The following is a 57671-nucleotide window of genomic DNA, read 5'->3' as shown; positions in this document are numbered from 1 at the left end:
TTTACGCTTTTTAAATGCCTTAAACCTAATCATCCAAAACAAAGGACTCTTGGATACAGAAAAAGACTTGGATACTGGCTTAAGTCCGCGTCAACTTAGAAGAATCTTCAATTTTTACATAGGAACTACCCCAAAAGCTTTTAGTAATGTGGTGCGCTTTCAATACATTCTTAATGCGAAACCATCAAACCAGAGCCTTAAGAAAAACAAACTGTACTATGATGTGGGCTTTTTTGACCAAGCTCATTTTATTAAAAACTTTAAGACTTTTTATGGAGTAACCCCTTCAGAAGCTTTTCGTTAGATTTTGTCCGTTTTTTACAATTTCACCTTGCGCGCCCATTCTAAATTTGTAGCAACAAAACATTAGAAATGAGAAAAATAATAATAATCGCATCTTTACTAATTGGTGGATTGGTAAATGCACAAACAACGACAAAAATGAAATTAAATGCAGGAATTATTACCGAAAAACTAGAAGAAACCAAAGCTTTTTATACTAAAACACTGGACTTTGGAGTATCCTTTGAAAATGAATTTTATCTTTTAATGCATACACCGGACAAGTCTGCGGAACTTAGCTTTTTAATGTCCAATCATCCCAGTCAAAAACCTATCTTCCAATCACCTTTTAACGGAAAAGGGGTTTACCTGACCATAGAAGTGGAAGAAGTAGACAAAGTTTATAAAGAGTTAAAAAACAAGAGGGTTGCCATTGAAGTCGATATTAGGGATGAACCTTGGGGAGACAGACATTTTGCAATCGTTGACCCAAACGGAATTGGAATTGATATTGTAACGTACACAAAACCTGAATAATCATGAAAGCTAGAAATATTGGAATTACAACCAAAAAAAGACTGGAAGAAATTGGAGTTCACACTTTGGCAGATTTAGCCGAAATAACGCCTAAGAACGCGTATAGAAAAATCTGTGAACGCTATCCGGATAAAACTGTTCCAAAATGCTATTACCTCTATTCGCTGAAGGGTGCTTTATTGAATATGGATTGGCGAGAACTTCCTAAAGAGGTAAAAAGCGAACTTATCGCAGACTATAATGGTTTGTAAAAACAACCTTTTCGCACATTGTGCATCCATTAAAAAAGAAAAGTATGAAACTTAAATCCTTGATTTTAATAGTACTGTTAATAGGACTTCTTGCCTGTAATAATGATGATGGTATTAAAAAACAGATTATTGAGGGTGAATATGTAGGGATATTTGAAAGAAATGGAATTACCTCAAATGTTCAATTGAATCTAGATGACAGTGGATTTAGTGGGGAAAGTGATACTCAAAAGTTTCCTGCAATTTGTAATGGAACCTACTCCATTTCTGACAACTCCATTAACTTTTCCAATGCCTGTATATGGACAGCAGATTTTGATTGGACACTGATTTTAAGTAAGGAATGGAACTTTGATTTTAAAAATAATACATTGGTTTTAGTCCATTCGAATGGAGACAAATACACCTTGACAAAACAATAAAAGCCAAGAAGTATGAAAAAATCAGCCTAGTCATAAAGCGGCATACGTAAAACATTGTGAAAACTGATGTTAAATACTGTGTTGGGAGGTGTAACAGTAGCTTCAAAAATCACCTGCTTAGTACTATAATCCAATTCTACAATTTTTCCTGCAGCCGTTCCATTATTTACAGCTGAACCTGGAGTGAAGAGAACGGAATTGTTTTCCGCTACATAGCTTACTTTAGATACTATTCTTGCGTAGGTATCCTCTCCTCTATCTTTCCCATAGGACCACACTTGCTTAATGGTTTTATTCACTTCGTCTATTTCATATTCTACGGCTCTGCTATAGGGTCCGGCATTAGCATAGTTTCTATTATCCCCGTTATCAAAAACCATGAGGTTGCCATTAGGCATTAAAATAGGGGAATGTTGGTACCAAGACCATTCAAAATCTGGATGATTGGCGGTTCCGTCCAAAATAGCAGCATCTGTTATCTCTTGGTCATTGACATCCAAGGGGGTCAATAAAAACTGTGTTAATTCCACACCATCACCGGATGTATTCCATTCTCGATGAGGTGCTAAAATATAGCTTACCTGATTCTGAGCATTCAATTTTACGATGCCTTGTGTTCTTCCAGACACAATTATTTCATCATCTTGACTACTATATTCAATGGCATTTGCATGAAACCAATCAATATTCAAATCGGCCAAATCTGTAGGCCATGCTCTACGCGAATTATCCAATAAATTGTTTAAATCCCAAGTATTGGCAAACTCACCTGAATTTCTATCAATCTCGATCACAACATCTTCAACAGTAGATTTACTGGCATCGTTAATGGTCACCAAAAGGTTACCGTCAGGTTTTTCAATAACATGATGGTGAAAGCCATTACCTTGCAAACTCCAAGTGTTAATTAGATTTCCCATCATATCAACCTCATGAATATTACCCGTAAAACCGTCACCGGTTAAAAGATTACCATTGGCAAGGCGTGTCATCCCGTTATCATAAAACAGGTTTGAAAGTGAGGGATGCGATACAAAGTTTAAATACCATCGGATGTCACCAAACTGGTCAAAAATAAAAGGCCGTTGTGGTCTAAAATTTTGACTGAACCCAAAATAGTTTACAAAATTGAATTCTGGTCCACTAGAATTTGATGCAACATCAATAGTAATTTGTGGCATATCCGCTATGACTGGATCTGTTTGAACAATTACTTCACGTGTTTCCAATATATTGTTGCCAGCATCCAATAATTTTAGCTCAACAGTATTTGTAAAACCAGGATATAAGCCCAGGACTTCCAGATCAAAAGAACTTCCTCGCTCATCAAATCGATGAGTGATTGAAGATGCGTCTCCATTTTTTCCAACAACGGTAAGCTCTATACCTACTCCTTGATTTGTCTGTAATTCTATGATTGCGGTTAATGGAGCATAACCAGATGGGTTCAACTGAACATTAATGGATTCTATTACTTCCGAATCAGGATTATTTGGAGTTTCATCATCAGAACATGCCAGTATAAAAAGTCCCCCCAATAAAATGGTGAACAATATCCTTTTTTTCATAGGAATTTTAATTTTTCCTTCAAGATAATTCATTTTCTTTTCTTTAATGTCATTAGGTATAGGCAACTCAATGCTTAAATTTGAAGAATGTCCCATTACGACTATATTATTGTTGGTGCAGGTGCTTCAGGGCTGCTTTTGGCAAACACCATGGGCAAAGATTCTTTCTTTGCTGATAAATCCATTTTAATTTTAGATAAGGATGCCAAAAAAACAAATGACCGTACTTGGTGCTTTTGGGAAAAAGGAATTGGTGATTTTGATAGCATCATTCATAAAAAATGGCCCAAAATTTATTTCGCAGGACAAGGGTTGAAACAATCATCAAATATTGCACCCTATACCTACAAAATGCTCAAGGGGATTGACTTCTACAATCATTATTTGACCAAAATAAAAGCATACTCCAATATTACTTTTTTACAAGATGAGGTTGTTTCAGTGATTGAAAAAGATAATCAAGTTGTTGTAAGCACTCAAAACAATCAGTTTGTGGGAAGGCAGGTGTTCAATAGTATTTTCGATTATCAGAAGACTTTAAGTCAGAAGAAATATCCTGTATTACAGCAGCACTTTTTGGGCTGGTTTGTGCAAACCGATAAAAAGGTATTTAAAAAAGAGGAAGCCACCTTTATGGATTTTTCCATTCCACAAAAAGGGAACACCCGGTTTATGTACGTACTTCCCTTCTCTGAAACTGAAGCTTTAGTAGAATACACCCTTTTTTCTGAAAGAACTTTAGAAAAAAAAGAATACGAAGCTGCCATTAAAGATTATTTAGAGCAAAAGCTGCTAGTGCCCAATTATGAAATTACTGAGGTTGAACAAGGTAATATTCCCATGACTTGTTTTGACTTTTCCGAAGCCAACACTGACCATATTTTGAACATTGGTATTGCCGGAGGATGGGCAAAATCAAGTACTGGATATACTTTCTACAGTTCTACCAAAAAAGTAAAAGAGCTGGTTCACTATCTAAAATCTGGAAAATCTTTGTCCAAATTTTCAAAGAAATCACGTTTTTGGTACTATGATTTATTGTTGTTAGATATTTTACAAAGCGATAATCATTTAGGTGGTCCAATTTTTGAAGCTATGTTCAAAAAAAGAAAGCCGCAATTAATATTAAAATTCTTGGATGAGGAAACTACTCTCTGGGAAGAACTGCAACTAATTTGGGCTTGCCCAAAATGGCCCTTTGTTAAAGCTTTATTTAAGCGTTTGCTCTAATACTATCAACGACCATTTTTCGTTTTACACATAAACTATCTTCTAATGAGGCTTTTATTTCTATTACCGGTGATTTTTCTAGTGTTTTCTTGTTCCAATGACTCAGAGCAAGAGAAAAACCTTGAAAATAATGTTAATTTTATATTTGAAGACGGTTTTGAGACAAGTTCAACTGACTTTTCTTTACTGTTCCCAAATGATAATTCCAGATGGACAACCATACAATTAATAAGCCCAAATAGCGCTACAAATAGTTTAGAGCTTTCTTCCAATATAGTAAGTGAAGGTAATCAATCACTTGTTATCCAATCCAGACAATCTGATGAAATTTTATCCAAAGCTGATATTGAAAAGGGAGGGTTTATTGCTCCTGCAAATAGTAAAGTGATTATCGAAGCTGACTTTTATATTGATTCCGATATAAACATTGAAAATCTTTTTCTTTTGGATTTGGAATGCTGTTCTTGTTGGGATCCAGAAGTGGATGCGAATCCCTCTGTAGATGGCGACAATAAATGCCCAGGAATTCGTTTAATGATGTCTGGGGGTGATGATTATTTAAGCATAGAAAGGGGGAAAATTGCAGGTACAACCTTAAGACAGTCATCCTTTAAATTTCCAAGAAAAGAATGGGTTACTGTAAGGTGGGAATTAAACTTATCCCCAAATGAAGATGGCACCAATCTATTGTTTATAAATGAAAATCTTATACTTTCTGAAAACGGAATGAATATGCCAAACGCCAAAGTATTTAGAGATGTTTTTGCAGAAAATAATATCGATTTTGAACTTCAGGAACCTGTAGTTTATGAAAGAATCCAGGTTGGTGCAACTGCCAATCCGGATACAGGGGACTTGACAATTTACCTTGATAATTTTTCAATTTCTATAGAAGAAAACTAAACCGTTCTTTTCATTAAAGTTTCACCAAAAACCTTAAGAACTTCTTTTCGTGCTTTTGGCAAGTTAATTTTTTCAAGGTTAGCGAATGCTCTTTGGGTGTAATTTTCAATTTCTTTTTCGGTTTCATCTACTGAACCGCTTTGCTTAAAAACACTTTTTATAGCTTCAATCTTTTCGGCAGGATCGGTAGGTTCAATGGAATATAAATGCAATAAGGTTTCCTTTTCTTTACTCCCACCTAATTCCAAAGCTCTTAAGTAAAGGAATGTCTTTTTGTTTTCTATAATATCCCCACCTATTTGTTTCCCAAAAGTCTTTGGGTCACCAAAAGCATCCAAATAATCATCTTGCAGTTGAAAAGCAATACCTAGGTTTTTTCCAAACCCATAAATAAGCTCTTGATTTTCTTTGGATGATCCAGCAATAATAGCTCCCATCTTCATTGCCGTAGCAACCAAAACTGCTGTCTTGTACTCAATCATTTTTAGATATTCTGGTATAGTAACATCATCCCTAGTTTCAAAGTCTACATCATACTGTTGTCCCTCACAAACTTCAATAGCCGTTTTACTAAAAAGTTGGACCAGTTCTTTGAATTTAACCTGGGTATAATTTTCAAAGAATTGATACGAATTTATAAGCATTGCATCCCCCGAAAGAATACCAGTATTCACATCCCATTTTTCATGAACAGTGGTTTTACCTCTTCGTAAAGGAGCATCGTCCATAATATCATCATGTACCAAAGAAAAGTTGTGGAACACCTCTATTGCCATAGCAGCATCTAAAGCATCTTTATAGTTTCCTCCAAATAGGTCCGTGGCCAGTAAAGTAAGTACAGGTCGCAATCGCTTACCTCCCAGCCCTAAAATATAGCTTACAGGTTCATATAGATTTTTGGGGTCTTTTACAATGTCCTTAACTTGAAGATGATTGATGAACTCTGTTCGATAGAATTCTATGGAATGCATGCTATGGTTTTCAACAAAAATACATTCATTGTTACAAATAGCTTCTATCATAGTCTAATTGAATGTTTGCTTTTAAAAAAATGCAATAGATTCAAAAACCTTCGTCTTTAATACTGAAGACCAATAGAAAAAACCTTTAATGGTTTCTCGAAAAGAAAACAACAACCTAAACATCTTCTTTAAAGAAGAGTATAATTCGCTCAAGGGTTACGTGCGTTCAAAAATTGAGCATACCTCAGAAAGTGATGCCGACGATATTATACAGGATGTTGCCTTGAGAATATTTTCGAGACCTAAAGATGCTTTACCAATAACCAATATTGCTGGCTTTGTCTATAGTGCAATACGAAATAAGATTATTGATGTAATGCGTGTAAAGAAGGAGCGGGTTTATGATGAAAAGACCTTAGAGCAATCATGGACAGAATTTGCGGAGCTATTTTATGGGGGTACCAATCAGGAATATCCTGAGGATTTAAAGGATATCCTACAAAAAGCCATCCTACAATTAAAGCCTGCTTATCGGGATATCATAATAGCCGTTGACTTTGAAGGTTACTCGTATCGCGAAATTTCTGAAGAAACGGGAATAGCAAAAGGGACTTTAATGTCTAGAAGGCATCGGGCCTTATCGATATTATTTAAAAAACTAGAATTAAAAAAATAAAATTAAAAATTATGGATTACAAAAATCATTTAGAAAAACGCATGGCGCACAAAGCAGAATACTATGTGACCAAAGTGGTTAAAATATTCTTTTTTATCATTCTTGGCATTGCATTCTTATTACTTATGAATTATGTGTTTATGCTGTTGTGGAATTGGTTAATGCCAGAGCTTTTTGGCCTCCCAACCATAGGATATTGGAAAGCGCTAGGTCTTATTGTACTGGCAAAAATAATCTTTGGATTTGGATTTGGTGATTCTGATGGACCAAGTGGTAAAAAGAGAAAAAGAAAGAAACGATTTGAAAAAAACAAATGTAATTGGAGAAATGATTTTTCAGATTGGAAACATTATGATGCTTTCTGGAAAGAAGAAGGCGAAAAAGCTTATCAGGATTATATCAACCGTACGGAAAATGAAAATAAAGCATAATGAAAGGTGAAGAAAAAGTGCCCTTTGATCGAAAACCCAAGTATCAACACAAAGCTTTTTTCTGGAGTTTAAACAAGAATTCTACAATTCAGTCCAATTCTGAATCCCAAAATCGTCATAATACAGAAGTTTGTGATAAAAAAAGTTAAAAATTAAGACTTCGTTAAAAAAATGTAAAACTTTGGAAACTTTTTTTGTTTTTAAAGTTTCCATCTTACATTTGCCCCTCGTATATGAGAGAAAAAATCTTACACAAGGCAACAGATCTTTTTTTAAACCTAGGATTTAAAAGCGTCACCATGGACGATTTGGCCAACGAGATGGGTATTTCCAAGAAGACTATCTATTCCCATTTTGAGAATAAGACAAAATTGGTACAAGAAACAACAATGAATCTTTTTTTGGAGATTTCGAACGGTATAGACCATATCATATCCCTCCGGAAAAACCCGATTGAAGAGCTTTATGAAATTAAAAAGTTCGTAATGTCTCGTCTTAAGGACGAGAAAGCCTCACCGCAATACCAGCTTCAAAAGTATTATCCAAAAATCTTTGAAACCCTTAAAAGCAAAGAGTTCTGTATAATGCAGGACTGTGTGGTGGACAATGTAAAAAGAGGAATTGAAATTGGTATTTATCGTGAAAACATCGATGTTGAATTTGTAGCACGGATTTATTTTGCCGGAGCCATAAGTCTAGGTGACCATGATCTTTTCCCCAATACTATGTTCACCAAAATACAGCTTGAAGACTATTATCTAGAATACCATTTGCGTGGAATAGTAACCCCAAAAGGGCGAAAAATATTAAACGAAATCATCAATTCAAACCAAGAATAAATGAGAACACTAACAAAACTATTATTAATTCAGTTATTGTGGTCAGTGCCTTTGTTGGCGCAAGAAAATAACAACTCATTTTCTCTAGATGAGGCTATCGCCTATGCGCTAGAGCATAATTATGATGCGATAAATGCCAGTCGTGATTTGGTTGATGCCCAAAAGCAAAAATGGGAGACCATTGCTACTGGCCTACCTCAAATCAGTGGAGCGGTTTCCTATCAAAATCAATTAAAACAGCAAGTAGTCCAGCTGCCTGGTGAAATTGCCGGTCAAGAACCAGGTACATTTTTTGAAACTCCATTGGGTCAGCCCCAACAGTTAAACGCTACCGCAACGCTAAATCAGCAAATTTTTGATGGATCTTACATAGTGGGCATACAAGCAACCCAAGCATTTCTTAGGTACAGCAAAAATGCCAAAGAGAAAAATGGTTTAGAGGTAAAAACAGCTGTGGTAGAAGCTTACGGCAATGTACTGTTGACCAAAGAGAATGTACTCATCTTAGAAAAAAACAAAAAAACGCTTGAAGATAACCTATTTGAGACCAAAAAAATCTTTGAGAACGGCCTTGGTGATGAAGAAAGTGTTGATCAATTACAGATAACCTTATCATCAATTGATAATCAACTAAAAAATGCGAGGAGATTGGAGAAAATCACTGTGCAAATGTTGAACTTAATGATGGGGCTTCCTTTGGATAACCCCACTATTTTGACAGAAAATCTTGATGAGCTTACTCAAAAACAAATTGATTTTGGATTGCTGGACTCCCAGTTCCTTTTGGAGGACAACACTGATTTTAAAATCGTTAAAAACCTAAATGAGCAGCGCCAATTAGAACTAAAACTGGCAAAGAGCAGGGCCTTGCCTACCCTAAATGCATTTGTCAATTACGGTGGCATTTCTTTTGGCGATAGCTTTACCTTTTTTGATAGTGGTCAAGATTGGTTCGGTTTTTCTACGTTAGGGGTGGATTTACGTATCCCCATCTTTAGCTCATTGGGAAGAAGTGCGTCTACACAACGTGCCAAAATAGCTTTTGAAAAAGCGAAAACACAGTTAACCCAAGCGCAATCGCAACTTCGACTACAACATGAAAGTGCAAAAAGTGATTATGTACTTGCTATTGAGCAATACCAAACCTCAAAAGATAATCTCAATTTAGCGGAACGTATCGAAAATAAAAATCAGATAAAATATTCTGAAGGCTTGGCGACCAGCTTTGAACTGCGACAAGCACAGACACAACTTTATACAACACAGCAAGAGTATTTACAATCCATGGTAGACGTTATTAATCGCAAGACCACATTGGAGAATATTTTGAATACAAATCAATAAACTCATCAACTACTAAATATAAAGACAATGAAAAAAATAATCCAACTATCAATCTTAGCTATCTTAATCGCCTCTTGTGGCGGAGGTGCTAGTGGCTCTGTTGAAGACATTATTTCTGGAAAAGATTTGGAAGCTATGCGCACCAGAAGAACGGAAATGAACCAAGAGTTAAAAGCCTTGGAAGACCAGGTCAAACAATTGGACTCTGCTATAAGTGAATTAGATGATAATGCCAAACTGCCCTTGGTGTCTACCATGAAAGTGGAAAAGCAAGAGTTCCATCATTATTTGGAATTACAGGGGGATGTGATGACCGACCAAAATGTTTTGGTTTACCCAGAAATGGCAGGAACACTTTATCGTGTTTATGTCAAAGAAGGGCAACGGGTTTCAAAAGGACAGCTCTTGGCATCTATCGATGATGGTGGGCTTTCAAGTCAATTGGCGCAGTTAAAAACCCAAGAAGCACTAGCAAAAACCACATTTGAACGCCAAAAACGATTGTGGGATCAAAATATAGGTTCAGAAATACAGTACCTACAGGCAAAAACGCAATACGAAGCACAAAAAAGTGCAGTAAAACAATTACAAAGTCAAGTGGGTAAATCTTCTATTCGTGCACCATTTTCAGGCATCGTTGACGATGTAATCAAAGATCAGGGTACCGTGGTCAGCCCTGGACCAGGTTCTGAAGTTTTTAGAATTGTAAACCTTAGTGATATGTACATTGAAGTAGAAGTGCCAGAAGCACATTTAGCCAATGTTACACCGGGTAAAATGGTTCAAGTATACTTCCCTGTTTTGGGTGATAGCGTAACAACAAAAGTTAGGCAGACAGGGAACTTTATCAATCCAGGAAACAGGTCGTTTAGTGTTGAAATTCCTGTTCCCAACAAAGAAGGAAAAATAAAACCAAACCTTACTGCAATTGCCAAAATCAATGATTATACCAGTGATGAGGCGATTTTAATTCCTCAGAGTGTGGTATCTGAAAATGCACTGGGTGAGCAGTATGTGTATTTAACCAAAGAAAATGGTTCTGAAAACGAAGTCATATCCAAAAAAGCAATTATAAAATTGGGTAAAACACAAGGAGACTATGTTGAAGTGCTATCCGGACTTTCAGCAGGCGACGATATTATTGTCGAGGGAGCACGAAGTGTACGCGACAATCAACAAGTAAAAGTTCTAAATTCTCAAAATACTGCCAAGAAATAGATTATGGACAAAGCCAAAAAAAATGCCAACAAAGAGTTTAAGCTCTCTTCATGGGCGATAGATAATCCATCGGTTATTTATGTGATGATAGGTATCTTCCTTTTCATTGGAATCTCATCCTATTTCGCAATGCCAAGGGAAGAATTCCCAGAAGCCGTTGAGACTAAGATTTATATAAGTACCATTTATCCCGGAAATACTGCCGAGGATATGGAACGGTTAATAACCGACCCTCTGGAGGAGCGACTAAAGAACGTGAGTAATTACGTTGAGATGACCTCCACTTCGCAAGAAGATTACTCCATGGTCGTAGTTGAATTTGATGAAAACATTACCGTTGAAAATGCCAAGCAAGAGGTAAAAGATGAGGTAGATGTTGAAAAAGCTGGTGAAGATTGGCCCATTTTTAATGGCGCTAAGGTTGAACCTAATGTTTTTGACCTGAATCTAGCTGAATCCTTCCCTATTCTAAACGTAAATTTAAAGGGGGATTATCCTGTTGAAAGATTAAAGGAGTTTGCTGAATATCTTGAAGATGAGATTGAAAATCTAGAGGAAATCAAGCAGGTTGATATCCGAGGAGCTCAAGAAAAAGAAGTTGAAGTTGCTGTGGATATCAATAAAATGATGGCTGCTAAAATCAATTTCGATGATGTTATACAGGCGATAGGTAATGGCAATATGACCATGTCAGCCGGTAACCTGATTACAAGTGGACAAAGAAGAACCATACGTATTACCGGTGAAATAGAGAAGCCTTCTGAACTAGATGATTTTGTGGTAAAATCCGAAAACGGAACGGTTTACCTAAAGGATATTGCCAAAGTCACTTTTGAAGAAGAAGACAAAAATACCTATGCCCGTGAAATGGGTGAAAGCGTGGTCATGCTCGACATTAAAAAACGGTCGGGTAAAAATGACGTGATTGCCATTGAAAAAATTCGTGACATTGTCGCGGAGGCTCAAAAAGATATTCTCCCAGAAGATTTAGAAGTAACTTTTGCCAACGACAGTAGCAGTACCACTTTAAATCAAGTTGATGACCTGGTGAACAATATTATCTTCGGAATCATTCTGGTTGTAACCGTGTTGATGTTCTTTTTAGGATTCCGAAATGCGCTCTTTGTTGGGTTTGCTATTCCTATGTCCATGTTTATGTCTTTCATGATTCTTTCGGCATTGGGCTATACCCTTAACACTATGATTCTTTTCGGACTCATTATGGGGTTGGGAATGCTTGTTGATAATGGGGTTGTTGTTGTTGAAAACGTATACCGTTTAATGGAGCAAGAAGGTATGTCACGAAAGGAAGCAGCCAAAAAGGGAATTGGCGAAATTGCCATCCCTATTATTATTTCAACTGCGACTACTGTTGCAGCCTTTGTTCCATTGGGAATGTGGCCAGGTATCATGGGTGAGTTTATGATTTACTTTCCCATTACACTTTCAGTTGTATTGGGTTCCTCTTTGTTTGTTGCAATTTTTATGAACTCAATGTTGGTGTCTCAGTTTATGGAGGTTGGCGAAAAAAACTTGAGCAGAAAGCAATTGATTAGAATTAGCGTTCTACTAGGAGGTTTTGGATTATTCATTCTACTGTTGGGAGGTCCTCTCCGAGGTTTGGGAACACTAATGATAGTTGTTGCTATTTTATTTTGGATTTACAAATACTTCCTAAAGCCTTGGTCAACTCGATTCCAAAAAAATAGCTTGGTTAAACTGGAAAACTGGTATGAAAAACGCTTGAAACATGCACTTCGTGGCAAAAATGTGTATTGGTACTTTGGTGTTACTATGCTTCTATTGGTAGCTGCGTTTATGACCTTTGGTGGTTCAGTAGGAAGTCAACGCACAAAAGTGGAATTCTTTCCTGATAACACCCCTAAGGAAATCTACGTGTATATAGAATATCCTCAAGGCACCGATATTGAAAAGACAAACATCCTTACCAAGGATATTGAACAGCGTGTGTACGACATCGTAGATGATGGACAATATTTAAAAGATGATGGTGACAACTATTTAGTGGACACTGGGGTTTCCCAAGTAGGTAAAGGAGCAGAAAACCCTTTCACAGAAGGAGGCTCAGCAGCGGAGATGCCACATCGCGGTAAGATTACGCTTTCTATGCAAGAATTTAAGTTCAGGGAAGGCTTAGACACTGAAAAATTGAGGCTTCGCATACAAAATGCATTAGCCGAAGTATATCCCGGAGTTACCATTTCTGTGGAGAAAGACGCTGTGGGACCACCTGCAGGTTATCCCGTAAATATTGAGCTGATAGGTCAAAATTATGATACCTTGATTAATGTTGCTGAGCGGATGCGCATCTTTATCAACTCAAAAAGTATTGATGGTATGGAAGGCCTAAAGGTTGATGTCAACAAAAGTAGTCCGGGTATGGAGGTGATTGTAGACCGACAAAAAGCTGGTGAACTTGGGGTATCTGTTGGGCAAGTAGGGCAACAATTGCGTAGATCACTGTTTGGCGATAAGGCAGGTGTCTATAAAAAAGATGGTGAGGATTATGATATCAATGTGCGCTTTAATGAAGATTTGCGCTACAATACCAGTGCCTTGTTCAACCAAAACATGATTTTTAGAGATCCCGCCACAGGGCAAATCAAAGAAATTCCCATTTCCGCGGTAGCGACACGAAAAAACACGTCTTCGTTTAATGCAATAAAACACATAGATGGGCAACGTGTCGTAACCGTATATTCGGGCTTAAAGCCTGGTGGTAATGCCAACATTATAGTTGACCAAATCAAGAAAGAAATGGAAAACTTTAAGGGTATGCCTTCTGGAGTCAAAATTGACTATACCGGTGAGCTCGAAGAGCAAGCAAAACAGCAAGCCTTTTTAATGGGCGCTTTCTTCTCTGGCTTAGGATTGATCATGCTCATTTTGATTTTCCAATTTGGGGGTATTTCCAAGCCTGCAATTATTATGATGGCCATATTTTTAAGTTTCATTGGAGTTTTTGGAGGTATTGTTGCCACAGGGTGGCCTTTCGTAATTATGATGACGATGATGGGCATAATTTCCTTAGCAGGAATTGTAGTAAATAATGGGGTGGTTCTGCTCGACTATACCCAAATATTGATTGATCGTAAAAAGGTAAATCTAGGTATTTCTGATAGTGAACTGCTAACTCGTGAAGAGGTGACCGATATAATCATCAAAGGAGGAAAAGCCAGATTAAGACCTGTGATATTAACCGCAATCACAACAGTACTAGGATTGATTCCGTTGGCCACAGGTTTAAACATTAACTTTATCACACTTTTTGGACAGTTTGACCCACAGATTTATGTAGGAGGGGATAATGTTATTTTCTGGGGACCTCTGGCTTGGACCGTAATCTTTGGATTGATTGTCGCTACTTTCCTGACCTTAATTATCGTTCCAGTATTGTTCAACATTGTATATCGCCTAAAGCTTAGGATTAAAGGGAGTCATAAGAAAAATACTTCGAACGAAGAAAAAATAGGTATGGCAGCTTAATCTTTAATGTTCTAAAAATAAAAGCCCCGTGATAAAAATATCACGGGGCTTTTATATCTAAAGTAATGGCTGTTACTTATCTACAGACACTACTTGAGAATTGTTCCAATCTTTTACGTAAGCAATTCTATTATCTTCAAAATCAACTTCTTTCAAAATATCACCTTTCCAGAAAAACCATTTTCCTTCTCTTTTTCCATTCACATACTTACCAGAAGCAATCTTTTTACCATTGGTATCGTACATAAACCACTGTCCGTGTAATTTGTCATTTAAAATATGACCAGTTTGTGCAATTTCCCCATTGTCGTGGAAGTAAGTTGCCTTTACTATTTTACCCTCTTTTTCAAAAGTTGGTTTTATATCTTGAGCTGAAATTGCAGCTGAAAATAGAACTGCTAAAATTAATATCGTTTTCTTCATCATTCTGGGATTTAAGATTCTATTCCTTTACATTAACGATACAAATATACATTTATTTTACTTTAAAAACATATTTATATAACGTTTACTTTACATTAAATTTACATTAAAGATTTATAAAATTGATTTTCAACGAATTATATTTTAAACAAAGAATATTTAACTTGAATAATAAACCTTTAAATGGTCCTAAAATATGGATAAATGGTAAACATCGGCTCTAAAACTTGTATCTGGAAAATATGTTTATCAAAAAAACCAAAACAATATTCTTTATGATGAAAACCTATGAACTCATTACCTTTGCAGCCTAGAAAAAAAGTAGATGTATAGAAGTCATACTTGTGGTGAATTAAATACTTCACACATAGGAACGGAAGTCACTTTAAGTGGATGGATTCAAAAAATTAGGGATAAAGGTTTTGTTGCTTGGATAGACCTTAGAGATAGGTACGGTATAACCCAACTAGTTTTTGATGAAGACCGTACGGCAAAAGAACTTTTGGAACAAGTTAGATCTTTAGGTCGCGAAACTGTGCTCCAAGTAAAAGGACAGGTTATTGAACGCGCATCTAAAAACAGTAATATCCCTACTGGTGAGATTGAGGTGTTGATTACGGAACTTCACGTTCTTAATGAATCCTTGCTCCCTCCCTTTACAATTGAAGATGAAACCGATGGTGGCGAAGATTTGCGAATGAAATATCGCTATTTGGATATTAGGAGAAACCCTGTAAAAGAAAACCTGGTCTTTAGACACAGAGTTTCCATGGAAGTTCGTAAGTACTTGTCTGATCAAGGTTTTATAGATGTGGAAACTCCTTATCTAATAAAATCTACCCCTGAAGGAGCTCGTGATTTTGTAGTTCCGAGCAGGATGAACGAAGGTCAATTTTATGCCCTACCACAATCCCCACAGACCTTTAAACAATTGCTGATGGTTGGCGGTATGGATAAGTACTTCCAAATTGTAAAGTGTTTTAGGGATGAAGATTTAAGAGCTGACAGGCAACCTGAATTTACCCAGATTGACTGCGAGATGGCATTTGTGGAACAGGAGGATATTCTAAACACTTTTGAAGGATTAACTAAACACCTGCTTAAAGAAATTAAGGGGGCGGAGGTTGATAGCTTCCCAAGAATGACCTTTGATGAGGCCATGAAACGTTATGGAAACGATAAGCCCGATATCCGTTTTGGAATGGAGTTTGGTGAATTAAATGAAGTTGCTCAACATAAAGATTTTAATGTCTTTAATTCTGCAGAATTAGTTGTTGGAATTGCCGTACCAGGTGGGAATAATCATACCCGAAAAGAGATTGACAAACTTGTGGATTGGGTAAAAAGGCCTCAAGTAGGTGCTTTAGGAATGGTCTATTGCAGGTGCAATGAAGATGGTTCTTATAAATCTTCTGTAGATAAGTTTTATGACCAACAAGATTTGGCAAAATGGGCCAAGGTTACCGGAGCTAAGCCGGGAGATTTAATTTGTGTGCTTTCTGGTGATAAGAATAAAGTACGCACGCAGTTAAGTGCCCTACGAATGGAAATGGCAGAACGTCTAGGCTTGCGTAAAGCTGATGAATTCGCTCCACTTTGGGTTATTGATTTTCCATTGTTGGAACTGGATGAAGAAACAGGTAATTACCATGCAATGCATCACCCGTTTACTTCACCTAAACCTGGTCAGTTAGAATTGTTGGATTCAAAACCCGGAGAGGTGAAAGCAAACGCCTATGATTTGGTTCTTAATGGAAATGAAATTGGTGGTGGTTCTATTCGTATTCACGATAAGGAAACTCAAGCCATTATGTTCAAACATTTAGGGTTTACTCCTCAAGAAGCAACAGAACAGTTTGGATTCTTAATGGATGCATTCCAATATGGTGCGCCACCACATGGCGGTATTGCTTTTGGATTGGATAGGTTGGTTTCAATACTAGGAGGACAAGAAACCATCCGTGATTTTATCGCTTTCCCCAAAAATAATAGTGGTAGGGATGTTATGATTGATGCACCAGCAAATCTTGATGAAGAGCAACTAAAGGAGTTGAATTTAAAATTAGATTTATAACTCAGGTTCTTTTAGAACCTTTTGCTACTTGATTTTTAATACTTTTATTAAGAATCTTAATTCATATGCCTAACACCAAAGGCTTGCTAAAAAAGTTTCTCAAATGGAGGTATAAAAATATCTCCAATAAAACCTTTGTGCATGTAATGAGCCTATTTATTGGGCTTATTGCTGGTCTCGCTGCTGTTACCCTAAAAAACCTCACCTTTTTTATACGCTCCTCTCTAGATAAGGGGATAGTTATTTCCGAGAATCAGTTATATTTTATTCTTCCTGTAATTGGGTTGACCTTGGTGTTTCTATACGTAAAATATGTGCACAAGCATCCTCTAGGGCATGCTGTTTCTTCAATTCTCTTTTCCTTATCGAAAAACAAAGGCCTATTAAGCATAAAAAAAATATATACTCCTTTAATCACCGCTCCTTTAACCGTAGGTTTTGGTGGTTCTGTAGGTCTTTTAGGACCTGCGGTTGAGTCAGGTTCTGCGCTAAGTTCCAACATAAGCCGTTTATTTCATATTGATGCCAAAACCCGTTCATTGTTAATTGCTTGCGCATCGGCTGGTGCTATTGCTTCCATTTTTCAATCCCCAATTGCAGCCATAGTTTTTGCTGTGGAAGTTTTTAGCTTGGATTTTACCATGCTCTCCGTTCTTCCATTATTATTAGCTTCCATTTCTGGGGTGTTGACTTCCTATTTCTTCTTAGGAAATGAAGTTTTGTTCAATTTTTCCTTAACTGAAGGTTTTGAATTAAACGATACTCTTTTTTATGTTCTTTTAGGTATAGGAACTGCTTTTGCATCCATCTATTTTACTAAAATGTATTTTGGAATACTTAAAATTTTTAAACCCCTAAAAAGTCCAAAATATCGACTCCTGGTTGGCGGAATTGCCATAGGAATTATGCTCTACTTTATTCCCCCGCTTTATGGTGAGGGCTTTGGATTTATCAATAATCTTTTAGATGGCAATCATATTGACGCTTTAGGCAAAACCCCTTTTGATACTTATTTGGATAATATCTGGGTTGTAATCTTATTATTATTTGGCATAACTGTATTTAAAGCTATTGCCATGACGACAACTTTTGCTGCAGGTGGAGCTGGTGGAGTTTTTATTCCAACCATGGTCATGGGGAGCGCCTTGGGTAATGTAATGGCTAAAGTGGTAAACAACCTTGGTTTTGGATTTGAAGTTTCTGAAAGCAATTTCACTTTGATAGGCATGGCCGGACTTATTGCTGGTGTAATTCATGCTCCACTAACTGCTATATTTCTTATTGCTGAAATTACGGGTGGTTACGAGCTCTTTGTCCCCTTAATGATAACAGCATCCATTTCATACTTAATCACAAAAAATACTTTGGACTATACGATTTATACCAAGGAATTAGTTCAGCAAGGTGCTTTATTAACCCATAATAAAGACCAAACCGTTCTTACACTGATGCAACTGGACGATGTTATAGAAACTAACTTTAAAACAGTTAGCCCAGAAATGACCTTAGGAGAAATGTTGCATAAATCTGTCTCCAAATCCACACGAAATATTTTTCCCGTTTTGGATAAGGAAAAGAAAATGGTTGGTATCATCCTTTTAGATGATATTAGGGAATTTATGTTTAATACGGAAGTCTACGACACTACCTTTGTTACTGATTTAATGCATGCCCCTCCTGAGTATATTTTCTATTCGGAAGATTCCATGAAGCAAGTGATGCAAAAGTTTCAAGAAAGTGGTGCCTGGAATTTGCCTGTGATAAAAAATGGAATATACTTGGGTTTCATTTCAAAGTCTAAGCTATTGACCGCCTATAGAAGAAAGTTAATTAATTATTCCAGTTAGAAATGAAGTTTAAACATATTATAGTATTAATAGTTATAGCATCTTTTGCATCCATCATATATGGCTTCACCATTAAACAAAACGATGAACTTTTGGGGAACAAATTTATTGGCTCAGGTACCGTTGGGCTTTTTTTAATTGCAATGCCTTTGTTCTTGCTCAAGGAAAGTAAAGGAAAGAAAATGAAGGATTATATGTTGACCAAAGAAAATATTGAAAAAATGCAAAGTAAAGAGCGTCAAAATACTGAAAATCAATAATAATCATCAGATTTAGAGGCCATTCCATACGCTTCTTGGAGAAATATAGTACCTTAGAGATTCAACAATTATCTATTATTAATGACTGGAACAGTAAAATTTTTCAACGAATCTAAAGGGTTTGGTTTCATTACCAATGATGACACCGGACAGGACATTTTTGTTCATGCTACGGCATTGAACGGCATTCAATTAAACGAAGGCGACAAAGTAGAGTACCAAGAAGAAGAAGGAAGAAAAGGGATGGTTGCTGCACAAGTGCAGGTAATCTGATAAAAATATTTTACTTGATTAAACTTAGAACCCGAGCCAAAGCTTGGGTTTTTTATTTAGTTTAAATTCCGTTTTTGGATAAAAAACCTTTTTAATAATTCTGAGGCCTCCCGAGCCATAATACCAGAGACCACTTCCGTTTTTGGATGCAAAGAGGTTCCCATAACACTATATCCCCGCTCAAAATCAGAAGCTGCGTACACTATTTTAGAAATTTGGCTCCAATACAAAGCCCCTGCACACATCTGGCAAGGTTCTAAAGTAACATAGAGCGTACAACCAGTCAAGTACTTCCCTCCTAAAAAATTCGCCGCAGAAGTAATAGCCTGCATTTCAGCATGTGCAGTAACATCATGCAACTGCTCCGTTAAGTTGTGTGCCCTACCTATAATCCTATTCTTGGCAACAATTACTGCTCCCACTGGCACCTCTCCCTGTTCAAAAGCTGTTTCAGCCTCTAGCAAGGCTTTCTTCATGAAGTAATTATCATCAAAAGGCTCAACCATAGTAATACTTATTTCACAATACTAATTATTATAACTCTTCTACACAAAAAAACCCTTTGCTTTCACAAAGGGTCTCTATTGGTTAGTTGGTTGTTATTATTCTTTCTCGTAGTAAACTTTATATGAATATTCCTCCTCTTCAAATTCTTCAGAATATACTAAAAAGTTGCCCTCTACTCTTAATCCATCAGTTTCCACAAAGGCTTCTGCTTCACCTGGCTCGTACGTATAAGTTTCTGTTTCACCATTGTATGTGTACTCTACCTGGTAAATTACTAGGATAAATTTTTGAGTGTCAGAATTATAAGCCCATTGCCCGCTTCCAACAGAATTATCTTCAAATTCATCATAAATACCAGCACACTCAGAGGCTGAAGCCTCTTGGTCTAATACTTTAGAGCTATCATTGGATTCAAACTCAAAACTTCCTTCTTCATTAAATCTAATAAATGCATCTCCTGTAGTGTAGCATGCATAACTCAACTGCAACATATTTTGATTGTCACAGAAGAATTCAAATGGTTCAGAACAAGACTCTTCTCCTACTACGCTAACACTGGTCTCACCAGAGTATGTTTCCTCTTCTTTTACAAAATTCCATTTTCCAACCACTTCGGAGTTTCCTCCCCAAGCCTCAACGGTAACACATACTTCCTGCGGAGCACTAATGTTACCTTCAGCATCATAAACGCAGATTACATAACAAAATGTACCTGGTTCAATATTAGCATTAAAATCTACATCTAAAGTGGTTTCATCCTCCTTAGAAGTAAGTGAAGTTTTACTCTTTTTTGGGCCAAATAATTTTCTTATTGACTTGGCAGTTGTTGAATTTGCATTTAAATCGATGTCGTAATAGCTATCAGAAACGGTACCATCATCAGATTTAAACTGTAAATATGCTCCAGTCACAGAAGCATCTGAATTTATAGAAACGTTAAACCCCTCTCCCAATAATGCAATAGTACTAGATGAAGAAACGTCTAAAGAAATCAACTCGTTAGGTGTTGGTGGTGTCCCATCATTTTTTGTACCCCCTTGGATGACTACATTGTCTGCAACATCGTTTGCTTGTAATGGTGTATTTTCCAAATCCTCAATGGATTGGTCATTAGTACCAGAAGTTTCATCCTTAGAACATGCGGCAAAAATTACCAATGTAGCTAAGGCGAGTGTTTTTAAATAGTTTTTCATGATTTGTTTAATTGTTTCCATAAAACTATTACGATGGCTAAACTGGGGGAAAACTTTGTTGTGAAACCAATATTAAGTCATTGTCAAACTCCAAATAGTGTAGTTTTGCAATTCACAGCAATGTATTAAATGAAGCCTAAATTCTTAGATAAGATTAATTCCCCTGCTGACCTAAAACAATTAGAAAAAGGTCAACTAAGTTCACTGTCCAAAGAACTCCGCAGTTTTATCATTGACATTATATCTACCAAAGAAGGACATTTAGGAGCTAGTTTAGGCGTTGTAGAATTAACTATTGCATTGCATTATGTATTTGATACACCAAATGATAAGTTGATTTGGGATGTGGGCCACCAAGCTTATGGTCATAAAATTTTGACTGGTAGGAAAGAAATTTTTGAGACCAATAGACAACTTAATGGTATTAGTGGTTTCCCTAAACGAAGTGAAAGTGAATATGACGATTTTGGCACAGGCCATAGCTCTACTTCTATCTCTGCCATTCTTGGTATGGCAATGGCTTCTCAATTGAAGGGAGATTTAAACAAACAACATATAGCTGTGATTGGTGATGCTTCAATCGCTAGTGGAATGGCGTTTGAAGGACTTAATCATTTAGGGGTAACCGATGCTAATGTGCTTATAATTCTAAATGACAATGCAATAGGGATTGATCCAAGCGTTGGTGCTTTAAAAAAATATCTTACTAACGTAAAAAAGGGCACGGCAAAAGATGAAAATATTTTTGAATGCTTAAACCTTAATTATTCTGGACCAATTGATGGACACAACCTACCTCTTTTACTAGAAGAATTGGAACGCTTAAAGTTGGTCAAAGGTCCTCGACTTTTGCATATTATAACCACCAAAGGCAAAGGGTTAAAACAAGCAGAGGAAAATCAGGTTATTTATCATGCTCCAGGTAAGTTTGATAAAAAAACTGGTGAGCTTCAAAAAAAGAACTCATCAAAAGAGCATCCTAAATATCAAGATGTATTTGGTCATACCATTGTAGAGTTAGCAAAAAAAAATAAAAAAATTGTTGGTATTACCCCAGCCATGCCAACAGGCAGTTCTTTAAAGTACATGATGGAAGAATTCCCTAATAGGGCTTTTGATGTGGGAATTGCAGAGCAACACGCGGTAACCTTGGCTGCCGGTATGGCAACTCAAGGTTTGGTTCCTTTTTGCAATGTGTACTCCACCTTTCTGCAAAGGGCATATGATCAACTCATACATGATGTTGCTTTACAAAACTTGCCTGTTATTTTCTGTTTGGACAGGGCTGGTTTAGTAGGTCAAGATGGCCCTACACATCATGGAGTTTTCGATTTGGCCTATTTAAGGTGTATTCCAAACCTTGCTGTTTTTTCCCCGATGGATGAAATTGAGCTGAGAAATATCATGTTTACTGCACAAAAAGGTTTAAAACACCCTATTGCAATTCGCTATCCACGAGGCAGCGGAGTAACCCTGGATTGGAAACAGCCTTTTTCCGAAATTAAGATTGGCGAAGCACGAGAACTAAAAAAAGGGAGTAGGGTTGCTATATTATCTTTGGGTCATATTGGCAATCAAATACAAAAAGTCATAAACGAGATTAAGCATTCAGATACAATAGGACATTATGATATGCGATTTGTTAAGCCACTGGACAAAAAGTTGCTGGATAATATATTTAAAAACTATGACCATGTGATTACTATAGAAGATGGATGCAAAATCGGTGGTTTTGGAAGCTCAATCATTGAATATGCCAATACAAAAAACTATAAAGCACATATTAAAGTTTTTGGTATAGATGATGCTTTTATTGACCAAGGAACTATCAAAGAATTGTATGATATTTGTGGGCTCAATCCCCAAGCAATCTTAAAATATCTTGATACTATTTTGTAGAAACCTTATTACACTAAAAATTATTCTCCTCTTTTGTGTGACTATTTGTTCTGCACAAGATAAGGCTCAAGATTCTATTGCTGTTGACACTTCGGAAATAGAAGTCCATGTAATTAGATGGGAGCAAAAAAAGATAAAGAATATCTTGCGTGGCGTAAAACTCCGTAGTCCTAAGTATTCTTTTAATGCTACAAAACCACTGACCAAAAAGCCTAAAAAATTTATCCCTACCTCTTTTTGGGACAATAAAAATGATTTTGGGATAAACATCAATGAAGTTGCTTTTGTAAATTGGAATGCAGGTGGAGACAACTCCATTTCTGCGCTTGGAAATCTGAATTTTGTTCGAAATTATAAATTTAGATATATCAATTGGGACAATGAATTACGCTTTCGCTACGGCATTAATGCCCAAGAAGGCAGAAAATTGCGAAAAACAGACGATTTTATACGACTCTCTTCTACGTTCGGCTTTCGAAAAGACACAATTACCAATTGGTATTATTCGGTAAAAATGAATTTCAATACCCAATTTTCAAATGGGTTTAAATATCCCGATAGAACTACACCAATATCAAGGTTCATGGCACCTGGGTATTTATTTTTAGGTGCTGGTACTTCTTACATTCCCGAAGCAAAAAAATTCAATCTATATATTTCCCCATTCACTCAAAAAGCAACTTTTGTTTTAGATGATAGACTTTCACAGCTGGGTGCTTTTGGTGTGGATGCAGGAAAAAACGTTTTTATGGAGATTGGTTTTTTAGTTACTAATACTTGGGAGGAAGAAGTGTTTAAAAACATCTCCTTGAATCACCGTATAAGCCTATATACAGATTATTTAAGAAGTTTTGGAAACATTGATCTCGACTGGGAACTGGCTTTTACCTTTACCGTAAATGAGAATGTAAAGGCCAATATTGGCACACATTTTATTTATGATGACGATATTAAATTTGATGAGGTTGTGGCCGATGATGGTACTGTAATAGATCCAGGAGAACCACGAATCCAGTTTAAACAGTTTTTAGGGGTAGGTTTTAACTATTCCTTTTAAGCCAACCTAACTACAATTGCTTGCCCATTAGCTTATTATGAATATAAACGGCAGCACTATCTGATAAGCTGGCTACAAAACAACTGGTATTAAGCAAAATTTCATATACTGAAACAGCTGTATTCTGATATTTCTCCGGTAAAGAACGGATTAATAATTTATCATAGTTGGTTTCCTTATTTTCTTTTCTGTTGATTAACGCTTCAGTATACACTTCTAGAATATCTGAGATAATTTTATACCCAGCGAGCTCTTTTTCCAAAACCTCAGGAGATTGATATATTTTCTGGATGCTTAGATTGATAATGTCAGCTATTTGGGCTTTATAAGCGCTTTTGTCCAATAAAGCGGTTTCAAACTGTCCTCTCAATATCTCAGTTTGGTTTTCTTCAAAAATGCGAGCTGCATCTTTTATTAAAGTACTAATAGCAAGTGCTCTTAAATAACTCAACCTATCACTCATAGAGGTCATAGCTTGATACTTTTTTGTGTTGATATTATCCTTTACCAACTTAATCAAATACTCCAAAGCATATTCTTCAGAAATAAAACCAAGGTTTATTCCATCCTCAAAATCAATTATAGTATAACAAATATCATCAGCTGCCTCTACTAAATAGGTTAGTGGATGGCGATAATATCCTATTTCTGGGTTGTTATCATTTCGTTTTAAACCCAATTCATTTACTACCTTCAAAAAAAACTCTTTATCGGATTGAAAAAAACCAAACTTCTTGTCAATAATATTCTTGGATGGCTTTTTAGGTAAAGATTCTTTTGGATATTTCATAAAAGCACCCAAGGTGGCATAACTCAACCTTAACCCTCCCTCTACTCCGTTTCTGGATTCATTTAACAATTTAAATCCATTGGCATTACCTTCAAAATCTATTAAATCTTGATATTCTTTTGCGGAAAGTTGTACTTTGTGCCTTTGTCCTTGCCCAGATTTAAAATAAGTCCCTATTGCCTTTTCACCACTATGCCCAAAAGGTGGGTTACCAATGTCATGAGCCAGGGAAGCAGCTGCTACAATGGCACCAAAGTCATTAAATCGATAACCGTGCTCTTCTTCTAAGTTAGGATATTTTTCCAGCAACATTTTACCAGCTATACGCCCCAGGCTTCTCCCAACGACTGAAACTTCTAAACTATGGGTCAATCGGGTGTGGACAAATTCTTTTCTCGAACCTACTGTAATTGGCATGGGAACCACCTGTGTCTTATCCTGCAAACTCCTAAATGCAGAGGAGAAAATTATTCGGTCATAGTCCACTTCAAAACCTAAACGCGTTTCATCTTGTTGCCTTCGCAGCCTTTTGTTAGTGTCTCCAAATCGTTTTAAAGAAAGTAAATGCTCCCAATCCATTCAGGTTGTAATTTTTGAACAAGATAAGCCCCTTTGCCATTTTACAAGTCATTTTTGGAGGGTATTTGGTAACATTTTATTAACCTACATGACGAATTATAATGGCATTTTTGCTTACTTTCAAAAAATAGTATGGGCGAGAATATCTACATTTTCATGGTTATTGCACTTGGACTTTTGGCAATAACGGATTTAGTGGTTGGTGTTAGTAACGATGCGGTTAATTTTTTAAATTCTGCAATAGGTTCAAAAGCAGTCACTTTTAGAACTGTTATGATTGTTGCTAGTTTAGGCATCGCCTTTGGTGCTATGTCATCTAGCGGTATGATGGAGGTAGCACGTAAAGGCATATTTAATCCAGGGGAATTCGTATTTGAAGAAATCATGTTCATCTTCATGGCAGTAATGATTACTGATATTTTACTGCTTGACTTCTTCAACACCTTAGGAATGCCTACCTCAACAACAGTATCCATAGTTTTTGAATTGTTGGGTGCCGCTGTAGCAATCTCCCTTGTCAAAATAATTGGAATTGATGGTAGTTTCTCGGATTTGGGCAACTACATTAATACAGAGAAAGCAACGGCGATCATCTTTGGTATTTTGCTTTCGGTTTTTATAGCATTTACTATTGGGGCATTGGTTCAGTTTATTTCGAGGATTCTGATTTCTTTTCAATTTAATAGCAAACCTAAATGGGTGGAGTCTATTTTTGGAGGTTTGGCAATTACTGCAATTATATATTTTATTATAGTAAAAGGTTTAAAAAGTGCTGCATTATTTGATGAATCCATAATTCAGTTTATTAGTGAATCTCCCGAATTGTTCATAGCGGGGAATCTAGTTTTTTGGACATTGCTTTCATGGGTGTTTTCTACTTTCTTAAAATGGAACATTTATACCGTAGTCATAATCTTGGGAACATTTGCTTTGGCAATGGCATTTGCTGGTAATGACTTGGTCAACTTTATAGGAGTGCCAATCGCAGCTTTACAGTCGTTCCAAGATTGGCAAGGCTCAGGTGTTGCAGCATCAGAATTCAATATGCAAGGTCTTTCAGCTGCCGTTAGGACTCCAACTCTATTGCTGCTTCTCTCAGGTGGTATCATGGTGGTTACCTTGTGGTTCTCTTCCAAGGCAAAGAGTGTTGTTAAAACCAGCGTTGATCTAGCAAGACAGGATGAAGGTGATGAAAGATTCCAGCCCAATTTTATCTCCAGACAGGTAGTAAAATTTAGTGTTGCAGCGTTTGAAAATATTTCATCAATAATACCCCCTTCATTAAGAGAAAAAATAGATAAACGGTTCGAAGTTCCCTACACTTATGTCCCAAAAAGTAAAGTTCAAGACATGCCAGCATTCGATTTGGTTCGTGCAGCTGTGAACCTTATGGTGGCAAGTGTATTGATATCCATTGCCACTTCAATGAAATTGCCACTGTCAACTACCTATGTGACTTTTATGGTTGCTATGGGTACATCTTTAGCTGACCGTGCATGGGGTGCAGAAAGTGCAGTTTACCGTGTTGCTGGAGTACTAAATGTAATTGGAGGTTGGTTCTTTACGGCTTTTAGTGCATTTACTGCAGCAGCAATTATCGCGTACATTTTGCACTTGGGAGGTTTTATTTCACTTGTTATTCTTTTGATGTTAGCTGCCGCGTTATTGTTGCGTAATTACATGGCCCACAACAAGAAAACTAAGGTTATTAAGGCAGAAGATAGTTTGAGAAGGGCAGAAAGTAGCTCTATTCAAGGAGTTATTGAAGAAAGTGCGGACAACATTGGAAACGTAATAAAAAGAAGTAACAAAATATACACAGGTTCCATTAATGGACTGGCCAAACACAATGTTGATGATTTAAAAAAGAATAAAAAAGGTGTATCCAAGCTTTCAAAAGAAGTGGACGGTCTTCAGGACAACATCTATTACTTTATTAAAAATCTGGACGAGGCCAGTGTGGGCGGTGCCAGTAATTTTTATATCGTCATGTTAGGGCATCTACAAGATTTAGCACAGTCACTGGAATATATATCCAAAATAAGTTATACCCATGTGAACAACAACCACCGTAAATTAAAGTATAACCAAATTAAAGAACTTAAGGATTTGGACAATCACTTGGAAGAATTGTTAAAGGATAGCTCTGAAATTTTTGGGGCACGTAACTTCCAAAATATTGGTGCTCTCCTAAATAAGAAACAGACATATTTTGATTTAGTATCCCAAAAAATAGAAAAGCAAGTTGCTAGAACACGGACAGAAGAATCGAGTCCAAAAAATACTTCTCTGTACTTTTCCATATTGACGGAAAGTAAAGATATGATTGAAGCTACCATGAAGCTTTTAGAATTATATTACACGGAACATGATAGCTCCGTTGAACCTGCACGAATAGAAAAGTAAAGGCTTATGAAAAAGTGTGTTAGTTGTATTTTAATGTTGCTAACAAGCATTTTTGGTATTTCACAGGAACTTACTGGTAATGAACTTTTACAAAAATCAATTGCGTTTCACGACCCCAATGGAGCTTGGGAAACTTTTAAAGGTGGATTTCAAATTACCATGGAAACCACAAATTCAAGTGACAGAATAAGCAAAATACATATTGACTTACCAAGGGAAGAATTTGTTTTGGATGTTAAAAAGGGGAATGATTCTTATGCCTATCTGATTGAAAAAGACAGCTGTAAAATTTCATTGAACGGCGATTCAGATATCCCTGTTGTTGAAAAGAAAAGGTTGCGATTAAGTTGTGAAAGGGGCAATATGATGAAGAACTATTATACTTACCTCTATGGCTTGCCAATGAAGTTAAAAGACCCTGGCACAATCATAACCCAAAAAATTGAGAAAAGAACATTCAAAGAAAAACAGTATCTAGTCCTGAAGGTGAATTATACTAAAGAAGTAGGTGGGGACACATGGTATTTTTATTTTGACCCTGTCACTTATGCCATGGAAGTATACCAATTTTTCCATGATGAGAATAAAAATGATGGTGAATACATTCTACTTCAAGGCCTAGAAAACATTAACGAAATAAAGATGCCAAAAACCAGAGCTTGGTATTACAATAAAGACGATAAATATTTGGGAACAGATATCCTATCCCCAAATTGATTAAAACATATTTTTAATCCCCGTCAAAAACTTCATCAATCCTAGCAATAATATCTTCGTAGTGATATCTGGTCTCCCTATTAATTCTACCGTTTTTTGCAGAAGACAATCTAGTTTTTAATGTTTTTAATTCTCCCCTGACCAAAGCCTTTACATCCGAAGTGTTGGTGTCATAATAAATTTGGCCTTCAAAACCTGGTCTTCTAAATCTGCTTGGTTCCAATTCTTCTTGCATTAAGTGTATCATTCTGTCCACGTAGGAACGCTGTAAATTTCTGCGGTATAAATCAACACTAACGCCTCTTGAGCTCTCCTTCCATAATCCGTTCCTTAAATCCATCAACATGTTTAAAGCACTGTAATAGTCATCGCCTAAACTTTCACCATCAATAAGTCTCCCTAAACGTTCAAAGCTTAGTAATGAGTTCAATTGTCTTACCTGAAGTCTTCTTACCTTTTCAAAATGACCTGCATGATCAATGTTTTGTAAAATACTTTTATTTAAAATCCATTCTGGAGTCTCAAAAATATTGGCATGCAACCATTGTATTGCTTGTTTTTGGGCATTTGCATCAAAATTGGAATATATCGTTCCTTCTTGCTCAGGTGTTTTTAAATTCTCAAAAACTCCCCCAACGGTATTTGTTACGTGACCTGCATACCTACTATACACCCCAAGGAGTTCTCCATAAAGCTCTTCTAAATCTTGGTAATTGTTGGTTTTGTCCGAAGTCCATCTGGGCAAATTTGCAGCTACATATTTTAAATTTTTCAACCCATAAGTACTTGCTTTTATAGGATTATCGCCTATGCATTCCGTTTGCGATTGTGGATCAAAACGACTGGACTGTCTCCCAAACTTATATCTAGGGTTATCAGCTTTTTCCATTATCCAAGAATTAAGCGTAGGTGTTTCAGCATCTGCACTTTCTTCAGGTAACCAGCGATAGCCCCAATTAACGGCATAATGGTCATAAGGACCCATTTGTCTTACAAAACGAATATTTTCATCACCTGGCTGAGCGATATAATTATAGCGTGCATAATCCATTATGCTTGCTGCAATTCCATTCTTTTGAGTGAAGTCCCCGTTCCTAAGGGAATCTACTGGATAGGCATAACTAGCTGCCATATTGTGTGGAAAACCCAAAGCATGCCCAACTTCATGAGCAATAACCATTCGCATCATTTCTCCAATTTCCTCCTCCGGGGTATCCAATGTTCTTGCAGAAGGATTTGCGGCAGCTGTTTCCAAAAGATAGCGATTACGGTAACTTCTTAAATGGTTATGGTACCATATAATATCACTTTCTATAATTTCTCCACTTCTAGGGTCTGATACGCTGGGCCCAACCGCATTTCGTGTGGTACTAGCCACATAGCGTACCACAGAATATCTAATATCCTCTGGACTGAACTCTGGATCTTCCTCTTTTGTTGGAACGTCTTTGGCAATAATGGCGTTTTTAAACCCAGCAGTTTCAAAAGGCTTTTGCCAATCTTCAATACCTTGTTTTATGTAGGATTGTAAATTTTCCGGTGTGCCGGGGTCTAAATAATACACTATGGGTTTAACAGGTTCCACCAATTCGCCACGGGCATAAGCTTCTGGGTCTTTAGGCTCCAATCGCCACCTTCTAATATATTTTTTTTGATCAGCCTTTAGTGCTTCACTTCCATAATCATATTGTGAAACCGTAAAAAATCCCACTCTTGGATCATAAATTCTGGGCTGCATAGGTTCTTCTGGCAAGAGAATCATTGACTGATTCATTTGAATGCTGATGGATTCCGTGCTTCTAAAACTTGGTGGTTCTGAGGCAGAATACGTGAAATCTTGTTTGACCTCAATATTCTCAGGAAAGCTTTTGATACTGTTGATAAAGCTACGGGAGCCATCTAATTTTTTGACCTTATATTCTTTTCTTGCTCTTGAGGACAAACCACTTATTGCAGCAATATCCGAAGTAAAAAACTTAGTTACATCTATAACCACTGCAGAAGAATCTGGACTGAATGCTTTTATATCAAAAGCATACAGAGTAGGTTCATAATTATTTACCCTTACAGAATTACTAATTGCTTTGGTACTATCCGCAATATTTACAAAAGACTTTGACTTTAATAAAATTTTATCTCGGAACCGCACCCAATGTACTACCTGTTCGTTAGTTTTAGAGCCTGCATTTACATAGCCACCACCAAGACCATTCTGTATCTGTGCAATTCTACTTACCCAAAGCATCTCTTTATTCAGTTGGGACATTGGAATTTCGTAGAAATAATCCTCTGCAATTTGATGTACTTTAAATACGCCATCATCAGATACCGCCTTTTTTGTTATGACTTCCGTGTAGGGTTTTATACCGTTTTTGGATTTTGGTTTTGCAGGTGTTTCTACCTTAGATTTGGATTTCTTTTTTGATTTTTTTTGAGCTTGAAAGGTAGTAGGAAAGATAAATATTGTCAGGAGGCAAAAACATAGTATTCTATTCATCTATTTCGAATTTTCCCTAAGATAATCATATAAATAGTTGAACAAAAACGGATTAGCTATTTACTGTTAGAAAAGTCAAATTTTTAACGCTTAACGGTAAAAATTCATCTCATCCATATATTTCCAAACTGGGTCTGGCAGCATTGCTTTAATATTTTTACCCAAAGCATGCTGTTTTCTGACGAACGTTGAAGAAACCTCAATAATTGGGGCGTCCACATTATGGATTTTAGGGTGGTCTTTAAATTTATTTTCTATGCTTCCCGAAGAAATTCTGGGATAAACATGTAAATCATAATTCTCCAAAATCACCTCATAGTTTTTCCACTTATGGAAGCTCTTTAAATTATCCTCACCCATTATAAGAGAAAATGAATAATCTAAACCATGCTTTTCTTGAAGATGCACTAAGGTATTTATAGTGTAATTAGGTTGTGGTAAATCAAACTCTATCTTACTTGGCTTTAATTTAGGATAGTCAGCAGTAGCCTCAAAAACCATTTGGTAACGATGATTATTGTCCAGCAAAGATTTCTTTGTTTTAAATGGACTTTGTGGTGTAATTACCAACCAAACCTCATCAAGTTCAGAAAACTCAACCATATGATTGGCAATAATCAAGTGTCCAACATGGATTGGGTTAAAAGTGCCAAAATATAGCCCCACCTTTTTCATTATTCTTCTTCTTGTTGGCAATCTTTTTTATTGGCTCCAACAAATTCGGCAACTAATTTATGAGCCTCGTTTAATGCAGTATCTAAATCGTAGTTTTTTATTACTTTATCAAACTGTGGTGCGGTTGCCAATTCTACAGATGCTTTTGCCACACGCATATTTATTTTATCGTCGCTCTCCGTACTCCTCTTTTTTAGCCTGATTTTAAGTTCATCCACACTAGGCGGCTTCACAAAAACTGCTAAGGTTTCTTTTGGAAATTTCTTTTTTATTCGCAAGCCTCCAACAACATCAATATCAAAAATTACATTTTTCCCCTCAGCCCAAAGTCTTTCTACCTCGGTCTTCAATGTTCCATAAAAACTATCTCTATAAACCTCTTCCCACTCTAAAAAGTCATCATTCTTAATATGCTTTTTAAACTCAGAAACACTAATAAAATAATAATTTATTCCATGCTTTTCTCTTCCACGTCTAGGGCGCGAAGTAGCAGAAACAGAAAATGCCAAATTCAGCTCAGGTTGTTCTAGTAAGTGACGAACAATAGTTGTTTTACCACTCCCAGATGGCGCAGAAAAAATAATAAGCTTGCCTCCCTTACTCATAAAACATTAAGCATTTGTTCCTTAATTTTTTCCAGCTCATCTTTCATTTGCACCACCAATTGTTGCATTGGGGCATAATTGGCTTTTGAGCCAATGGTATTGATCTCCCTTCCAATCTCTTGAGAAATAAATCCAAGTTTCTTACCATTTGAATCCTTTGAATCTATAGTGCTTTCAAAATAATCCAAATGATTGGCTAGACGAACTTTTTCCTCTGTTATATCATACTTCTCTAAATAGTAAATCAGTTCTTGTTCAAAACGATTAGCATCTAGTTCTACCTTTAAATCTGCCACTGCCTTTTCCAAACGCTCCCGAATTGTTTCCAAACGTTCCGCATCCATTTCTTTGACCTTATCCAAAATGTTGGAAAGGTTATTTAATCTGTTTTTAAAATCTTTCTCCAATACATCGCCTTCCGCTGTTCTAAAACCATTTATTGCGTTTAAAGCTTCAGTCAAGGCATTTTTAATAGCTTTATATTCCTTTGGATCAATATCATCCTTATCCGTTTTCAGCGTATCCGGCATTTTTAGTGCGAGCTCTAAAAATTTGATTTCATCACCTTTAGCGATGGTCCGTAATTGCTCCATATATTTTTTTACCATCCCCACATTTACTTCAGCTGTGGTTTCTTCTCCAGTAAGTTCTATGTGTAGGTTAAAATCAACTTTTCCGCGCATTAAAGAATCAGAAATCAACTTCCTAAGCTCTAATTCTTTTTCCCGATAAGCTTGTGGAATCCTTGCATTGATATCAAGGTTTTTGCTATTAAGTGATTTAAGTTCTACGGTGATTTTTTTGGATGGAAGCTGTACCACATGCTTCCCATAACCAGTCATGGATTGAATCATAGGAGAAGACTAAATTTTGGCAAAGGTAGCGAAACGAATTTTTGAGTTTATGGTTTAACGGTTTATATGTTGATAGGTAAGAGTGTGAATCCCTTTTAAACATTTAAACACAAAACTTATAAACTCATTTGCAACTCTCTAACCCAAATGTTACGATAGCTTACACGACTATTGTCTTGATGATCTTGTAAAACAATAGGTGCCTTGCCATGTGCTTCATATTTGGGCCAACCTATATACTTGATTATACCTTCAATTTCAAAATGATCTTGAATCAAAACGCCGTTATGTAGCACGGTAACATATGCAGGCTTAGTAAGCTTTTCGTCTTTAAATTCTGGTGCGTGAAAAATAATATCATACGTGTTCCATTCCCCAGTAGGAGCTGATGCCATGGCCAAGGGAATCGATTGTTTATAAACCGAGCCTACTTGTCCATTGGTGTAAGTTGGATTATCGTTATTGTCCAATATCTGAATCTCATAGCGTTGTTGAATAAACACGCCACTATTGGCTCTTGCTTGCCCTTCATTAATTACCTCTCCTGGGGATTTCCATTCTAAGTGAAGCTGTATACTCCCAAAGTTTCTTTTGGTCTGTATGTTCCCGGATTTATCTTTCACCGTCATACTGGCATCATCGTTTATGGTCCATTTTGCAGCTGTACTATCGGTTGCACTTATCCATTCGTCCAAGTTTGTCCCATTAAAAAGTACAATAGCGTCACTTGGTACGCCCTTTTCATCTAAAGTAACTCTTGGAGGGACGGGTTCATAGACTTCCGTTGCCTCAGGTGTAATAGGCTCTTCTCCTTGATATTTTTCTAAAATATTAGGGTCTTTTGCAACTATATTTTCAACTTCTTTTTTATCAGAACCTTCTTGGCATCCAATCAAAAAAAGTGCAGCTACTAACCCAATAAAACAATGTCTCATATTATAATTCTTTAATCTTTATGTTTCTATAGGATACGATATCATTATGGTCTTGTAGACCAATTTTACCTGTTTTATATTTTCCAAAACCTTCCCAGTCGGCAAACTTGGAATTGGCAACCATCTCTTCCCAAAGTGGGCCATTTACTGGAAATTTGGCAATCTCTTTTCCATTTAAAACCACGTTACCATTATTGGTTTTATGGTTAACCGTTAAAACACAAGTATTCCATTTACCAGCAACATTTACAGATTTTACGCTTGGGGGTACCATATCATAAAGTGCCCCTGCTTGTCTTGTTGGTCCATTTTTGGAATCTGGATGTCTTTCATCATCCAATACTTGTATTTCAGGTCCAGTTTCATAAGGTTGTCCATATTTTTCATCTTCCAAAATTCCCCAAAAAATCCCGCTATTGCCCCCTTCAGAAATTTTCCACTCTACAGAAAGCACAAAGTTTGTATAGGCTTTATCTGTTACAATATTAAAAGTTTTTCCGTTTCTCTCCCCTTCCTTTGGAGGATAAAAAACCATCGCGCCATCTTCTATTTTCCAAGGTTCAACAACCTCTCCAGCTCTGTAGTAATGCCAATCATCAAAAGAGCTTCCGTCAAAAAGAATGGTCCAATCTTGGTTCCCTTTCATTTTCGAGTCTTTTTCTATAAGTACCTTATCGTCATTTTCACCAACCGTAGATTTTGTTTTTTCCTTGCATGAGGCAAGCATTAAAAAGACTAATGCCAATGCTATCAAATTTTTCATATTGTTTTTATTTTAAACCCACAAAATAAGATTGAAAATCTAAGTGACGATTTTTTTTCTACGAACAACATCTGTGAAGACCATTAGGTATTAAAGCCCTAATATTTTCTCTAACACTTCCCTATCTATTTCACCTCCAGCAAAGTCATCAAATGTTTTTTGCGTTGCTTCTATAATATGATTCTGAATAAATTTTGCGCCTTCCCGTGCCCCTTGTTCTGGGCTTTTAATTACGCACTCCCACTCCATTACTGCCCAAACATCACACCCGTATTGTGTTAACTTGGAAAAAATAGTCTTAAAATCAATTTGTCCATCTCCTAGAGAACGATATCTTCCTGCGCGATCTTGCCAATCATTGTATCCCCCAAAAGCACCTTTTTTTCCAGTCGGATTAAACTCAGAATCCTTTACATGAAAAGATTTAATAAACTCATGGTAATGGTCAATGTAGGTGATATAATCCAACTGTTGCAACACAAAATGGCTTGGATCATAAAGAATATTTACCCTTTTATGATTTCCTGTTGCTTCTAAAAAACGTTCAAAAGTATCGCCGTCATGTAAATCTTCACCAGGGTGTATCTCGTAACATACATCTACCCCCTCTTCATCAAAATGATTTAATATGGGCATCCAACGTTTGGCTAGCTCTTCAAAGCCCATCTCAACCAAACCTGCTGGTCGCTGAGGCCATGGGTGCATGGTATGCCACAACAATGCTCCAGAAAAAGTGGCATGCGCCTTTATACCTAATCTCCTACTTGCAGTAGCAGCTTTTTTAACTGTCTCTACTGCCCATTTTGTACGTTCTTTTGGATTACCTTTTAGATAATCTGGTGCAAAATTATCAAACATTAAATCATATGCTGGGTTCACAGCGACCAATTGCCCTTGAAGATGGGTTGAAAGCTCTGTAATTTCCAATCCGTAAGAGTTAATTTTGCCCTTTAACTCATCACAGTAATCTTGGCTTTCAGCTGCCTTATCCAAATCTATTAAGAAAGATTCCCAAGTAGGAATTTGTATTCCCTTATATCCTAAATCTGACGCCCACTTACACATGCCGTCCAAAGAATTAAATGGTGCTTTGCTATCTACGAATTGGGCTAAAAAAACCGCAGGACCTTTAATCGTTTTCATGAGAAATATTTTTTCAAGTTTTGGGTTATGCTAAAAAAATTACCAATTATCCCCTATATTTAAAAGATAATGTTTGCCTTTCTTATTTTATTCTTAGGAAAGCTATAAATATAATGATTAGCTAATAATTAAATCACACTATTTTGAATCAAAATACTGTTTATGATGCCATTGTAGTTGGCACGGGAATAACTGGCGGATGGGCAGCTAAAGAACTATGTGAAAATGGTTTGAAAACACTTGTTTTAGAACGTGGTCCGATGGTGAAACACATCGAAGACTACAAGACTATGAATATTGACCCTTGGGATTCTCCGTACAGGGGACAGCTATCTAGGGAAGAGAAAAAAAAATACCCCAAACAATCCCGAGTTGGTTGGGCTCCCAATGAAGAAGTAAAACATTTTTTTGTGAACGATCTTGAGCACCCCTATCAAGAAACAAAACGGTTTGATTGGATTCGGGGTTATCATGTAGGTGGTCGTTCCCTAACGTGGGGAAGACAGAGTTACCGATGGAGTGATATTGATTTTGAAGCAAACTTAAAAGAAGACATAGCTGTTGATTGGCCAATTCGTTATAAGGATATCGCCCCTTGGTATGATAAAGTGGAATCCTATATTGGAGTAAGTGGTGAAAATTTGGGCTTAAAACAATTGCCCGATGGAAAGTTTTTACCTCCAATGGATTTAAACTGTGTCGAAAAGGATCTTCAAGCAGCTATGGAAGCCAACTTTGAAGATGATAGATTATTGACCATTGGGCGTGTGGCACATATCACTGATACCTCCAAGGAATTTGAGGGCAGAAATCCATGTCAGTACAGGAATAGATGTTGGAGAGGATGCCCCTTTGGCGGATATTTTAGTAGTAATTCTTCCACACTGCCTGCTGCGGAGCGAACGGGTAATATGACCCTTAGGCCCAATTCTATTGTTCATGAAGTTATTTATGACGAAAGTCTGAAGAAAGCTACCGGTGTTAAGGTTGTAGACACAGAAACTGGAGAAAAGCTGGAATTTATGGGTAAAATTGTCTTTTTATGTGCATCTGCAATGGCTTCGGTAGGGATTTTATTGCAATCAAAATCAAAAAGTTTCCCCAATGGTCTGGGTAATAATTATGATGAAGTTGGTCGTAATATTATGGATCATCATTACCAATTGGGGGCTTCAGCTAAAGTCGATGGACATTTAGACAAGTATTACAAAGGTCGAAGACCTAATGGTTTTTATATCCCGCGTTTTGTTAATCTAGATGAGAAAACCAAACGAAGAGAATTCCTAAGAGGTTTTGGTTATCAAGGTGGTGCCAGTCGTGATAATTGGGGCGAGATGGTAGCTGAAATGGGATATGGTAATGCTTACAAAGAAGCTATGTTGCAGCCTGGAGGTTGGCAAATTGGCATGACCGGTTTTGGCGAAATGCTTCCACACCATGACAACCGTGTTACCTTAAATAAAAACAAAAAAGATAAATGGGGCTTGCCGCAATTGAACTTTGACGTGGAGTTTAAAGAGAATGAGCTTAAAATGCGAGAAGCTATTAAAGAAGAAGCTGTATCCATGTTAAAATCTGCAGGATTCAAAGATGTTAACCCTTATGACACAGAGACTGGACCAGGATTGGGAATACATGAGATGGGTGGGGCCCGTATGGGATGGAATCCTAGAACTTCAGTACTCAATAAAAATAATCAAGTGCATGACGTCCCTAATGTATATGTTACTGATGGAGCTTTCATGACCTCGGCCAGCTGTGTTAACCCTTCACTAACATATATGGCATTTACTGCTAGAGCAGCCAATCATGCTGCGGAACAATTTAAATTGGGTAAATTCGCTTAACTAATCTTATTTCATAAATGGATAACGCTTCGGCACGAAACCTTTGGGGAGACTTTTTAGATAAACATACCGAGTTTGCATTTGAAAAAGCACCTTTATCAGGATATTTTGGAGACAATGAAAAGGATGCCAACCATTTGGCAAGTTTGGTTTCTAAAGACATAAAAAGAGCTACCTCGCATTCCTTATTAGGCCTTCAGTTACGAGAAGAGCAAATGCCCAAAATTGGAGATTTCTTTGTGGTTACGGATTGGAATGGAAATGCAAAATGTCTTATCCGAACCACCTCTGTAAAGCTGATTCCTTACTTTTCTATCCATTCTGAACATGCGCGTTTAGAAGGGGAAGGTGATAAAAGCTTGGAGTACTGGAAAAAAGTGCATTGGGACTACTATACCCGTGAACTTGAACCTTTTGGTCGCGTTCCAAGGGAAAGTATGATTATCGTTTTTGAACGGTTTGAGCTTTTATATAAAAGGTAATCATCTAAATATTGGTTTTTGAAAAATTCAAAATCGGAATACTATGTTTATGTCTACATTGATCCAAGAAATTTTGAGGAATTCTATTACGGCAAAGGAAAGAGCAATAGAAAGTTAGCTCATCTGTCAGATACCACGGATTCAGAGAAAACAAGACGAATAAAAGAAATCGAAAAAGTTGGTCTACAACCTATAATTAAGGTTGTCGCCAAAGATTTGACAAATGAGCAAGCATTCCTTATTGAGAAAACTTTGATTTGGAAACTAGGTAAAAATCTGACAAATCAATCTTCTGGTCATTTTGCTGATAAATTTAGACCTCATAACACATTACATTGTGATTTAGCATATTTCGATTTTAAAAATGGGTTATACTACGTTAACGTGGGAGAGGGAAATCATAGGTGTTGGGAAGATTGCAAACAGTATGGTTTTTTAACCGCTGGCGGACACAAAAAATACAGTGACCCAATCCGCACCTTAGAAAGAGGAGATATTGTAGTTTCTTATTTAAAAGGTCATGGATTCGTTGGCGTAGGAAAAATAAAAGCAAAAGCGGTTAGAATCAATAATTTTAAATTTAAAGGAAGGTTTTTAAATAGTTATCCTTTGAAAAAACCAGCTATTTATGAAAACAGTCACAACGAAAATTCCGAATATCCTGTAAAGGTAGAATGGATTAAGGCGGTAGACCGTGAAAATGCAAAATGGAAGCCCAAAAGTGGGCTATTTTCTTCACAACTTATAAAAGCATCACTTAGTGGACAGCCTAAAACTATTGCCTTTTTGGAAAAAGAATTTGATATTGATTTTAGAAAGTTAATGTTATAAGTTATTAATTATCTCCTTTATTATACTTAAAAAGACCTTCAAGCTTTGAACTCTTGAAGGTCTCTAAATAAATATATTTGAGGCAGGGTGTTGAATAGGCTAATTCAAATCTATCCAAACATTTCCTTCTTTATTTGATGCTACTGTGCTTTCAATAAAATTCATACCACGCACACCATCTGTCATTGTTGGGAATTCACCGTCATTATATTTTTCACCACGAATCGCTTTTGCAGCTCCTAAATAAATATTGGCCATAGAGTCAAAAATACCCTCAGGATGCCCTGGTGGTAATTTTGTCCCCGATAAGGACAGCTCAGAATTGTAAGCATGTCCAGGTTTGTACACTTGCAAAGGTTCTGTATCACTTAATTTATATAAAAAATTAGGTCGTTCTTGCTCCCATCTAAATGCTCCTTTTTCCCCATAAATGGCAATTGCCAAACCATTTTCTTCCCCAGTAGCTACCTGACTTGAGCGTATCACACCTTTTACATGCTTATCCATACGGATCAATACGGTACCATCTACATCCATTTGATTGTCTTCATAAAGATAATTGAAGTCACATAACAAAGATTTCACCCGTAAACCGGTGGTATATTCTACCATATTAAATGCATGTACTCCAATATCTCCCATACAAGAGCTTATCCCAGCTTTTGTTGGGTCTAAACGCCACACGGAAGAACGTTTCTCTTTATCATGGATAATCGTATTAATCCATCCTTGATAGTATCTAGCGTCCACTTTATGAATTTTTCCAAGAGCACCTGATTTAATCATTTCACGCATTTGCCTTACCATAGGATAACCAGTGTAAGTATGTGTTAATGCGAATACCTTTCCTGATTTTTGATGCGCCTCTTCTAAAATCTTGGCTTCTTCATAATTCATGGTCATAGGCTTTTCACAGATGACATGAAATCCATTATCTAACAACTTTTTTGCCATTGGAAAATGTAGAAAATTAGGCGTTTGAACGGAACATACTTGAATTCGTTCTTCCTCCCGTAGTTTTAGTTCTTCCTCAATGAGGGTATCAAAATCTTTATAGATTCTATCTGTTGGAATATCAATTTCTTCAGCAAATTCTATGCTTTCTGAGTGTTCAGGACTAAAAACTGCTCCAACTATTTCATAGTTATCATTAATTTGAGATGCAACTCGATGTAAGATTCCAATTAATGAATCTCCACCCCCTCCTAAAATTCCTAATCTTATTTTCTTTGGCATTTTTAATTATAAATTTATGCGGTTTCCGTTTTTCTTTTTTTCATGTAAAGGTACAATCCTATAAATGCAACTATTAAAATCGCAGGTAGTATAGACATTGTCCGTAAAGCTTCAATAGGACTTGCATTATCCATTAAATTACCCATTATTGGTAAAACAACCGACACCGATAACATTCCTGCCCCTCCCATGATTGAAAGCCCTAAAGCTCCTGTCTGCGGAAGGTATTCTGCGACAAAGCCTAACATAGTTGGCCAGAAAAAAGTAACTCCAACAGCAAAAACCGCTGCAGCAGCAAAGGTCATAGCTCCACTTGTAATAGTCAATAACCAAAGTCCTATAAATGTAAATATTGCTGAAAACAAAAGCATTCCTGCCGGTTGTAGTTTATGTATTACCTTACCTGCAAAAGCTCTTCCCAAAGCCATAATACCATTAATAAAAGCAAGTACCAATAAAGGTACTGCAACAGATTCTTTTAATAAAGATTCAATACGCTGCGTGGTACCTAGTTCAGATGCAGCAGTTAAAAACATACATAGCACCATAAAAATAAACAGTGGCTTTCCTAAACTGGCAATCATTTTATTGTTACTAATTCCCATTTGAACACGTTCTGTAACGGGGAAATTTTGTCCTAAGAACATAAATCCGTAAATAATCAATGGGATGAACAATACTCCTACCATGACTTGCCATCCAAGTCCCATAACATCCATCACCAACCAACCAATTAAAGAGCCAACTACTATTCCACCAGGGAACCAGACATGAAAACGATTTAACATCTTAGTTTTATTCTCCGTATACATGGATGCTATCATTGGATTAAGTGCAGCTTCAACCATACCGTTACCAATACCTACAAAGAGGGTTGCCGTAAACAATGAAGTTTGATCTTTTGCCAAAATTGTCCACACAATTCCTATGGCATGTGTAATAAATGCAATCCATGTGATTTTTTTAATTCCAAGAGAATCAACCAATGGTCCTCCAACAATCATTGCAATTGTAAAACCCCAAAAAGCAGGGGTAAATGCCCATCCTATTTGCTCTAGAGTAAGACCTACTCCCTCTGGTCCAAAAACAGTTTCTAATCTTGCTCTGATTGCAAAGGTCATCGATGTTACCAATAAGGCAACACAGGATGCAACAAAAAGTCTATTCTTGTTTATGTTTTCCATGTTTAATTTATTTGATTATCAGTTGGTTATTGTTTGTACTCAATTTTTTCATTCTTAAAGGCCACGGCAAAAAGGATTGATACCCCCAATGCAAAAAATGCTGGGAATTGCCAAATACTGGACCACTCATGTTTATTTTCCCCTATGAGATTTAAATCTGTAATTTGGCCTGCGACCCAAAAACCAATAAGCATTCCTATTCCATAGGTAGCCAGTGTAATTAAGCCCTGTGCGGCACTTTTATATTTTTCACCTGCTTTTGTATCGGTATATATTTGTCCGGACACGAAAAAGAAGTCATAACAAATTCCATGCAAAGCGATACCAACAAGCAACATAAAGGTAAGCTCACCAGCATTTCCATAAGCAAATAGCATATATCTTACCAACCATGCAACCATTCCTACCAATATGGTCTTTTTAAAGCCAAACTTTTTAAAGAAAAACGGCAAGAGCAGTAAAAACAGAGCTTCTGATATTTGTCCAATTGTCATCATTCCAGCTGGACCTACTTGCGAACCAAATACTCCAATAGAAGCTCCTATTTCCCCAAGGAATTGTCCTGCATGTTGATAATAAAAAGCTAAGGGTATACAAATTAGAATAGAAGCTATAAAAAAGATCAGATAGTTTCGGTCTTTGAGTAATTTAAGAGCATCTAAACCAAGGATAGTTGACAATGATACTTCTTCTCCATTGGAAACTCTAGGTGGTGTTTTAGGTAGTGTAAAACTAAATACCCCCAGTATGCTAGAAGCAATTGCTGTCATCAAAAAGGTGTTTTTTAAAGCTCCACTTGCAATATTCTCAGGTGAGTCCCATTTGAAGAGTACGCTAATGAAAATTAAGCCTGCAACTATCCAACCAATTGTGCCAAATACCCGAATAAAAGAAAACTCTTTTGACGGATCCTTCATTTGATTAAAGGACACAGAATTAACTAATGCTAAGGTTGGCATATATGCAATCATATATCCAAATACATATGGAATAAAAACTGCTATGCTTTCCGCATTGGCCATTTGATACATTAATAGTGCCCCAATTAAATGTAATACGCCTAAAATCCGTTCTGCATTAAAGTAGCGATCTGCTATAAGACCGATAATAAAAGGTGCTATTATGGCTCCCCAGGATTGACTGGAGTAGGCAAAAGCAATTTCGCTTCCATCTGCGTCCAAGGTGTTAGGAAGATAAATACCCAATGTCACAAACCATCCCCCCCAGATAAAAAACTCCAAAAACATCATAAAAGAAAGTTGAGCCCTAGTAAAACCTTTCATAATTATCTTTTGTAATGAATGTAATCGAGCCCTTCTGGGTCAATCTTATTGGCTCTAAAATCCGCTAAGATTTGACCACGATGATGTGTAGAATGATTTATTATATGAAACAAAATATCTTTTAAGTCATTGGCAAAAACACGCCCTTCTGTAGTTTCATAATCCACTCTTTTTTCAAAATCTTCTGTATTGGTTATAATTTCAAAAGTAGTCCGTTGGTTTTCATAGTGGATATCTTCCCAATCTTTTACTTTGTGTTCTTGCCAAACTTCGTACTTTGATTCTTTGCCCAATAGACGCATGTTCCAAATATGGTGCGCATTAAGTAAATGACTAAAAAGGGTGCTGCTTTTTTTTGGAACTTTATCTAATTCCAAGAATTTTTCTATCAGCTTTTTGTTGCAATAGAAATTATAGTCAAACAGTTGGTTAAAGAACGATTTCATAAATTAATTCCTATATCTAAGAGATTTGGGAAGCCGTATTAAGCAATAATTTTTTAGTAGCAATAATTCCTTCTTCTTCACTAAGTGTATTTCCCTCATATTCAACACCAACAAAGCCCGTATAACCAGCTTTTTTTACAATTTGCATCATTTTTACATAATCGATTTTGGTTTCATTTCCATTTTCATCAAAATCATACGCTTTTGCACTTACTGCTTTTGCATAGGGCATTAATTCGATCACCCCTTTATATATATCATACTCTTCCAGACACTTGGATTCGTAATAAGAACCATCTTCGCGCTTAACACAAAAGTTGCCAAAATCTGGCAAGGTTCCGCAGTTATCCATATTAACTTTTTTCATAACTGATGCCAACCAAGCCGCATTAGATGATGGTCCTCCATGATTTTCAACAATCACATTTATATTCTTATCCTTTGCGTAAGTAGCCAATTGCGTTAATCCATCAACCGAGGCTTCAACCCATGCTTCCGGCTCCATGGTACCCTGCAAGTTTACTCTTATAGAATGGCATCCCATAGCAGCTGCAGCATCAACCCATTTGTAATGATTTTTAACAGCATCCGATCTTTCCCCGACATCCGTTGATGCCAAAGGTCCTTCCCCATCAATCATTATTAAAAGACTGGTTAGACCATGCTTTTTTGCTTCAGCGTTATTCTTGTCAATGAAATTTTGCATCGCCTCAGCTGAATAATTGTCAGCTTCCAATTCCTTCCTATATAACTGGCTAACATACTCTAACCCTGTAAAACCCCAAGATTTTGCTTTTTCAGCAAAAGTATATGGGTCCACTCCACCCTCTCTTATCATCTTATTTATGGACCACTGCGCTAATGATAATTCAAAAAATGGTTCCGTATTGGTAGTTGTTGAAATTTCTTCAGACTCATCTTTTGCTTTATCTTTATTTGCTTGCTTGCAGGCAGATATTCCCAAAAAGGAAAATGCAATTCCTGCTTTTGCTCCATTCTGAATAAAACTTCTTCGCTTCATATTGGTTATTTAGACATTCTGATTATTAAGAAATAGCCATTTACTATAACGTTATAGTGTAGATTTCTCAATAAACATAGGGATTAAATGTAGAAAATTAATTTAATATTTAATACATTTAGGGTATAAACAATCATGTATAAATGAGTAAATTCTATTACAATGAAGAGCAAGAGTCGTATGATGCGATTGTTGTTGGAACTGGCATAAGTGGAGGTTGGGCTGCCAAAGAGTTATGCGAAAATGGGTTAAAGACATTGGTTTTGGAACGTGGCAGAATGGTAAAGCACCGTGAAGACTATCCAACTGCAAATATGGACACTTGGGATTTCCCTCATGCAAGGCAACCATCACAGGAAGATATTGCAAAGCAAGAAAAACAAAATAGAACCGGTTACACTACTAGAGCAGATTCTAAGCACTGGTTTGTAAATGATTTAGAACACCCATACAACGAAACTAAACGTTTTGACTGGATGCGTGGTTACCATGTTGGAGGAAGGTCTATAATGTGGGGCAGACATAGTTATAGATGGAGTGATATTGATTTTGAAGCAAACAAAAAAGAAGGTGTAGCGATTGATTGGCCTGTACGTTACAAAGACATTGCTCCTTGGTACGACAAGGTAGAATCATACATTGGTATTTCTGGTGAATTACTTGGTTTACCACAGTTGCCTGACGGACAGTTTACGCCAATGATGCCTTTAAATTGTGTTGAAGATCATGTTAGAGAAAAGGTCGCGGAACATTTTGATGGTAGAGTTATTACCGCAGGGCGTGTAGCCCATATCACTGGTGATAAAAAGTTTGAAGGTGATGGCCGTTCCAAATGTCAATACAGAAATAGATGTATAAGAGGTTGTCCTTTTGGAGCATACTTTAGTAGTGTTTCTTCAACACTACCAGCTGCTGAGGCTACGGGAAATATGACTTTAAGACCAGATTCTATTGTACATGAAGTTATATATGACCCCAATACCAAAAAAGCTACTGGTGTTAAAGTAATAGATAGGGTTACCAAGGAAGAATACAAGTTTAAAGCCAAGGTTATTTTCTTATGTGCCTCGGCAATTGCATCAACATCTATTTTAATGCAATCTAAATCTGACCGTTTTGAAAATGGATTAGGAAACGATTCTGGAGAATTGGGCCACAATATCATGGATCATCATTTCCACGTTGGAGCACGGGGTAAAGTTGATGGCTACAAAGATAAATATTATAAAGGAAGAAAGCCCAATGGCATCTACATTCCTAGATTTAGAAATGTTGGTAATAATACTATGAAAGATTTTACTAGGGGTTATGGATACCAAGGTGGTGCTACTAGAGGCGATTATGAAGATATGGTTGCTGAAGCTAGTTTTGGTAAAGATTACAAAGAGACCATTTTGACTCCTGGAGGTTGGAATATGAATATGTTGGCATTTGGTGAGATTCTTCCATACCATGACAACAAAATGACCCTGGATTATGAAAAGCTTGATCAGTGGGGCTTACCAACAGTAACATTTGATGCAGAAATACAACAGAACGAACTGAACATGCGCAAAGACATGATGGACCAAGCGGTCCAAATGTTGGAAAAGTCTGGAGCACGCGATATAGAACCTTATGATGACCCCTATGCCATTGGTTTAGGTATACACGAAATGGGTACTGCAAGAATGGGGAGCAATCCTAGAACTTCAGTGGTGAATGAATACAATCAGGTGCATGCTTGTAAAAATGTGTATGTTACTGATGGTGCCTTTATGACTTCTGCAGCTTGTGTAAATCCATCATTAACTTATATGGCCTTCACGGCTAGAGCTGCCAACCATGCAGCACAAGAACTTAAAAAAGGAAATATCTAATGAAAAGAAGATCAGCACTTAAAAATATGGGGATGGTATTTGGTTATACCGTAGCTACCCCAACCCTATTAGGATTGGTACAAAGTTGTAAAGAAAAAATGCCTTATGCTGAATGGGTACCTAGCTATTTTGATAAAGATAAAGGATATGCTTTGGCGCAGATGATTGATGTGATTTTACCAAAAACGGACACACCTTCAGCTACAGAGGTAAATGTTCATGTATTTATTGATGAATTTGCAAAAAGTGTACTTCCTGAAGAACAACAAGCCTTTATGGAAGTACTAATGGACAAGTTCATGACTAAAGTGATGACAGATGCTGGTAAAGACAGTCTTATGGATATTGAAGGGGCTGATTTTGAACCTGCTTTGACCAAATACCTTAAAAAAATGTCTGATGAGGAAGAAGAAGCTCAAGGAAAAGCAATTGGAGAATATATGGAAGCTATGATGGCTGGTGAATCTGCAGAATTGGACGATGACGTTGCCTGTTATGCTTTTGCCGGTAATGTTAGAAGCATGGCAACCTGGGCATATAAGTCTTCTGAGTATGTAGGTGAAGAAGTTCTCGCTTACCTACCTTTGCCTGGCGAGTATATCGCTTGCGGTGATGTTGAAGAACTAACTCAGGGAAGAGCGTGGTCTTTATAGATAACTAAATGATTAAACAAAAAAGCCCTTTCTAAATAGAAAGGGCTTTTTTGTTTAAAATGCTAAATCTTCGTTAATGGTGTAAGATATACTACTTTATTACGTTCATATATAAGTACTTACCTTATCCTACGCCCATGTTATTGCTTTTTTATTACGAAAGTTGTTTATAGTGCTTATTTAAAGAAGAAAAGCAATCCTTAGATTTAGTAACTTCTGTTAATTAACTTTTCTATATCGTTTTCGTAATCTAAAATTGATTCTGAAGCGTATGTATAATAGTTAGATTTTTCAACAATGGACAAGTATTTAATCTTCTTGGTAATTTATGTAGTTATGCTAGCATTCTCTGCAATAGCTTTTAGGTTGCTTGTTAGAAAATAAAGTTTTTACCCTTTTTAAAAAATACCCTAGCAGCTCTTCTGTGGGGTAAGCTTGCTAGGGCACTTTATCAAATAAACACTATCACACTATGATCCACACATAAGGCAATCGTCGTCTGCTTGACCTTCTTTTGCCCGTGCAATCATTTCTTTCATTTCAGCCGCTGTCATTGGCTGAATATCAACTTCTTGTTGCGTTGCAGGAGTAGGGTTCACTTTTATGTTCTCAGCAGTTTTTGGGTCTGCCGCTGTTACTTCAGCCTCAGCTGCTACACTAACAGGAACTTCTTTCTTCTTTGTATTGTCCAGGGTAAACTTAATGGCGTCTACTGCCGCTTTAGTCCTTAAATAGTACATGCCTGTCTTTAGACCACTCTTCCAAGCATAGAAGTGCATTGAAGTCAGTTTGGAATAATTGGCGTTCTCCATAAATAAATTAAGAGACTGGCTCTGATCTATAAAGTACCCCCTATGTCTAGACATATCAATGATGTCTTTCATGCTCAACTCCCAAACAGTCTTGTAGAGGTCTCTAATGTCTTGTGGAATGGTTTCTATATGTTGAATAGAACCGTTTGCGCGCATCAATTCCTGTTTCATGTTCTCATTCCAAAGCCCTAGAGCCACCAAATCTTCTAGTAGATGTTTGTTCACTACTATAAATTCTCCAGAAAGCACTCGTCTAGTGTAAATATTAGAGGTATATGGCTCAAAACATTCATTGTTCCCAAGGATTTGAGAAGTGGATGCCGTTGGCATAGGAGCCACTAAAAGAGAATTTCTAACCCCGCTTTTCTTTACTTGCTTGCGAAGTTTGGCCCAGTCCCAACGACCAGATAGTTCCTCATCTTTTATTCCCCATAGGTTATGCTGGAACTCCCCTTCTGAAATTGGTGAGCCTTCATAAGATGAATATGGCCCCTCATCTTTAGCAGCTTCCATAGATGCGGTTACTGCAGCGAAGTATAAGGTTTCGAATATTTCTTGATTTAACTTTTTGGCTTCGTCACTTGTAAACGGCATACGGAGCATAATAAAAGTATCCGCTAAGCCTTGAACACCTAAACCAATTGGTCTATGACGCATATTAGAGTTTTCAGCCTCTTTTACAGGGTAATAATTTCTATCAATTACCTTATTCAAGTTTTTGGTAACCCGCTTGGTTACTTTAAACAATTCCTTATGGTCAAATGCTCCATTTTTAACAAACATTGGCAAGGCAATAGATGCCAAGTTACATACTGCAACCTCATCAGGAGAAGTGTACTCCAAAATCTCTGTACAAAGATTGGAAGAACGAATGGTTCCCAAATTCTTCTGGTTGCTCTTGCGGTTAGCCGCATCTTTGTAAAGCATGTAAGGTGTACCTGTTTCTATTTGTGATTCTAGAATTTTTTCCCAAAGATCACGGGCCTTAACTGTCTTTCTCCCTTTACCTTCTGCTTCATACTTTGTATAAAGCTTTTCAAACTCTTCGCTATGGTTTGTAAATAGACCGGGGCATTCATTTGGACACATTAAAGTCCAATCCTCATTGGCTTCAACACGCTTCATAAATAAATCTGAAATCCACATTGCATAAAACAAATCACGCGCACGCATTTCTTCTTTACCGTGGTTCTTTTTTAAGTCCAGAAAGTCATAGATATCTGCATGCCAAGGTTCCATGTAGATGGCAAAACTACCTTTACGTTTTCCACCACCTTGATCCACATAACGAGCAGTATCGTTGAACACCTTTAGCATAGGAACAATACCATTAGAAGTACCGTTGGTTCCTCCAATGTATGAACCACGAGCACGTACGTTGTGAATAGACAATCCTATTCCTCCGGCAGATTGAGAAATCTTGGCCGTTTGCTTTAAAGTATCATAAATACCGTCAATGCTATCTTCTTTCATAGCCAATAAAAAGCAAGAAGACATTTGTGGCTTTGGTGTACCAGAATTGAACAAGGTTGGAGTTGCGTGTGTAAAATACTTTTTGGACATCAGCTCATAAGTTTCAATAGCAGCCTCCAAATCATCTATATGAATACCTACGGAAACACGCATTAACATGTGTTGCGGGCGTTCCGCAATTTGTCCGTTCACCTTCAATAAATAAGAACGTTCCAAAGTTTTAAAACCGAAGTAATCGTAGCCAAAATCACGGTTATAAATAATTGTAGAATCTAATCGCTCTGCATTTTCAGAAATCACCTTATAAACCTCATCCGAAAGCAAAGGAGCTTTTTTGCCTGTCCTAGGATTCACATATCCATACAAATCCTTCATGGTCTCAGAAAAAGACTTTTTTGTGTTCTTATGTAGGTTGGAAACGGAAATCCTTGCAGCCAACTTTGCATAATCAGGATGGGTAGTCGTCATTGTAGCCGCAATTTCTGCTGCTAAATTATCCAGCTCTGAAGTGGTTACTCCATCATAAAGTCCTTCTATGACTCGCATGGCAACTTTAAGTGGGTCTACCAATGGATTTAGACCGTAACATAGTTTTCTTACCCTGGCCGTGATTTTATCGAACATGACCAGTTCTTTTCTTCCATCTCTTTTTAATACATACATGTGGCTACTGTGTTTTTGTTTGTTAAATAAATTGGTCGCTAATTTCTACAAGGATAGTCTTGCAGGAATTGCTAGTAGGTGGTTTTGTTTGCTTAGGGGCAAAAAAGACAACGTAGCTTTTGTAAAAACTGCGCTGTTGGACAATACTTCTACCTAAAAGTCTGCGTCAAAGCTAATTTTCTGAGCATCTTCGTCCTTATCTTTATTTAGCACTCCAGCTTTCTGGTATTCTGATACTCTTTTCTCAAAGAAATTTGTTTTTCCCTGTAACGAAATCATATCCATAAAGTCGAAAGGATTTGTGGCGTTGTATACTTTATCACATTCCAATTCCACCAATAGTCTATCCGTTACAAACTCCAAATATTGGGTCATTAATTTAGAATTCATTCCAATCAAACTTGCAGGAAGCGATTCGGTAATAAATTCACGCTCAATATTAAGGGCATCTGTTAAAATCTGAGTAATGCGTTCTTTGGGAACTTTGTTGATCAAGTGCTTATTGTGTAAGTGCACAGCATAATCACAGTGCATACCTTCATCTCTTGAAATTAATTCGTTAGAGAAGGTAAGACCTGGCATCAAACCTCTCTTCTTTAACCAGAAAATAGAGCAAAATGCTCCTGAGAAGAAAATACCTTCCACTGCTGCAAAAGCAATTAAACGTTCTGCAAAACTTGGAGATTCAATCCAATTTAAAGCCCAATCCGCCTTTTTCTTTATTGCAGGAAAATTTTCGATTGCTTTAAATAAAATATTCTTCTCTTTTTCATCTTTTACATAAGTGTCTATTAAAAGAGAATAGGTTTCCGAATGAATGTTTTCCATCATAATCTGAAAACCGTAGAAAAATTTAGCTTCTGCATACTGTACTTCGCTTACAAAATTCTCAGCTAAATTTTCATTTACAATACCATCTGAAGCTGCAAAAAATGCTAAAATATGCTTGATGAAATAACGCTCATCATCATTTAATTTATTGTTCCAATCCGTTAGGTCTTCACCAAGATCAATTTCTTCCGCTGTCCAAAAACAAGCCTCACATTTCTTGTACCATTCCCATAAATCATCATGTTTAATCGGAAAAATTACAAATCGGTCTTCGTTTTCTTCTAAAATGGGCTCAATGGCAGTTGACATAGGTATTCTGTTTAAAATTTTATATATAGGATTGAAAATTACCTTACAGCAGGGACCAACAAAGATTCAAAAATGTAATCGAATTGTAAAGTTTGTTTTAGCTAAACACGCTCAAAGTTTTTAACACAAAATGTTGAAATCTAGGTTCGCAAGTGATGTTTACTGCATTGTAGAAATTAATTTCACCGATAACTTTTTTATGTTAAAATGAACAAATAAAAAAAGACCAAAAAGTATCTTAACAAAGATACCTTTTGGTCTAAAAATATTATCACCAAACCGTACGGCCCAGTCATTTATAGATTTCTGTTTTTCAGCTTAGGTAGTTCCCCCGAAACCCTTGCCTAAAACTTTAGCCCTAAATGACCTAAACTATTTTTTCACACATACCGTTGGCATGTTTGGTTGGCCGTACGCTGGTTGATATAACATGTAGAACCTAGCATTAGTTTTTGTAATCAACCGATGCTATTTCATCTGGTGTTTCAACAGTCTTGTTTTCACTTATAGCAGCAAATACTAGAGCTATTAGTAAAACCACAAATAATATTAAACTCTTTTTCATTATTGGTCGGTTGAATAAACTTCGGTCAAAATCGTTCTTCGAAGATATAACTCCAAATGAGCCAATATTTTACCAAATGTATAGATGGTTTAAAATCATGTATAAATGGACTTTGCTTTCAATTTACTATTAATAACTGATTTTCAAATGGTTATATACAGTTCATCGAATCTATTTGTCTTTTTATACCAACTATAATACATATCATTCCATTAATACATATTTTTAAGCTTCTTATGCTTTTTAGTGCTATGTTTATGTCTTAGTTTATTCTTATGTTAGAAGCTGTAATCGTAGATGACGAAATAAAAGCATTGGAAAGCCTAAGTTGGGAATTGACCAACTTAAGTGATGAAGTAAAAATCATCGCCTCATTTACAGACGTCCACAAGGCACTTGACTATTTGGATAAAAATACCCCGGACTGCCTTTTCTTAGATATAGAAATGCCAGTAATGGATGGATTTCAATTCATCAAAAACCTAAAAAACAAAAAATTCCCTGTTGTTATTACCACGGCTTACAACCAATATGCATTAAAAGCACTGAAAAATGAAGCCATCGATTATCTTTTAAAGCCCATAGACACAGACGATTTAAGTGAGACAATCGCCAAAATAAAGAGGTACAATTCCAAAAATTATACTGCAGAAAAGTTTGAAAAAATATTACTTAATTTTAACTCTAACTCCCTAGATAGAAAGATTACGGTAAATACTGATGGAAAACTTTTATTTCTTGAGGCCGATGAAATTTTATATGCAGAGTCCGATGGGAATTACAGTACTATTTTTCTCGCAGATGGACAAAAACTGGTCTTAACTAAAAAATTAAAAGAAGTAAATGCTTTGTTGCCAAAGGATTCTTTTTTTAGAATACATAATTCTTATATCGTTAATCTTGGGCAAATCAAGGAATTTTTAAAAACGGACGGCTATGTCATACTAAAATCCAACCATAAGATTCCCGTTTCAAGACAAAAGAAGTCTGATTTTTTAGATTTGTTATAATTCCTCTTAATGCCAAACCTCCAAATACCCCACATAAAACACCCATACAAAGCACATAGAAAATTTTTGTTAGGTGCTATTTTCTTATTGTTTTCCTCTATTCTTTTTAGCCAAGAAATTTCTGAAGATTTTAAAGAAAGAATAAATAGCCTAATTGAAAAGGCCCCAAAAACATACAAAGAGATAGATACCGAATTGCGAAGCATAAAAAGAGATACTATAGGACTCCAATACTTTATAAAGACTGCAACAGAAAATGAATATTTAGAAGGACAGTCCTATGCAATTAACCAGCTTGGTAGAAACTATCGTTATGCATCAAAACTGGACAAATCCATAGAAGCGCACTTAGATGCTCTAGAAAAAGCTGAAAAAGCAGATAACGATGAACTCAGAATTTTAAGTCTAAATTGGGTTGGTGTTAGTTATAGAAGGAAAGATGCTATAAAGACAGCCATAGACTATCACCAACAGGCTTTAGAAATTGCAGAAAATACAGAAAACAAAACGGTACATCTAAAGCGAAGCATCAATGTCGCCCTTAATAGTATTGGAAACCTTTATCAAACCCTTGGGCAATATGATTTAGCAATTACCCAATTTGAAAGAGCTCTAGAACTCGAAAAGGAACTAAACAATAAATTGGGGCTTGCCATAAACAACCAAAATATTGGGGATTGTTTGGAACAAAAGGGAGAGTTGGAAGATGCTTTGGAGTATTTTAGAAAATCATTGGCCTACAATGAGGAAATCAATAATGACTATGGGCGTGTCATATGCAAAAACAGTATCGCTAGGATATATACCAAGCAAGGTATGCCAAACGCTGCCTTAGTCATTTTTGAACCATTACAGGAAAAAGCACTTAAAATTGGGGACAACTTTATTACCTCATCCGTTTTTATAAATACTGGACATGCTCAAATTGCCATTGGTAAATATGGCGAAGCAAAAAAGAGTATAGAACATGGCCTTAAATTAGCAGAAGAAAGTAACATGCCGGCATTAATTATAGCGGCAAAACGTTTTTTGGCAAATTTAGCTGAGGCTACAGGAAATTATAAAGAGGCTTTAAAACAACAAAAAGAAGCTGAAAATTATGAAAACGAAATTGTAAACCAACGTAATCTCAGCTATATGAACGAGATGATATTGCGTTATGATGATGAAAAGAGGAATAGCCAAATTGTTTCGCTTGCCCAAGAAAATGAGCTTGCAAAAATTAGACTTCGCAAAAACCAAACAACAATACTTGTGGCAGCATTAACCTTAGGCTTAATTGGCACCATGCTTTTTATCATGTATAGAAAATACCATTCTGATAATGAAAAGAAAGTGTTGAGCCTTGAGCAGAATATGTTAAGAAGTCAAATGAATCCTCACTTTTTATTCAACTCTTTAAATTCTATTAAGCTGTACATTATTAATAATGATAAAAAAAATGCAGTTCATTATCTCAACAAATTCTCTAAACTTGTCAGGAGAATTTTAGAAGGTTCTTCTTTAAAAGAAATTTCGCTCGCCGAAGAATTGGAAACAGCAGAACTCTATCTAAACATTGAAAATATTCGTTTTTCAAATGAAATTAATTTTGAAATTGATGTCGCAAAGGAAATAGATTCTGAGCAAGTAAAAATCCCTTCGCTTGTATTACAACCCTTCCTTGAAAATGCAATCTGGCACGGTCTATCTTCCAAGGAAGGAGAAAAAAGAATTTGGTTAAAAGTATATAATTATGATTCTTACCATATTGCAATTGATATTGTTGATAATGGTGTGGGAAGAAGTGCCTCCGAAAAAATAAAGGAGAATCGGGTACTAAAGCGCAAGTCCGTTGGTATTGATATTACTACTGAACGTTTAGCCAATTTCTCTAAAGATTACCAGAATGATTTTGAAGTAGCCATCGAGGATTTAATGGGTGATTCTAGTGAGGCTTTAGGCACTAAAATCATATTGAAAATACCTACTATTTAGTATGTTCCTTAGCTACTTCTTCTAGTTCCTTATACCAATCTTCTCCAAATTTTCGTGTTAATGCCTCTTTAACGAACTTATAAACCGGAAGCTGAAGCTCGTTCCCTAAACTACAGGCTGGATCACAAATTTCCCATTTGTGGTAGTTCACTGCTGTGAACTCAGAATACTCCTTTATCCGTATGGGGTACATATGGCAGGAAATAGGTTTCTTCCATTTGGTAGCTCCTTGATTATAGGCTTCTTCTAAACCACACTTCGCAATTCCGTCATCGGAAAAAATAACATAGGCACATTCGCTCTTATTCACCAATGTAGTCTCCCATTCACCATCTTCCCCCTTTACAAAAGCGCCTTGTTCTTCTATTGCTTTAATCCCCTCTTCTCTTAGAAATGGGCGAACCTTATCAAATATGTCCACCAATATCTCTGTTTCGTCATCTTCTAAGGGAGCTCCTGATTCCCCATCCACACAACATGCTCCTTTACAAGCATTTAAATTGCAAACAAAATCGTTCTCAATAATTTCTTCAGAAATAAGGGTTTTAGCTATTTGAAACATCGTTGCTGTGAAAAAAATTGCTGTATGAGTGCAAAATTAAAGTTTTCATTTTATACATACTTTATTAATCCAAACACCCCTTTTTAAACGTAAATTTGCACGGATTTTCTTAAGCAAGAACAATGAATTTTGATTTAAAAGAAATAATTACTGCAACCATGATTCTGTTTGCAGTAATAGATATTTTAGGAAGTGTCCCCATCATTATAAGCCTTAGAAAGAAAGTAGGCCATATTCAGTCTGAAAAAGCTTCAATTGTTGGAGCTTCCATTATGGTGGCATTCCTTTTTGTTGGAGAAAGCATTTTACAATTGATAGGCATCGATGTAAATTCTTTTGCGGTCGCAGGGGCATTTATCATTTTCTTTATCGCCCTAGAGATGATTTTAGGTATTACGCTTTATAGAGATGACGAACCGGAAAGTGCCTCCATAGTACCTATAGCCTTTCCATTGATTGCTGGTGCAGGCACCATGACCTCTCTATTATCACTACGCGCAGAATATTATGTAGAAAATATAATAGTGGCAATAATAATCAATATCATATTCGTTTATATTGTATTGAAGTCTTCCACAAAGATTGAGAAAATCCTAGGCAAAAACGGATTAAACATCATAAGAAAGGTTTTTGGTGTAATTTTATTGGCCATAGCGGTAAAACTTTTTGCCACCAACATTAATGCACTGTTAAATTAAATTATAGCATCATGAACAAAACATTGATACTTATTCTTATTTTTTTGGCCTTAGGATTACTTGCTTACAATGTGACACTGCTTGATTTTGATACCTTATTCGAAGGGGATAGTTTAATAGCTGCTATTGGCATTGTAGCCTCTTTATGTGCTATAGTGCTTCTTTTGATTTTTATGACCGCAAAAAAAATTGAGGAAAAGATAAAAAAAGGCTAATTTTTAGACTCTATCAGGTCTACTTCTTTCAACTCTATTTCTTCTTTTTCCAATTCTAAGATTTTCTTGAGCATCTTGTCTTCACTGCTTTTAATTTCTGCAGCAAGATTGGGAGAGTACATTTGCTCAGCAATGTTAGCTTTTAAATAGCGCTTTATCTTTTCATCCTGCCCATAGAAATCCATTTTAATATTAGATCCTAATGCATAATCTATAAATCGTTCAAAAATGATGTCATCAACTTTATAATCGCTCATGAACTCATTTTTGGGATAGTTGGCAAACCTAGTCCTGTCTTTTTCAAGAAAACGGAAAATAAAATCTGAGAAATACCCTCTGTTATCCAAGCTTTCGACACGCTCTTCTTCTATAGTGCCGATTGGGACAAAAACATCTGGGATAATCCCACCGCCTCCATAGACCACTTTACCTTTTGGGGTACGAAACTTTAATGAGTCCGCTACTTTAATACTATCAACAGAAACGAGCTCACCACTGTTGTAACGGTCTATGAATTTCTGATAATAGTCTTTATGGCCTTTGTCATATGCTTTTTGAATGGAGCGACCTGTGGGCGTATAATAACGTGACACTGTTAAACGCACGGCAGAGCCATCACCTAAATCCATCTCTCTTTGTACTAAGCCTTTACCAAAAGAACGTCTCCCTACAATAGTACCAATATCATTATCTTGTAAAGCACCTGCAATAATTTCGCTAGCGGATGCTGAACGTTCATTAATTAGAACATATACCTGCTTATCCTCAAAATTTCCTTTTTTGGTAGCAAATGCCTTATTGATTCTTCCTTTTTTGTTCTTGGTAAATAGAATTAGTTTTCCGTCTTTAAGAAACTCATCGGCTAATTTCTCTGCAATTCCCAAATAACCTCCAGGGTTATCCCGTAAATCCAAAACCAGTTTTTGGGCCCCTTTATTTTGAAGTCTTTTTAAGGCCTTCTTAAATTCATTAAAAGTAGATTCCGCAAACCGATTTATTTTAATGTAGCCCAAATCGCTTCTCAACATAAAGTTGGCCTCAACACTACGAATGGGAACTATGTCGCGTTCCACATTGACATAGAATATTTTATTCTCGGGTTTCTTTAAAACCTTTAAGCGCACTTTGGTTCCTTGCGCTCCCTTTAATTTAGAAATAAGCTCTCTATTTAAAATACTTTTCCCATAGAGCGTATCATTATTTGCCATTAAAATTTTGTCTCCTGCTTTAATGCCCCTAATGTCGCTCGGTCCGTCTTTAATCGCCCTTACTACGGTAATGGTATCTTTAACCCTATTGAATTGGATTCCAATTCCAACAAAATCACCCTTCATATTTTCGGCTACCGCCTCCATTTCACTTTTAGGGATGTAAACAGAATGGGGGTCAAGTTTTCCCAAAATATTATTGACCGTTACATCTACAATACTATCTGTATCAATTTCATCTACATACTCATAATCTATGTAGTCAATTAATCGGTTTAACTTATCTTTTTTTGAATTGGTAGAGAACAGTTTTTCGGGGGAATCATTAAAATGCAATTTCCCTCCAATAAAAATACCAATGGCAACCGCCAAAGCAAGTAGTGTTGGTAATATGTAACTGTATTTCTTTTTCATCATTAAAATTCCTAAACCATTTCTTCTAAAATGGGCATATGCATTGTTTCAACTCCAGCACGTTCTAAAAAACGCAGTCCCGAATCATCCTTATACGCTTTTTGATATACTACTCTTTTAATTCCAGACTGATGAATTAGCTTACTACAATCCCGACAGGGCGAAAGTGTAATGTAAAGTGTTGCACCTTCGCAAGACTGCGTAGATGCTGCAACCTTCAAAATTGCGTTTGCCTCTGCATGCAAAACATACCATTTGGTATCCCCTTCTTCATCTTCACATATATTCTCAAAGCCTGTAGGCGTGCCATTATATCCATCGGAAATGATCATCCTATCCTTAACAATTATTGCGCCAACTTGTTTACGTTGACAATACGAAAGCTTGCCCCATTCTTTTGCCATCCGCAAATAGGCCTTATCGTA

52 protein-coding genes (2 of these 52 only partly in view) are annotated in these 57671 nt (G+C 36.5%); 29 read left to right on the top strand and 23 right to left on the bottom strand.

Annotated elements, in window-relative coordinates; all coding sequences use genetic code 11:
* The 4 genes from AACP56_RS07960 to AACP56_RS07945 form a co-directional block, all read left to right on the top strand.
* Positions 1-304 carry the final stretch of an AraC family transcriptional regulator gene (locus tag AACP56_RS07960; protein ID WP_339335656.1) on the top strand. The gene continues 509 nt to the left of window position 1, outside the view, so only the last 304 of its 813 coding nucleotides appear in the window; its start codon lies beyond the left edge, outside the window; the stop codon is at positions 302-304.
* Positions 305-441: 137 nt separating this feature from the next.
* Complete coding sequence (locus AACP56_RS07955) at positions 442-819, top strand: VOC family protein (RefSeq protein WP_339337017.1); 378 nt, start codon at positions 442-444, stop codon at positions 817-819.
* 2 nt (positions 820-821) lie between these two features.
* Positions 822-1070 carry a TfoX/Sxy family DNA transformation protein gene (locus AACP56_RS07950; RefSeq protein WP_339335658.1) on the top strand — a complete coding sequence of 83 codons (249 nt, stop codon included), beginning with the start codon at positions 822-824 and terminating at the stop codon, positions 1068-1070.
* 44 nt (positions 1071-1114) lie between these two features.
* A complete protein-coding gene (locus tag AACP56_RS07945; RefSeq protein ID WP_339335660.1) occupies positions 1115-1492 on the top strand; it encodes a hypothetical protein in 378 nt (125 codons plus the stop codon).
* A gap of 26 nt (positions 1493-1518) precedes the next feature.
* Here the strand turns inward: AACP56_RS07945 and AACP56_RS07940 are convergent, their stop codons facing one another.
* A complete protein-coding gene (locus AACP56_RS07940; protein WP_339335662.1) occupies positions 1519-3060 on the bottom strand; it encodes an aryl-sulfate sulfotransferase in 1542 nt (513 codons plus the stop codon).
* Positions 3061-3147: 87 nt separating this feature from the next.
* Between AACP56_RS07940 and AACP56_RS07935 the strand changes: the two genes are divergently transcribed.
* Positions 3148-4290 carry a lycopene cyclase family protein gene (locus tag AACP56_RS07935; protein WP_339335664.1) on the top strand — a complete coding sequence of 381 codons (1143 nt, stop codon included), beginning with the start codon at positions 3148-3150 and terminating at the stop codon, positions 4288-4290.
* Between the two features lie 45 nt (positions 4291-4335).
* On the top strand, positions 4336-5193 hold the full coding sequence (locus tag AACP56_RS07930) for a hypothetical protein (RefSeq protein ID WP_339335666.1): 858 nt from the start codon (positions 4336-4338) through the stop codon (positions 5191-5193).
* On the opposite strand, the gene AACP56_RS07925 is transcribed toward AACP56_RS07930, so the two are convergent.
* On the bottom strand, positions 5190-6164 hold the full coding sequence (locus AACP56_RS07925) for a polyprenyl synthetase family protein (protein ID WP_339337018.1): 975 nt from the start codon (positions 6162-6164) through the stop codon (positions 5190-5192). The two genes, AACP56_RS07930 and AACP56_RS07925, sit on opposite strands and share 4 nt — an antisense overlap.
* Before the next feature lie 139 nt (positions 6165-6303).
* Here AACP56_RS07925 and AACP56_RS07920 point away from each other — a divergent pair, with 139 nt between their 5' ends.
* The 6 genes from AACP56_RS07920 (at position 6304) to AACP56_RS07895 (ending at position 14170) form a co-directional block, all read left to right on the top strand.
* Positions 6304-6831: an RNA polymerase sigma factor gene (locus AACP56_RS07920; protein WP_339335668.1), complete on the top strand. Its 528-nt coding sequence runs from the start codon at positions 6304-6306 to the stop codon at positions 6829-6831.
* 11 nt (positions 6832-6842) lie between these two features.
* Complete coding sequence (locus AACP56_RS07915) at positions 6843-7262, top strand: hypothetical protein (protein WP_339335670.1); 420 nt, start codon at positions 6843-6845, stop codon at positions 7260-7262.
* Between the two features lie 233 nt (positions 7263-7495).
* Positions 7496-8101: a TetR/AcrR family transcriptional regulator gene (locus tag AACP56_RS07910; protein ID WP_339335672.1), complete on the top strand. Its 606-nt coding sequence runs from the start codon at positions 7496-7498 to the stop codon at positions 8099-8101.
* Complete coding sequence (locus tag AACP56_RS07905) at positions 8102-9445, top strand: TolC family protein (protein WP_339335674.1); 1344 nt, start codon at positions 8102-8104, stop codon at positions 9443-9445. It abuts the gene before it with no gap.
* 27 nt (positions 9446-9472) lie between these two features.
* Entirely contained in the window at positions 9473-10663 is a 1191-nt protein-coding gene (locus AACP56_RS07900) for an efflux RND transporter periplasmic adaptor subunit (protein WP_339335676.1), read from the top strand.
* Between the two features lie 3 nt (positions 10664-10666).
* Positions 10667-14170 carry an efflux RND transporter permease subunit gene (locus AACP56_RS07895; protein ID WP_339335678.1) on the top strand — a complete coding sequence of 1168 codons (3504 nt, stop codon included), beginning with the start codon at positions 10667-10669 and terminating at the stop codon, positions 14168-14170.
* A gap of 72 nt (positions 14171-14242) precedes the next feature.
* Here the strand turns inward: AACP56_RS07895 and AACP56_RS07890 are convergent, their stop codons facing one another.
* Positions 14243-14593, bottom strand: coding sequence for a toxin-antitoxin system YwqK family antitoxin (locus tag AACP56_RS07890; protein ID WP_339335680.1), 351 nt, complete (start codon positions 14591-14593; stop codon positions 14243-14245).
* A gap of 325 nt (positions 14594-14918) precedes the next feature.
* Here AACP56_RS07890 and aspS point away from each other — a divergent pair, with 325 nt between their 5' ends.
* From aspS to AACP56_RS07870, 4 genes are all read left to right on the top strand, one after another.
* Positions 14919-16667, top strand: a complete 1749-nt coding sequence (aspS, locus tag AACP56_RS07885) for an aspartate--tRNA ligase (protein WP_339335682.1) — start codon at positions 14919-14921, stop codon at positions 16665-16667.
* A gap of 65 nt (positions 16668-16732) precedes the next feature.
* Positions 16733-18514, top strand: a complete 1782-nt coding sequence (locus tag AACP56_RS07880) for a chloride channel protein (RefSeq protein WP_339335684.1) — start codon at positions 16733-16735, stop codon at positions 18512-18514.
* A 2-nt stretch (positions 18515-18516) separates the two neighbouring features.
* Positions 18517-18774 carry a hypothetical protein gene (locus tag AACP56_RS07875; protein WP_339335686.1) on the top strand — a complete coding sequence of 86 codons (258 nt, stop codon included), beginning with the start codon at positions 18517-18519 and terminating at the stop codon, positions 18772-18774.
* An 81-nt stretch (positions 18775-18855) separates the two neighbouring features.
* A complete protein-coding gene (locus AACP56_RS07870) occupies positions 18856-19047 on the top strand; it encodes a cold-shock protein (protein WP_339335688.1) in 192 nt (63 codons plus the stop codon).
* Between the two features lie 56 nt (positions 19048-19103).
* Here AACP56_RS07870 and AACP56_RS07865 read toward each other — a convergent pair whose 3' ends face one another.
* Both AACP56_RS07865 and AACP56_RS07860 read right to left on the bottom strand, forming a co-directional pair.
* Complete coding sequence (locus AACP56_RS07865; RefSeq protein ID WP_339335690.1) at positions 19104-19553, bottom strand: nucleoside deaminase; 450 nt, start codon at positions 19551-19553, stop codon at positions 19104-19106.
* A 96-nt stretch (positions 19554-19649) separates the two neighbouring features.
* Positions 19650-20747, bottom strand: coding sequence for a hypothetical protein (locus AACP56_RS07860; protein ID WP_339335692.1), 1098 nt, complete (start codon positions 20745-20747; stop codon positions 19650-19652).
* A 129-nt stretch (positions 20748-20876) separates the two neighbouring features.
* Here AACP56_RS07860 and AACP56_RS07855 point away from each other — a divergent pair, with 129 nt between their 5' ends.
* Both AACP56_RS07855 and AACP56_RS07850 read left to right on the top strand, forming a co-directional pair.
* Complete coding sequence (locus tag AACP56_RS07855) at positions 20877-22646, top strand: 1-deoxy-D-xylulose-5-phosphate synthase (protein ID WP_339335694.1); 1770 nt, start codon at positions 20877-20879, stop codon at positions 22644-22646.
* Entirely contained in the window at positions 22630-23703 is a 1074-nt protein-coding gene (locus AACP56_RS07850; protein ID WP_339335697.1) for a DUF3078 domain-containing protein, read from the top strand. Before AACP56_RS07855 ends, AACP56_RS07850 begins: the two co-directional genes overlap by 17 nt.
* A 10-nt stretch (positions 23704-23713) precedes the next feature.
* Here AACP56_RS07850 and dgt read toward each other — a convergent pair whose 3' ends face one another.
* Positions 23714-25072: a dGTP triphosphohydrolase gene (dgt, locus tag AACP56_RS07845; protein ID WP_339335699.1), complete on the bottom strand. Its 1359-nt coding sequence runs from the start codon at positions 25070-25072 to the stop codon at positions 23714-23716.
* A gap of 132 nt (positions 25073-25204) precedes the next feature.
* Here dgt and AACP56_RS07840 point away from each other — a divergent pair, with 132 nt between their 5' ends.
* Both AACP56_RS07840 and AACP56_RS07835 read left to right on the top strand, forming a co-directional pair.
* Positions 25205-27478 carry an inorganic phosphate transporter gene (locus tag AACP56_RS07840; RefSeq protein ID WP_339335701.1) on the top strand — a complete coding sequence of 758 codons (2274 nt, stop codon included), beginning with the start codon at positions 25205-25207 and terminating at the stop codon, positions 27476-27478.
* Positions 27479-27484: 6 nt separating this feature from the next.
* The gene (locus AACP56_RS07835) at positions 27485-28195 is read left to right on the top strand and encodes a DUF6503 family protein (protein ID WP_339335703.1); all 711 of its coding nucleotides are present in this window, start codon (positions 27485-27487) and stop codon (positions 28193-28195) included.
* 13 nt (positions 28196-28208) lie between these two features.
* On the opposite strand, the gene AACP56_RS07830 is transcribed toward AACP56_RS07835, so the two are convergent.
* From AACP56_RS07830 to AACP56_RS07800, 7 genes are all read right to left on the bottom strand, one after another.
* On the bottom strand, positions 28209-30692 hold the full coding sequence (locus AACP56_RS07830; RefSeq protein ID WP_339335705.1) for a zinc-dependent metalloprotease: 2484 nt from the start codon (positions 30690-30692) through the stop codon (positions 28209-28211).
* Between the two features lie 90 nt (positions 30693-30782).
* Positions 30783-31367 carry a nicotinate (nicotinamide) nucleotide adenylyltransferase gene (gene nadD, locus AACP56_RS07825; RefSeq protein WP_339335707.1) on the bottom strand — a complete coding sequence of 195 codons (585 nt, stop codon included), beginning with the start codon at positions 31365-31367 and terminating at the stop codon, positions 30783-30785.
* Complete coding sequence (gene gmk, locus AACP56_RS07820) at positions 31367-31972, bottom strand: guanylate kinase (RefSeq protein ID WP_339335709.1); 606 nt, start codon at positions 31970-31972, stop codon at positions 31367-31369. Before gmk ends, nadD begins: the two co-directional genes overlap by 1 nt.
* Positions 31969-32826, bottom strand: coding sequence for a YicC/YloC family endoribonuclease (locus AACP56_RS07815; RefSeq protein ID WP_339335711.1), 858 nt, complete (start codon positions 32824-32826; stop codon positions 31969-31971). The genes gmk and AACP56_RS07815 overlap by 4 nt, the downstream gene beginning before the upstream one ends.
* Before the next feature lie 116 nt (positions 32827-32942).
* Positions 32943-33761 carry a 3-keto-disaccharide hydrolase gene (locus tag AACP56_RS07810; RefSeq protein ID WP_339335713.1) on the bottom strand — a complete coding sequence of 273 codons (819 nt, stop codon included), beginning with the start codon at positions 33759-33761 and terminating at the stop codon, positions 32943-32945.
* A 1-nt stretch (position 33762) separates the two neighbouring features.
* Positions 33763-34524, bottom strand: a complete 762-nt coding sequence (locus AACP56_RS07805; protein WP_339335715.1) for a 3-keto-disaccharide hydrolase — start codon at positions 34522-34524, stop codon at positions 33763-33765.
* A 90-nt stretch (positions 34525-34614) separates the two neighbouring features.
* Positions 34615-35667, bottom strand: a complete 1053-nt coding sequence (locus AACP56_RS07800) for a sugar phosphate isomerase/epimerase family protein (RefSeq protein ID WP_339335717.1) — start codon at positions 35665-35667, stop codon at positions 34615-34617.
* Between the two features lie 143 nt (positions 35668-35810).
* On the opposite strand from AACP56_RS07800, the gene AACP56_RS07795 reads away from it, so the two are divergent.
* Genes AACP56_RS07795 through AACP56_RS07785 form a run of 3 tightly spaced genes read left to right on the top strand, consistent with a single transcriptional unit; the run spans position 35811 to position 38827 of the window.
* On the top strand, positions 35811-37514 hold the full coding sequence (locus AACP56_RS07795) for a GMC family oxidoreductase (RefSeq protein WP_339335719.1): 1704 nt from the start codon (positions 35811-35813) through the stop codon (positions 37512-37514).
* Between the two features lie 17 nt (positions 37515-37531).
* Positions 37532-37996, top strand: coding sequence for an ASCH domain-containing protein (locus tag AACP56_RS07790; RefSeq protein ID WP_339335721.1), 465 nt, complete (start codon positions 37532-37534; stop codon positions 37994-37996).
* Between the two features lie 18 nt (positions 37997-38014).
* The gene (locus AACP56_RS07785; protein WP_339335723.1) at positions 38015-38827 is read left to right on the top strand and encodes a GIY-YIG nuclease family protein; all 813 of its coding nucleotides are present in this window, start codon (positions 38015-38017) and stop codon (positions 38825-38827) included.
* Positions 38828-38926: 99 nt separating this feature from the next.
* Here AACP56_RS07785 and AACP56_RS07780 read toward each other — a convergent pair whose 3' ends face one another.
* Genes AACP56_RS07780 through AACP56_RS07760 form a run of 5 tightly spaced genes read right to left on the bottom strand, consistent with a single transcriptional unit; the run spans position 38927 to position 43997 of the window.
* Positions 38927-40063: a Gfo/Idh/MocA family protein gene (locus AACP56_RS07780; RefSeq protein ID WP_339335725.1), complete on the bottom strand. Its 1137-nt coding sequence runs from the start codon at positions 40061-40063 to the stop codon at positions 38927-38929.
* A 14-nt stretch (positions 40064-40077) separates the two neighbouring features.
* Positions 40078-41247 carry an MFS transporter gene (locus AACP56_RS07775; RefSeq protein WP_339335727.1) on the bottom strand — a complete coding sequence of 390 codons (1170 nt, stop codon included), beginning with the start codon at positions 41245-41247 and terminating at the stop codon, positions 40078-40080.
* 26 nt (positions 41248-41273) lie between these two features.
* Positions 41274-42530, bottom strand: a complete 1257-nt coding sequence (locus AACP56_RS07770) for an MFS transporter (protein ID WP_339335729.1) — start codon at positions 42528-42530, stop codon at positions 41274-41276.
* Positions 42531-42532: 2 nt separating this feature from the next.
* On the bottom strand, positions 42533-42976 hold the full coding sequence (locus AACP56_RS07765) for a DinB family protein (protein ID WP_339335731.1): 444 nt from the start codon (positions 42974-42976) through the stop codon (positions 42533-42535).
* 16 nt (positions 42977-42992) lie between these two features.
* Complete coding sequence (locus AACP56_RS07760) at positions 42993-43997, bottom strand: sugar phosphate isomerase/epimerase family protein (protein WP_339335733.1); 1005 nt, start codon at positions 43995-43997, stop codon at positions 42993-42995.
* A gap of 143 nt (positions 43998-44140) precedes the next feature.
* On the opposite strand from AACP56_RS07760, the gene AACP56_RS07755 reads away from it, so the two are divergent.
* Positions 44141-45856: a GMC family oxidoreductase gene (locus AACP56_RS07755; RefSeq protein WP_339335735.1), complete on the top strand. Its 1716-nt coding sequence runs from the start codon at positions 44141-44143 to the stop codon at positions 45854-45856.
* Positions 45856-46509 (top strand): gluconate 2-dehydrogenase subunit 3 family protein, encoded by a 654-nt coding sequence (locus tag AACP56_RS07750; RefSeq protein WP_339335737.1) that lies wholly within the window; start codon positions 45856-45858, stop codon positions 46507-46509. Before AACP56_RS07755 ends, AACP56_RS07750 begins: the two co-directional genes overlap by 1 nt.
* A 470-nt stretch (positions 46510-46979) precedes the next feature.
* On the opposite strand, the gene AACP56_RS07745 is transcribed toward AACP56_RS07750, so the two are convergent.
* Both AACP56_RS07745 and AACP56_RS07740 read right to left on the bottom strand, forming a co-directional pair.
* Complete coding sequence (locus AACP56_RS07745) at positions 46980-49457, bottom strand: ribonucleoside-diphosphate reductase subunit alpha (protein ID WP_339335739.1); 2478 nt, start codon at positions 49455-49457, stop codon at positions 46980-46982.
* Positions 49458-49610: 153 nt separating this feature from the next.
* Positions 49611-50597, bottom strand: coding sequence for a ribonucleotide-diphosphate reductase subunit beta (locus AACP56_RS07740; protein ID WP_339335741.1), 987 nt, complete (start codon positions 50595-50597; stop codon positions 49611-49613).
* An 840-nt stretch (positions 50598-51437) separates the two neighbouring features.
* On the opposite strand from AACP56_RS07740, the gene AACP56_RS07735 reads away from it, so the two are divergent.
* Both AACP56_RS07735 and AACP56_RS07730 read left to right on the top strand, forming a co-directional pair.
* The gene (locus tag AACP56_RS07735) at positions 51438-52172 is read left to right on the top strand and encodes a LytR/AlgR family response regulator transcription factor (RefSeq protein WP_339335744.1); all 735 of its coding nucleotides are present in this window, start codon (positions 51438-51440) and stop codon (positions 52170-52172) included.
* A gap of 9 nt (positions 52173-52181) precedes the next feature.
* Positions 52182-54149, top strand: a complete 1968-nt coding sequence (locus AACP56_RS07730; RefSeq protein ID WP_339335746.1) for a tetratricopeptide repeat-containing sensor histidine kinase — start codon at positions 52182-52184, stop codon at positions 54147-54149.
* Here the strand turns inward: AACP56_RS07730 and AACP56_RS07725 are convergent.
* A complete protein-coding gene (locus AACP56_RS07725) occupies positions 54142-54711 on the bottom strand; it encodes a DUF3109 family protein (RefSeq protein ID WP_339335748.1) in 570 nt (189 codons plus the stop codon). The genes AACP56_RS07730 and AACP56_RS07725 overlap by 8 nt on opposite strands.
* Positions 54712-54833: 122 nt before the next feature.
* On the opposite strand from AACP56_RS07725, the gene AACP56_RS07720 reads away from it, so the two are divergent.
* Both AACP56_RS07720 and AACP56_RS07715 read left to right on the top strand, forming a co-directional pair.
* Positions 54834-55409 (top strand): MarC family protein, encoded by a 576-nt coding sequence (locus AACP56_RS07720; protein WP_339335750.1) that lies wholly within the window; start codon positions 54834-54836, stop codon positions 55407-55409.
* Between the two features lie 11 nt (positions 55410-55420).
* Positions 55421-55624: a hypothetical protein gene (locus AACP56_RS07715; RefSeq protein ID WP_339335752.1), complete on the top strand. Its 204-nt coding sequence runs from the start codon at positions 55421-55423 to the stop codon at positions 55622-55624.
* Here AACP56_RS07715 and AACP56_RS07710 read toward each other — a convergent pair.
* Entirely contained in the window at positions 55621-57246 is a 1626-nt protein-coding gene (locus tag AACP56_RS07710) for a S41 family peptidase (RefSeq protein WP_339335754.1), read from the bottom strand. The genes AACP56_RS07715 and AACP56_RS07710 overlap by 4 nt on opposite strands.
* Positions 57247-57257: 11 nt before the next feature.
* Positions 57258-57671: the 3' portion of a deoxycytidylate deaminase gene (locus AACP56_RS07705; RefSeq protein WP_339335756.1), read on the bottom strand. It continues 24 nt past the right edge of the window; the window shows 414 of its 438 coding nt (coding positions 25-438); its start codon lies beyond the right edge, outside the window; it ends in the stop codon at positions 57258-57260.

This window comes from Croceitalea sp. MTPC6 (assembly GCF_036985525.1).
Classification (GTDB): domain Bacteria; phylum Bacteroidota; class Bacteroidia; order Flavobacteriales; family Flavobacteriaceae; genus Croceitalea.
Note: the sequence above shows the minus strand (reverse complement) of the source record. Positions and strands in the feature narration are given on the sequence as shown.

Excerpts from the sequence above, each read along its gene's own strand:
- AACP56_RS07880 (WP_339335684.1), top strand. The coding sequence starts at position 16,733 with ATGCCTAACACCAAAGGCTTGCTAAAAAAGTTTCTCAAATGGAGGTAT.
- AACP56_RS07905 (WP_339335674.1), top strand. The coding sequence starts at position 8,102 with ATGAGAACACTAACAAAACTATTATTAATTCAGTTATTGTGGTCAGTG.
- AACP56_RS07790 (WP_339335721.1), top strand. The coding sequence starts at position 37,532 with ATGGATAACGCTTCGGCACGAAACCTTTGGGGAGACTTTTTAGATAAA.
- aspS (WP_339335682.1), top strand. The coding sequence starts at position 14,919 with ATGTATAGAAGTCATACTTGTGGTGAATTAAATACTTCACACATAGGA.
- AACP56_RS07720 (WP_339335750.1), top strand. The coding sequence starts at position 54,834 with ATGAATTTTGATTTAAAAGAAATAATTACTGCAACCATGATTCTGTTT.
- AACP56_RS07940 (WP_339335662.1), bottom strand. The coding sequence starts at position 3,060 with ATGAAAAAAAGGATATTGTTCACCATTTTATTGGGGGGACTTTTTATA.
- AACP56_RS07870 (WP_339335688.1), top strand. The coding sequence starts at position 18,856 with ATGACTGGAACAGTAAAATTTTTCAACGAATCTAAAGGGTTTGGTTTC.
- AACP56_RS07950 (WP_339335658.1), top strand. The coding sequence starts at position 822 with ATGAAAGCTAGAAATATTGGAATTACAACCAAAAAAAGACTGGAAGAA.
- AACP56_RS07840 (WP_339335701.1), top strand. The coding sequence starts at position 25,205 with ATGGGCGAGAATATCTACATTTTCATGGTTATTGCACTTGGACTTTTG.
- AACP56_RS07910 (WP_339335672.1), top strand. The coding sequence starts at position 7,496 with ATGAGAGAAAAAATCTTACACAAGGCAACAGATCTTTTTTTAAACCTA.
- AACP56_RS07895 (WP_339335678.1), top strand. The coding sequence starts at position 10,667 with ATGGACAAAGCCAAAAAAAATGCCAACAAAGAGTTTAAGCTCTCTTCA.
- gmk (WP_339335709.1), bottom strand. The coding sequence starts at position 31,972 with ATGAGTAAGGGAGGCAAGCTTATTATTTTTTCTGCGCCATCTGGGAGT.
- AACP56_RS07835 (WP_339335703.1), top strand. The coding sequence starts at position 27,485 with ATGAAAAAGTGTGTTAGTTGTATTTTAATGTTGCTAACAAGCATTTTT.
- AACP56_RS07755 (WP_339335735.1), top strand. The coding sequence starts at position 44,141 with ATGAGTAAATTCTATTACAATGAAGAGCAAGAGTCGTATGATGCGATT.
- AACP56_RS07765 (WP_339335731.1), bottom strand. The coding sequence starts at position 42,976 with ATGAAATCGTTCTTTAACCAACTGTTTGACTATAATTTCTATTGCAAC.
- AACP56_RS07915 (WP_339335670.1), top strand. The coding sequence starts at position 6,843 with ATGGATTACAAAAATCATTTAGAAAAACGCATGGCGCACAAAGCAGAA.
- AACP56_RS07725 (WP_339335748.1), bottom strand. The coding sequence starts at position 54,711 with ATGTTTCAAATAGCTAAAACCCTTATTTCTGAAGAAATTATTGAGAAC.
- AACP56_RS07930 (WP_339335666.1), top strand. The coding sequence starts at position 4,336 with ATGAGGCTTTTATTTCTATTACCGGTGATTTTTCTAGTGTTTTCTTGT.
- AACP56_RS07800 (WP_339335717.1), bottom strand. The coding sequence starts at position 35,667 with ATGAAAACGATTAAAGGTCCTGCGGTTTTTTTAGCCCAATTCGTAGAT.
- AACP56_RS07810 (WP_339335713.1), bottom strand. The coding sequence starts at position 33,761 with ATGAGACATTGTTTTATTGGGTTAGTAGCTGCACTTTTTTTGATTGGA.
- AACP56_RS07760 (WP_339335733.1), bottom strand. The coding sequence starts at position 43,997 with ATGAAGCGAAGAAGTTTTATTCAGAATGGAGCAAAAGCAGGAATTGCA.
- AACP56_RS07750 (WP_339335737.1), top strand. The coding sequence starts at position 45,856 with ATGAAAAGAAGATCAGCACTTAAAAATATGGGGATGGTATTTGGTTAT.
- AACP56_RS07740 (WP_339335741.1), bottom strand. The coding sequence starts at position 50,597 with ATGTCAACTGCCATTGAGCCCATTTTAGAAGAAAACGAAGACCGATTT.
- AACP56_RS07945 (WP_339335660.1), top strand. The coding sequence starts at position 1,115 with ATGAAACTTAAATCCTTGATTTTAATAGTACTGTTAATAGGACTTCTT.
- AACP56_RS07860 (WP_339335692.1), bottom strand. The coding sequence starts at position 20,747 with ATGAAAAACTATTTAAAAACACTCGCCTTAGCTACATTGGTAATTTTT.
- AACP56_RS07830 (WP_339335705.1), bottom strand. The coding sequence starts at position 30,692 with ATGAATAGAATACTATGTTTTTGCCTCCTGACAATATTTATCTTTCCT.
- AACP56_RS07900 (WP_339335676.1), top strand. The coding sequence starts at position 9,473 with ATGAAAAAAATAATCCAACTATCAATCTTAGCTATCTTAATCGCCTCT.
- AACP56_RS07745 (WP_339335739.1), bottom strand. The coding sequence starts at position 49,457 with ATGTATGTATTAAAAAGAGATGGAAGAAAAGAACTGGTCATGTTCGAT.
- AACP56_RS07735 (WP_339335744.1), top strand. The coding sequence starts at position 51,438 with ATGTTAGAAGCTGTAATCGTAGATGACGAAATAAAAGCATTGGAAAGC.
- AACP56_RS07775 (WP_339335727.1), bottom strand. The coding sequence starts at position 41,247 with ATGGAAAACATAAACAAGAATAGACTTTTTGTTGCATCCTGTGTTGCC.
- dgt (WP_339335699.1), bottom strand. The coding sequence starts at position 25,072 with ATGGATTGGGAGCATTTACTTTCTTTAAAACGATTTGGAGACACTAAC.
- AACP56_RS07855 (WP_339335694.1), top strand. The coding sequence starts at position 20,877 with ATGAAGCCTAAATTCTTAGATAAGATTAATTCCCCTGCTGACCTAAAA.
- AACP56_RS07710 (WP_339335754.1), bottom strand. The coding sequence starts at position 57,246 with ATGAAAAAGAAATACAGTTACATATTACCAACACTACTTGCTTTGGCG.
- AACP56_RS07925 (WP_339337018.1), bottom strand. The coding sequence starts at position 6,164 with ATGCATTCCATAGAATTCTATCGAACAGAGTTCATCAATCATCTTCAA.
- AACP56_RS07780 (WP_339335725.1), bottom strand. The coding sequence starts at position 40,063 with ATGCCAAAGAAAATAAGATTAGGAATTTTAGGAGGGGGTGGAGATTCA.
- AACP56_RS07770 (WP_339335729.1), bottom strand. The coding sequence starts at position 42,530 with ATGAAAGGTTTTACTAGGGCTCAACTTTCTTTTATGATGTTTTTGGAG.
- AACP56_RS07815 (WP_339335711.1), bottom strand. The coding sequence starts at position 32,826 with ATGATTCAATCCATGACTGGTTATGGGAAGCATGTGGTACAGCTTCCA.
- AACP56_RS07715 (WP_339335752.1), top strand. The coding sequence starts at position 55,421 with ATGAACAAAACATTGATACTTATTCTTATTTTTTTGGCCTTAGGATTA.
- AACP56_RS07730 (WP_339335746.1), top strand. The coding sequence starts at position 52,182 with ATGCCAAACCTCCAAATACCCCACATAAAACACCCATACAAAGCACAT.
- AACP56_RS07805 (WP_339335715.1), bottom strand. The coding sequence starts at position 34,524 with ATGAAAAATTTGATAGCATTGGCATTAGTCTTTTTAATGCTTGCCTCA.
- AACP56_RS07955 (WP_339337017.1), top strand. The coding sequence starts at position 442 with ATGAAATTAAATGCAGGAATTATTACCGAAAAACTAGAAGAAACCAAA.
- AACP56_RS07890 (WP_339335680.1), bottom strand. The coding sequence starts at position 14,593 with ATGAAGAAAACGATATTAATTTTAGCAGTTCTATTTTCAGCTGCAATT.
- AACP56_RS07865 (WP_339335690.1), bottom strand. The coding sequence starts at position 19,553 with ATGGTTGAGCCTTTTGATGATAATTACTTCATGAAGAAAGCCTTGCTA.
- AACP56_RS07935 (WP_339335664.1), top strand. The coding sequence starts at position 3,148 with ATGTCCCATTACGACTATATTATTGTTGGTGCAGGTGCTTCAGGGCTG.
- AACP56_RS07920 (WP_339335668.1), top strand. The coding sequence starts at position 6,304 with ATGGTTTCTCGAAAAGAAAACAACAACCTAAACATCTTCTTTAAAGAA.
- AACP56_RS07875 (WP_339335686.1), top strand. The coding sequence starts at position 18,517 with ATGAAGTTTAAACATATTATAGTATTAATAGTTATAGCATCTTTTGCA.
- nadD (WP_339335707.1), bottom strand. The coding sequence starts at position 31,367 with ATGAAAAAGGTGGGGCTATATTTTGGCACTTTTAACCCAATCCATGTT.